Origin of the sequence: Cupriavidus basilensis OR16 (assembly GCF_000243095.1) — a bacterium.
In the GTDB taxonomy this organism is placed as follows: domain Bacteria; phylum Pseudomonadota; class Gammaproteobacteria; order Burkholderiales; family Burkholderiaceae; genus Cupriavidus; species Cupriavidus basilensis_D.
Genome location: NZ_AHJE01000082.1, coordinates 1 through 56,964, shown reverse-complemented (window position 1 = coordinate 56,964; position 56,964 = coordinate 1). Strand labels below are relative to the sequence as shown.

Annotated in this window: 48 protein-coding genes and 11 pseudogenes (1 of these 59 only partly in view); 34 read left to right on the top strand and 25 right to left on the bottom strand. The window is 65.9% G+C overall.

All coding sequences use genetic code 11. The annotated features are described in order from the left end of the window. Positions 1-1,239, bottom strand: the beginning of a protein-coding gene (locus tag OR16_RS27195) for a UPF0182 family protein (RefSeq protein ID WP_006161553.1). Its footprint begins 1,494 nt before the window's first position; the window shows 1,239 of its 2,733 coding nt (coding positions 1-1,239); the start codon lies at positions 1,237-1,239; its stop codon lies beyond the left edge, outside the window. A gap of 551 nt (positions 1,240-1,790) precedes the next feature. Continuing rightward, positions 1,791-2,673 (bottom strand): annotated as a pseudogene (locus OR16_RS27190) (LysR family transcriptional regulator). Positions 2,674-2,949: 276 nt separating this feature from the next. Here OR16_RS27190 and OR16_RS27185 point away from each other — a divergent pair. The 3 genes from OR16_RS27185 to OR16_RS27175 all read left to right on the top strand — a co-directional run bounded on the left by OR16_RS27185 (position 2,950) and on the right by OR16_RS27175 (position 6,133). Further along, the gene (locus OR16_RS27185; protein WP_006161551.1) at positions 2,950-3,930 is read left to right on the top strand and encodes a hydroxymethylglutaryl-CoA lyase; all 981 of its coding nucleotides are present in this window, start codon (positions 2,950-2,952) and stop codon (positions 3,928-3,930) included. Next, positions 3,920-5,074 carry a CaiB/BaiF CoA transferase family protein gene (locus OR16_RS27180; protein WP_006161550.1) on the top strand — a complete coding sequence of 385 codons (1,155 nt, stop codon included), beginning with the start codon at positions 3,920-3,922 and terminating at the stop codon, positions 5,072-5,074. The genes OR16_RS27185 and OR16_RS27180 overlap by 11 nt, the downstream gene beginning before the upstream one ends. Positions 5,075-5,143: 69 nt before the next feature. Beyond that, positions 5,144-6,133, top strand: a complete 990-nt coding sequence (locus OR16_RS27175; protein ID WP_006161549.1) for a Bug family tripartite tricarboxylate transporter substrate binding protein — start codon at positions 5,144-5,146, stop codon at positions 6,131-6,133. A 113-nt stretch (positions 6,134-6,246) separates the two neighbouring features. On the opposite strand, the gene OR16_RS43095 is transcribed toward OR16_RS27175, so the two are convergent. The 3 genes from OR16_RS43095 to katG form a co-directional block, all read right to left on the bottom strand. Beyond that, positions 6,247-6,384, bottom strand: coding sequence for a hypothetical protein (locus OR16_RS43095; RefSeq protein ID WP_006161547.1), 138 nt, complete (start codon positions 6,382-6,384; stop codon positions 6,247-6,249). A gap of 289 nt (positions 6,385-6,673) precedes the next feature. Continuing rightward, the gene (locus tag OR16_RS40065) at positions 6,674-7,294 is read right to left on the bottom strand and encodes a hypothetical protein (RefSeq protein ID WP_141639920.1); all 621 of its coding nucleotides are present in this window, start codon (positions 7,292-7,294) and stop codon (positions 6,674-6,676) included. A gap of 370 nt (positions 7,295-7,664) precedes the next feature. Then, entirely contained in the window at positions 7,665-9,845 is a 2,181-nt protein-coding gene (gene katG, locus OR16_RS27165; RefSeq protein ID WP_006161543.1) for a catalase/peroxidase HPI, read from the bottom strand. Between the two features lie 411 nt (positions 9,846-10,256). Here katG and OR16_RS27160 point away from each other — a divergent pair, with 411 nt between their 5' ends. Continuing rightward, the gene (locus OR16_RS27160) at positions 10,257-10,730 is read left to right on the top strand and encodes an aminoacyl-tRNA deacylase (protein WP_006161541.1); all 474 of its coding nucleotides are present in this window, start codon (positions 10,257-10,259) and stop codon (positions 10,728-10,730) included. Positions 10,731-10,929: 199 nt separating this feature from the next. Here OR16_RS27160 and OR16_RS27155 read toward each other — a convergent pair whose 3' ends face one another. The 9 genes and pseudogenes from OR16_RS27155 to OR16_RS27125 all read right to left on the bottom strand — a co-directional run bounded on the left by OR16_RS27155 (position 10,930) and on the right by OR16_RS27125 (position 22,132). After that, positions 10,930-12,468, bottom strand: a complete 1,539-nt coding sequence (locus OR16_RS27155; RefSeq protein WP_006161539.1) for a TolC family protein — start codon at positions 12,466-12,468, stop codon at positions 10,930-10,932. Beyond that, positions 12,455-14,335: pseudogene (locus OR16_RS27150) on the bottom strand (FUSC family protein); the annotation flags it as partial. The gene OR16_RS27155 and the pseudogene OR16_RS27150, both read right to left, overlap by 14 nt. Next, positions 14,336-15,286: pseudogene (gene mdtN, locus OR16_RS48435) on the bottom strand (multidrug transporter subunit MdtN); the annotation flags it as partial. Next, on the bottom strand, positions 15,283-15,546 hold the full coding sequence (locus tag OR16_RS27145; protein ID WP_006161535.1) for a hypothetical protein: 264 nt from the start codon (positions 15,544-15,546) through the stop codon (positions 15,283-15,285). The gene OR16_RS27145 and the pseudogene mdtN, both read right to left, overlap by 4 nt. Positions 15,547-15,776: 230 nt before the next feature. Further along, positions 15,777-17,177 (bottom strand): hypothetical protein, encoded by a 1,401-nt coding sequence (locus OR16_RS27140; RefSeq protein WP_006161533.1) that lies wholly within the window; start codon positions 17,175-17,177, stop codon positions 15,777-15,779. A 63-nt stretch (positions 17,178-17,240) separates the two neighbouring features. Beyond that, positions 17,241-17,702, bottom strand: a complete 462-nt coding sequence (locus OR16_RS27135) for a glycine-rich domain-containing protein (RefSeq protein ID WP_006161531.1) — start codon at positions 17,700-17,702, stop codon at positions 17,241-17,243. Next, positions 17,699-18,697, bottom strand: coding sequence for a putative bifunctional diguanylate cyclase/phosphodiesterase (locus OR16_RS46440; protein WP_237717246.1), 999 nt, complete (start codon positions 18,695-18,697; stop codon positions 17,699-17,701). The genes OR16_RS27135 and OR16_RS46440 overlap by 4 nt, the downstream gene beginning before the upstream one ends. Next, a complete protein-coding gene (locus OR16_RS27130) occupies positions 18,651-20,846 on the bottom strand; it encodes a sensor domain-containing diguanylate cyclase (protein WP_237717245.1) in 2,196 nt (731 codons plus the stop codon). The genes OR16_RS46440 and OR16_RS27130 overlap by 47 nt, the downstream gene beginning before the upstream one ends. A 308-nt stretch (positions 20,847-21,154) precedes the next feature. Next, the gene (locus tag OR16_RS27125; protein WP_006161530.1) at positions 21,155-22,132 is read right to left on the bottom strand and encodes a D-2-hydroxyacid dehydrogenase; all 978 of its coding nucleotides are present in this window, start codon (positions 22,130-22,132) and stop codon (positions 21,155-21,157) included. 181 nt (positions 22,133-22,313) lie between these two features. Between OR16_RS27125 and OR16_RS27120 the strand changes: the two genes are divergently transcribed. The 3 genes from OR16_RS27120 to OR16_RS27110 all read left to right on the top strand — a co-directional run bounded on the left by OR16_RS27120 (position 22,314) and on the right by OR16_RS27110 (position 24,837). After that, entirely contained in the window at positions 22,314-23,174 is an 861-nt protein-coding gene (locus OR16_RS27120) for a LysR family transcriptional regulator (RefSeq protein WP_272942878.1), read from the top strand. Between the two features lie 116 nt (positions 23,175-23,290). Next, a complete protein-coding gene (locus OR16_RS27115; protein WP_006161528.1) occupies positions 23,291-23,674 on the top strand; it encodes a VOC family protein in 384 nt (127 codons plus the stop codon). Next, the gene (locus OR16_RS27110; protein ID WP_006161527.1) at positions 23,671-24,837 is read left to right on the top strand and encodes a glycerate kinase; all 1,167 of its coding nucleotides are present in this window, start codon (positions 23,671-23,673) and stop codon (positions 24,835-24,837) included. The genes OR16_RS27115 and OR16_RS27110 overlap by 4 nt, the downstream gene beginning before the upstream one ends. A gap of 304 nt (positions 24,838-25,141) precedes the next feature. On the opposite strand, the gene OR16_RS27105 is transcribed toward OR16_RS27110, so the two are convergent. Beyond that, the gene (locus OR16_RS27105; RefSeq protein ID WP_423739688.1) at positions 25,142-26,068 is read right to left on the bottom strand and encodes a LysR family transcriptional regulator; all 927 of its coding nucleotides are present in this window, start codon (positions 26,066-26,068) and stop codon (positions 25,142-25,144) included. Positions 26,069-26,166: 98 nt separating this feature from the next. Here OR16_RS27105 and OR16_RS27100 point away from each other — a divergent pair, with 98 nt between their 5' ends. Both OR16_RS27100 and tam read left to right on the top strand, forming a co-directional pair. Next, the gene (locus tag OR16_RS27100; RefSeq protein ID WP_006161523.1) at positions 26,167-26,493 is read left to right on the top strand and encodes a hypothetical protein; all 327 of its coding nucleotides are present in this window, start codon (positions 26,167-26,169) and stop codon (positions 26,491-26,493) included. A 24-nt stretch (positions 26,494-26,517) separates the two neighbouring features. Beyond that, positions 26,518-27,288 carry a trans-aconitate 2-methyltransferase gene (gene tam / locus OR16_RS27095; RefSeq protein ID WP_006161521.1) on the top strand — a complete coding sequence of 257 codons (771 nt, stop codon included), beginning with the start codon at positions 26,518-26,520 and terminating at the stop codon, positions 27,286-27,288. Positions 27,289-27,453: 165 nt separating this feature from the next. Here the strand turns inward: tam and OR16_RS27090 are convergent, their stop codons facing one another. Continuing rightward, the gene (locus OR16_RS27090) at positions 27,454-27,795 is read right to left on the bottom strand and encodes a zinc ribbon domain-containing protein YjdM (protein ID WP_006161520.1); all 342 of its coding nucleotides are present in this window, start codon (positions 27,793-27,795) and stop codon (positions 27,454-27,456) included. A 138-nt stretch (positions 27,796-27,933) separates the two neighbouring features. Then, positions 27,934-28,260 (bottom strand): MarR family winged helix-turn-helix transcriptional regulator, encoded by a 327-nt coding sequence (locus tag OR16_RS40060; RefSeq protein WP_141639919.1) that lies wholly within the window; start codon positions 28,258-28,260, stop codon positions 27,934-27,936. Positions 28,261-28,557: 297 nt separating this feature from the next. Between OR16_RS40060 and OR16_RS27080 the strand changes: the two genes are divergently transcribed. Then, the gene (locus OR16_RS27080) at positions 28,558-29,517 is read left to right on the top strand and encodes a tripartite tricarboxylate transporter substrate-binding protein (protein ID WP_237717248.1); all 960 of its coding nucleotides are present in this window, start codon (positions 28,558-28,560) and stop codon (positions 29,515-29,517) included. Between the two features lie 198 nt (positions 29,518-29,715). On the opposite strand, the gene OR16_RS47430 is transcribed toward OR16_RS27080, so the two are convergent. Both OR16_RS47430 and OR16_RS47425 read right to left on the bottom strand, forming a co-directional pair. Beyond that, positions 29,716-30,165, bottom strand: a complete 450-nt coding sequence (locus OR16_RS47430; RefSeq protein WP_272942876.1) for a LysR substrate-binding domain-containing protein — start codon at positions 30,163-30,165, stop codon at positions 29,716-29,718. Position 30,166: 1 nt separating this feature from the next. Further along, positions 30,167-30,649, bottom strand: coding sequence for a LysR family transcriptional regulator (locus OR16_RS47425; RefSeq protein ID WP_272942875.1), 483 nt, complete (start codon positions 30,647-30,649; stop codon positions 30,167-30,169). A gap of 323 nt (positions 30,650-30,972) precedes the next feature. On the opposite strand from OR16_RS47425, the pseudogene OR16_RS27070 reads away from it, so the two are divergent. The 4 genes and pseudogenes from OR16_RS27070 to OR16_RS27055 form a co-directional block, all read left to right on the top strand. Next, positions 30,973-32,028: pseudogene (locus OR16_RS27070) on the top strand (CaiB/BaiF CoA transferase family protein); the annotation flags it as partial. Positions 32,029-32,165: 137 nt separating this feature from the next. Further along, the gene (locus OR16_RS27065; protein ID WP_043421316.1) at positions 32,166-33,140 is read left to right on the top strand and encodes a Bug family tripartite tricarboxylate transporter substrate binding protein; all 975 of its coding nucleotides are present in this window, start codon (positions 32,166-32,168) and stop codon (positions 33,138-33,140) included. Between the two features lie 288 nt (positions 33,141-33,428). Then, positions 33,429-33,812, top strand: coding sequence for a hypothetical protein (locus OR16_RS27060; RefSeq protein WP_006161513.1), 384 nt, complete (start codon positions 33,429-33,431; stop codon positions 33,810-33,812). A gap of 112 nt (positions 33,813-33,924) precedes the next feature. Continuing rightward, complete coding sequence (locus OR16_RS27055; RefSeq protein WP_141639918.1) at positions 33,925-34,134, top strand: hypothetical protein; 210 nt, start codon at positions 33,925-33,927, stop codon at positions 34,132-34,134. Positions 34,135-34,173: 39 nt separating this feature from the next. Here OR16_RS27055 and OR16_RS27050 read toward each other — a convergent pair whose 3' ends face one another. Further along, complete coding sequence (locus OR16_RS27050) at positions 34,174-35,571, bottom strand: acetyl-CoA hydrolase/transferase C-terminal domain-containing protein (RefSeq protein WP_423739690.1); 1,398 nt, start codon at positions 35,569-35,571, stop codon at positions 34,174-34,176. Here OR16_RS27050 and OR16_RS27045 point away from each other — a divergent pair. The 7 genes and pseudogenes from OR16_RS27045 (at position 35,459) to OR16_RS27015 (ending at position 41,670) form a co-directional block, all read left to right on the top strand. Then, complete coding sequence (locus tag OR16_RS27045; RefSeq protein ID WP_423739689.1) at positions 35,459-35,974, top strand: HpcH/HpaI aldolase/citrate lyase family protein; 516 nt, start codon at positions 35,459-35,461, stop codon at positions 35,972-35,974. The two genes, OR16_RS27050 and OR16_RS27045, sit on opposite strands and share 113 nt — an antisense overlap. Before the next feature lie 45 nt (positions 35,975-36,019). Beyond that, a complete protein-coding gene (locus OR16_RS27040) occupies positions 36,020-36,868 on the top strand; it encodes an FAS1-like dehydratase domain-containing protein (RefSeq protein ID WP_006161510.1) in 849 nt (282 codons plus the stop codon). Positions 36,869-36,900: 32 nt separating this feature from the next. Continuing rightward, positions 36,901-37,877, top strand: a pseudogene (locus OR16_RS27035) (acyl-CoA dehydrogenase family protein); the annotation flags it as partial. A gap of 134 nt (positions 37,878-38,011) precedes the next feature. After that, positions 38,012-38,989 (top strand): Bug family tripartite tricarboxylate transporter substrate binding protein, encoded by a 978-nt coding sequence (locus OR16_RS27030; protein WP_006161509.1) that lies wholly within the window; start codon positions 38,012-38,014, stop codon positions 38,987-38,989. Then, positions 38,986-40,287, top strand: a complete 1,302-nt coding sequence (locus OR16_RS27025) for a sulfatase family protein (RefSeq protein WP_006161508.1) — start codon at positions 38,986-38,988, stop codon at positions 40,285-40,287. Before OR16_RS27030 ends, OR16_RS27025 begins: the two co-directional genes overlap by 4 nt. Positions 40,288-40,373: 86 nt before the next feature. After that, positions 40,374-41,003 carry a glutathione S-transferase family protein gene (locus tag OR16_RS27020; protein WP_006161507.1) on the top strand — a complete coding sequence of 210 codons (630 nt, stop codon included), beginning with the start codon at positions 40,374-40,376 and terminating at the stop codon, positions 41,001-41,003. Positions 41,004-41,034: 31 nt separating this feature from the next. Further along, complete coding sequence (locus OR16_RS27015) at positions 41,035-41,670, top strand: glutathione S-transferase family protein (protein WP_006161505.1); 636 nt, start codon at positions 41,035-41,037, stop codon at positions 41,668-41,670. Between the two features lie 425 nt (positions 41,671-42,095). Here OR16_RS27015 and OR16_RS27010 read toward each other — a convergent pair whose 3' ends face one another. From OR16_RS27010 to OR16_RS26990, 5 genes and pseudogenes are all read right to left on the bottom strand, one after another. Continuing rightward, positions 42,096-42,593, bottom strand: a complete 498-nt coding sequence (locus OR16_RS27010; protein WP_006161503.1) for a MaoC family dehydratase — start codon at positions 42,591-42,593, stop codon at positions 42,096-42,098. Between the two features lie 3 nt (positions 42,594-42,596). Further along, positions 42,597-43,579: pseudogene (locus OR16_RS27005) on the bottom strand (Bug family tripartite tricarboxylate transporter substrate binding protein). 46 nt (positions 43,580-43,625) lie between these two features. Then, positions 43,626-44,397: pseudogene (locus OR16_RS27000) on the bottom strand (enoyl-CoA hydratase/isomerase family protein). Between the two features lie 14 nt (positions 44,398-44,411). After that, positions 44,412-45,639, bottom strand: a pseudogene (locus OR16_RS26995) (CaiB/BaiF CoA transferase family protein). A gap of 123 nt (positions 45,640-45,762) precedes the next feature. Further along, positions 45,763-46,737: a Bug family tripartite tricarboxylate transporter substrate binding protein gene (locus tag OR16_RS26990; RefSeq protein WP_043421309.1), complete on the bottom strand. Its 975-nt coding sequence runs from the start codon at positions 46,735-46,737 to the stop codon at positions 45,763-45,765. 198 nt (positions 46,738-46,935) lie between these two features. Between OR16_RS26990 and OR16_RS26985 the strand changes: the two genes are divergently transcribed. The 13 genes and pseudogenes from OR16_RS26985 to OR16_RS26930 all read left to right on the top strand — a co-directional run. After that, positions 46,936-47,898 carry a LysR family transcriptional regulator gene (locus OR16_RS26985; RefSeq protein ID WP_006161496.1) on the top strand — a complete coding sequence of 321 codons (963 nt, stop codon included), beginning with the start codon at positions 46,936-46,938 and terminating at the stop codon, positions 47,896-47,898. Between the two features lie 241 nt (positions 47,899-48,139). Further along, a complete protein-coding gene (locus OR16_RS26980; protein ID WP_006161494.1) occupies positions 48,140-49,147 on the top strand; it encodes a sulfate ABC transporter substrate-binding protein in 1,008 nt (335 codons plus the stop codon). Positions 49,148-49,167: 20 nt separating this feature from the next. Continuing rightward, a complete protein-coding gene (locus OR16_RS26975; protein WP_006161492.1) occupies positions 49,168-49,389 on the top strand; it encodes a hypothetical protein in 222 nt (73 codons plus the stop codon). A gap of 12 nt (positions 49,390-49,401) precedes the next feature. After that, positions 49,402-50,019: pseudogene (locus OR16_RS48430) on the top strand (LLM class flavin-dependent oxidoreductase); the annotation flags it as partial. After that, entirely contained in the window at positions 50,018-50,575 is a 558-nt protein-coding gene (locus OR16_RS48425) for an LLM class flavin-dependent oxidoreductase (RefSeq protein ID WP_006161491.1), read from the top strand. The pseudogene OR16_RS48430 and the gene OR16_RS48425, both read left to right, overlap by 2 nt. A gap of 9 nt (positions 50,576-50,584) precedes the next feature. Further along, positions 50,585-51,394: an aliphatic sulfonate ABC transporter permease SsuC gene (ssuC, locus tag OR16_RS26965; protein WP_006161490.1), complete on the top strand. Its 810-nt coding sequence runs from the start codon at positions 50,585-50,587 to the stop codon at positions 51,392-51,394. Between the two features lie 26 nt (positions 51,395-51,420). Next, positions 51,421-52,296, top strand: coding sequence for an ATP-binding cassette domain-containing protein (locus OR16_RS26960; protein WP_006161488.1), 876 nt, complete (start codon positions 51,421-51,423; stop codon positions 52,294-52,296). Positions 52,297-52,519: 223 nt separating this feature from the next. Further along, on the top strand, positions 52,520-52,735 hold the full coding sequence (locus tag OR16_RS26955) for a TOBE domain-containing protein (protein WP_006161487.1): 216 nt from the start codon (positions 52,520-52,522) through the stop codon (positions 52,733-52,735). Between the two features lie 41 nt (positions 52,736-52,776). After that, on the top strand, positions 52,777-53,679 hold the full coding sequence (locus OR16_RS26950) for an EAL domain-containing protein (RefSeq protein ID WP_006161486.1): 903 nt from the start codon (positions 52,777-52,779) through the stop codon (positions 53,677-53,679). Beyond that, positions 53,676-54,386 (top strand): RBBP9/YdeN family alpha/beta hydrolase, encoded by a 711-nt coding sequence (locus OR16_RS26945; protein WP_006161485.1) that lies wholly within the window; start codon positions 53,676-53,678, stop codon positions 54,384-54,386. Before OR16_RS26950 ends, OR16_RS26945 begins: the two co-directional genes overlap by 4 nt. Positions 54,387-54,576: 190 nt before the next feature. After that, positions 54,577-55,523 (top strand): annotated as a pseudogene (gene cysT, locus OR16_RS26940) (sulfate ABC transporter permease subunit CysT). A 1-nt stretch (position 55,524) separates the two neighbouring features. After that, positions 55,525-56,480: pseudogene (gene cysW, locus OR16_RS26935) on the top strand (sulfate ABC transporter permease subunit CysW). Next, positions 56,477-56,964: ATP-binding cassette domain-containing protein (locus tag OR16_RS26930; protein ID WP_006161483.1), on the top strand; the 488-nt coding region annotated here is incomplete at its 3' end. The pseudogene cysW and the gene OR16_RS26930, both read left to right, overlap by 4 nt.

The following is a 56,964-nucleotide window of genomic DNA, read 5'->3' as shown; positions in this document are numbered from 1 at the left end:
AAGCAGCGACGGCTCCAGCTCCCGCGCCGAGAGCATCACCTGTTGATAGCGGGCGTCGAACCGGTAGCGGTCGATGTCGGTCGCCAGGAATTTGTAATAGGTCCTGATCTCCTGCAACTGCGCGTAGGTATCCCGCAACGGCTGAAGATCCCACAGGCGGATGTTGTCGATGGTCGGGCGATTGGCCTGCAGCGCGGCGAGATCCAGGTTCTGCTCGGCGGGAAACGGCTTTACCGCTATCTGTGCCAGGCCATAGGCGTCGCGCGTCAGCGCAATATTGTGGGCGATATAGGGCGTCTCCAATTGCAGTTCGTTCGGCTTGACATAGAAGCGCTGGAACAGTGCCGGGTAGATCAGCACGAGTACCAATGCGCTGCCGAACACGGCCAGCGCCGAGGCGGCGGGAATGCGATAGCCCAGCCAGCGCATATTGGCCCATGAAGCGGCTGCGGCCGCGGTGGCCAGGCCGATCAGCGGCCACAGGACCGGCAGGCCCACATGGATATCGGTATAGCTGGCGCCCACCACCACGCCGTTATCCCCGTAGAGCAGCAGGAAGCGGTCGAGCCAATAGGACACGGCCTGCAGCAGGAAGAACAAGCCCAGCAGAGCCGAGCCGTGGGCAGCGGCGGCGGGCGAGAGTCCGCGCGGTGAGCGCATGCATGCGATGTCGCCGCGCATCCCGTACACCACGGCGGCGACCGCCGCACTGCAGCAGAGCAGCAGTAGCAGCCAGTTCCTCAGCGCCAGATAGGCGGGCAGCGAGAACAGGTAGAAGCCGATATCCTTGCCAAAGATCGGATCGGCCTTGCCAAAGGGCACCTGATTGAAGTAGCGCAGGGCGATATCCCAGTCCGGGATTTCGCTGGTGGCGAGGAGCAGCCCCAGGAGGACGGCGGCACCGGCGATGGCGGCGTGCCAGGGCAGGTGCGGCGCGACTTCGCCGATCAGTTCGCTCAAGACCTCCGCCTTCCAGGAGCCAGGCCGGCTCGCATAGCGGTGCGCCAGCAATCCCGACACCCAGATCGCGCTCGTCGACGCAGCGAAGACGGCGACGAACAGCAGCACCTTGGCGACCAGGATTGTCCAGAAGACGTCGACGTAGCCGATGGAGGAAAACCACAGCCAGTCGATCAGCATGCCCGTGATGCGGCCGACGACGATCAGGGCGATGACGCCAACCGCAACCCTGGCGGCAATGCGCCTCAGGCGAAATCCGGATATCCCAGGCGAGCGCATCGATCATGCTCCTTTGCCGGACCGTTATCCGTGGCCTGCCGCTACCGGAAACCAGGCAAAGGTACAGCCGACCCGGCCCGATAATCAATTGTAGGTGGGGAATCAGCAGGCAGCACGCTCACCGGCATGCCAAGTTGGATACCCCTCCACGTCCACGTCCATGACGTGGCACGGCGGCGGTGAGGTTTACGGGCTCTTTATGCCCGGCCAATACCTATCTACGCCATTTGTATGGGTGAGCTCTTAATCTGGGGGCTTGGCGATTCGGTGGCGCCGTCGATTTCCGCGTCTCGAATCGCTTTGCCGGCCAATGGCTGAAAGAGCGCGTTGCCCGTAATTCCCTTGTCCAATTCGGTGAGCAATATGATGTCGCACATCCGCAATGCGTCGCGCACAGGCCAGCCTCATCACGGCGGCGGTTACTACCTGAAACTCAGCGGATGGCTGCTGGCGCTCGGTTTGTTGTACGCCTTGTCATCGTGAAACCAGCCTGAGCCGACCGCGCAAAGCTACGCGCTGAGGCTCGAGGGGAAGCGCCGGCCGGCGTGCCGTCAGGCTGCCGCCCTTTGTACCAGATAGTCCACCAGCAGTTTTGCCGCTGGGGAGAGGCTTGCCTCGTCGCGGAAGCAAATTGCGAAGCGGCAGCGGGGTCACCCGCACGCCAAAGCTCGCTGAATTTGGCTCAACCACCTCGCGCGGCACGATGGCAAGGCCGAGATTCGCGCGGACGCAGCGCAAGGACGCATCGAAGGAGGAAACCACGACGCGATACGCCATCGGCTTGCCGATGATGGCCGCGGCGCGTGCGAGCATGGTGTGCACGGCCGTCTGCCCCGGCAGCCCGATATGGTCGAATTCAAGCGTTTGCTCAAAAGTGCAATCCGGCTGGCTCGCGAGCGGATGCTCGGGGTGCACGATGGCCGCCAGGGCATCGCTGCGATAGGGGCGGGTCTGGAGTCCTTCCAGATCCGCGGCATCCCAGCAGATACCCAGCGGTGCGGATCCTTCACGCAATGAGCGGACGAGGTCGCGGCTAAGGCTTTCCTCGACAGTGACGCGGATGTCCCTATGCTCGGGCACCTGCAGGAAGCTTGCGATATCGTCGGGCAGCGACTCGGCCATGCACGATACGGTGGCCAGCAAGCGGACTTGCCCCTTGATGCCGGTGCCGTAGTCGGCCATGTCGCGCTCCACGCGATCGGCCGCAGCCAGCATGGCACGAGCGTGCTCAAGCAGGATCTCACCTGCCGCGGTCGGGATCACGCCGCGCCGGCGCCGCTCGAACAGCGTGACGCCCACCGTGTCTTCCAGTTGCGCCAGCCGCTTGCTGATGGCCGAAGCGACGATGTGCTGCTGTTCGCCGGCGCGCGCCATGTTGCGCGTCTCGCAAACCGCAACAAACAAGCGCAGGGAGGTGAGGTCTAGATCACGCATCGGAGGCCTTCCATCGAGGATTTCCAATCTGGAAATTTAGTGCGGCCATCTTAATGCTTTTTGTGGCAACCGGAAATTCATGGAATGGGACGCAAGAGACGGCACCCGGTGTGCGGCAGTCGGGGGCGGGCGCTGGCTCACGAATCGGGGCGATTCGCTCAGATGTTCCAATCCGGAATGCTAGCGCTTCTCGATTACCGCTTCTGGCTTAGGTCGGAACAACATAGAGTGCATAGGCCAGACTAAAGCACGAACCTCCGAGGGGACACAGGGCAAATGACAACGCACACTCAATCGGCACCGCGCCAAGCCGTGATCCGCGAGGTTGGGCTGCGTGACGGGCTGCAAAGCATCGCCACCATCCTGCCGATTTTCGCCAAGCGCGAGTGGATCCAGGCGGCCTACGCGGCAGGCCAGCGGGAGATCGAAGTCGGCTCGTTCGTCCCGGCGAAGCTGTTGCCGCAACTTGCCGATACGGCGGAACTCGTGGACTTTGCCAAGTCGCTGCCGGGACTGTTCGTCTCGGTCCTGGTGCCGAATCTGCGGGGCGCGGAAAACGCCATTGCCAGTGGCGCCGACCTGATGCTGATACCGCTTTCCGCCAGCCATGCGCACAGCCTGGCCAACCTGCGCAAGACCCCTGACGACGTAGTGGCCGAGGTTGCCAAGATCCGTGCCGCCCGCGATGCGGCCGGCTCCAGGACCTTGATCGAAGGTGGCGTGGGCACGGCCTTCGGCTGCACGATCCAGGGCCATGTGAATCCCGACGAGGTGCTGCGCCTGATGCAGGCCCTGCTGGACGCGGGCGCCGATCGCGTCAGCCTGGCCGACACGGTGGGCTACGCCGACCCCGCCATGGTGCGCGGCCTGTTCGAGCGTGCCACGGCGATCGCCGGCGACCACTTCTGGTGCGGCCATTTCCACGACACGCGCGGACTCGGGCTGGCTAACGTGTATGCCGCCCTGGAGACCGGGGTCACCCGCTTTGATGCCTGCCTCGCCGGAATAGGCGGTTGCCCGCACGCGCCCGGCGCCAGCGGCAATGTCGCCACCGAAGACCTGGCCTACCTGCTGGGCAGCATGGGCTTCGAGACCGGCATCGATATCGGCCGGCTGCTGGCGCTGCGCGAGCGCGTGGCCGGCTGGCTGACCGATGAAACCCTGCACGGCACGTTATGGCGCGCCGGCCTGCCCAAGACATTTCCCGCACCGGTCGCCGATGCGGCCTTCCGCCTGAGAGCGAACCATGAACACTGAACATTCCTCCTTGCCGCTCGCCGGCGTCCGCGTGGTTGAGTTCACCCATATGGTGATGGGCCCGACCTGCGGCATGATCCTCGCGGACCTGGGCGCGGAGGTCATCAAGGTCGAGCCGCCTGGCGGCGACAAGACCCGCAACCTGCCCGGTCTTGGCATTGGTTTCTTCCGCTCGTTCAATCGCAACAAGAAGAGCGTTGTGATCGATATCACCACAGCGCAAGGGCAGGCCACGGCAGCGGAACTGGTCGGCGAGTGCGATGTGTTGCTGGAGAATTTCCGCCCGGGCCTGATGGAGAAATGCGGACTAGACTACGCCACGTTATCCACCAGGTTTCCCAAGCTGATCTACGTGTCGCACAAGGGCTTCCTGCCCGGTCCTTATGAAAACCGCCTGGCGCTCGACGAAGTCGTGCAGATGATGGGAGGGTTGTCTTACATGACAGGGCCCAAGGGCCGCCCGCTGCGCGCCGGCACCTCGGTCAACGACATCATGGGCGGCATGTTCGGTGCCATTGGCGTGATGGCCGCCTTGCGCGAGCGCGACCGTACCGGCAAGGGCCAGGAAGTGCAGAGCGCGCTGTTCGAGAATTGCGTATTCCTGTCGTCCCAGCATATGCAGCAGTTCTCGATGACCGGCGAGCCGCCGCCGCCGATGCCGTCGCGCGTGTCCGCGTGGAGTGTCTATGACGTGTTCACGCTGGCCGAAGGCGAGCAACTGTTTATCGGTGCCGTCAGCGACAAGCAGTTCAACACGCTGTGCGACGTGCTGCAACGCCCCGACCTGGCCGGCGATCCGGAACTCGCGACCAATGCCATGCGTGTTGCGGTACGGCCGGCACTGCTGGAGCGCTTGGGCGCGATACTCAAGGACCATCGCGTGGAAGCGCTCTCGGCGAAACTCGAAGCCGCGGGCATTCCCTACGCGCCCATCATGCGTCCGGAGCAACTGCTGGAGGATCCGCACCTGAAGGCAAGCGGAGGCCTGGTGCCGATGCAGACCGAGGACGGCGGCACCACCGACGTGGTACTGCTGCCGCTGCTGATGGGCGGGCGCAGGCCCGGCGTGCGCATGCCGCTGCCGGGCATCGGCGAACACGACGATGAAATCCTGTGCGGCCTGGGCGGGCGTAGCCGAGACTGAGGCAGTGCGCTGCGCCGCGTGGCTTCGGATGGCCACTCGGACTAGAACGACAAATACACGGAGACAGACATGGCATTCCCCCTTTCGGGCCGGGCAATTTTCGGCATGGCCGTTTCGGCTATTGCACTCACGCTTGCCTTGCCGGCAGCCAGCGCTATGGCCCAAGGCTCGGGCCGGCCGGTACGCCTGATCCTGCCGATCAGCGCCGGCTCGGGCGTGGACGCCATCGCACGCGCCGCCGGACCGTCGCTCGGCAAGAGCCTGGGCCAGCCGGTGGTGATTGAGAATCTTCCCGGCGCCGGCGGCATCACCGGCGCGGCGGCGGTGGCCAAGGCGCCGGCCGACGGCACCACGCTGGGCCTGTTCTCCAACAACCACGTCATCAACCCGAGCGTGTACAAGAAAATGCCGTTCGACGCGATCAAGGACTTCACGCCCATCAGCGTGATTGGCTCGACGCCGCTGGTCCTGGTGGTCAACCCCAAGGTGCCCGCGAAGAACGTGCAGGAGCTTGTGGCGCTACTCAGGGCCAAGCCCGATGCCTTCAACTACGCCTCGTCGGGCAACGGCACCATCATCCAACTCGCCGCCGAAATGTTCCTTGATGAGGCGCATGTCAGGGCGCGCCACGTGCCGTACAAGGGCACCGGGCCAATGGTCACCGACCTGATCGCGGGCCAGGTCGAGATCGGCGTGGTGGCGTTGAACGCCGTAGCGCCGCACCTGAAGAGCGGCACCCTGCGCGCGATCGGCCTGTGCGGCGCGACGCGCTCGCCGGCCGCACCGGAGATTCCCACCATCGCCGAACAAGGTTTGCCAAACTACGCGGTCGAGGGCTGGTTTGCCGTGGTGGGTCCGGCAGGGCTTCCGCCGGCCGAGGTCAAGCGCCTCAACACCGTGTTCGTCAAGGCATTCACCAGCGCGGATGTCCTGGAAGCGATGAGGAGGCAGGGCAACACGATCAATCCCGGCACGCCGGAGGCCGCCGCGAAGTTCTTCCAGAGCGAAGCGGCGCGCTATGCGGCACTGGTCAAGAAGGCCAATGTCACCCTGGAGTAAGGCTGTGGCGTCATGTCCCGGCGGGAGCGCTGGCGGCGTCGCGCGCAAACGCATCGCAATCGTGGCCGGCGGGGCAAACCCCCCCGCCGGCTCTCTCCGTAGCCCCGCTCCCGTCAGAAGATAGGCTTGACGCCGGCCACGACACCGGTCTGCCCGACCCCTGGCGCCGCCGTGGTGGCGTTGACCACGCCCAGGCTGGACGCGCCCTTGTTGTTCAGATAGGACGCATTGCCCGCGCCTTTGCAGTTCATACTCTAGCGATTGCGCCGAAGGTCTGAGACGGTGGTTCGGAAGGGCTAGGATCTCCGATTGGAAACGCAAGTAGCGACGCGCATGCCTGCAGCCGATCCAGGTCGATGCCGGTCTCGCATTCCATGCCGTGCAGCATGGCAAGCAGCGCCATCCCGCGCGCATTGCTCAATTCCACCGCCACATCCAGCCCCTGCCAGCGCAAGCATGACCGCGTCGCAGGCCCTTTCTATCGCCGCGCCGCCGCCTTCATCCACGCCGTCGTCTAGATCGGGCCGACCGCCATCCAGGCTATTCGCCAACGACAATCGAGTTTCGGATCCTGTCGAGCAGCGGCAGCCACACACCCCGCGCCGTGTCGCGGCAGGAGAGGATGAGCAGCAGTTCCTGGTCCGGCGTATAGATATCGAAGTGCTGCACGTAGATCGCGCCTTGCTCACCGGTACGGACGTAGCTGATTGCAATCGCGGGCCAGCCCCCGACTCGCTCGATGTGCGGCTCCTCCATGGAGAGCAACGCTCTGCCCGATGTCTTCAGGGAGTCGCGCATCCTGCTCTCGAAGCTTGTGCCATAGTCCCGCAGCAGCGACCTGTCGAAGCGGCGGACCTGCTCGGGCGTGACCGGCGCCTGCGGCATCGAGTTGACGATGACGGCCGCGTACGGATTCTGCACATTGGATACGGCATGGAGGAGTTTGACGGTTTGGCCCGCCGGTACCGGGACGATGGAGATGCCCCCCACGGCGTCCGCGATGGTGCCGTGGGCCCGGCCCTGGGCGCCGGACAGGACGGTCCAGTCCTTGGGAAGCTGAGCGGCGATGTGCCGGGCGAGTTCGATCTTGACGAACAATATGTCCGCGCTCACGCCGGTCTGGGCGAAACACGGGGAGAAACACAGGGTGATTGCCGTCACCGCCGCTCCTGCAAGCCTGCTGCAGAGTGCATGCATGCTTCCCTCCGTCGTGATCCCGCACAGGATCAATATAGGCGTGAAGAGCCAGTCCGGCACGGCGCCCGGCGTTGCACGCGCGCGCGCCTGACGAGTTCCACGCTGCGGTTGCGGTTCATCGTGGTCTTCAGGGGGGCGACCTGCTTTCGCACCGTCGTTTGTGTCCACCAGGTGCCAAACCTGGAAGACGCATCGGGCAAGCCTTGTTTGCTCGATGTTCGCGCAGTGACGCCATGACAAGAAAGCCAGTCGTGAGACTGGCTTTCTTGTTTTGGAAGCTGGCGGTCAAAGTTTCTTGTTTTGGAAGCTGGCGGTCAAAGCCTGGCCACCGAGGTCACGCCAGTTCGAAACGGTCCAGGTTCATCACCTTGTTCCAGGCCGCGACAAAGTCGTGGACGAACTTCTCCTGGGCATCCGCACCGCCGTACACCTCAGCCACGGCCCGAAGTTCGGAGTTCGAGCCGAAGACGAGATCGACACGCGTGCCGGTCCACTTGAGCCCACCTGTCTTGCGGTCGTGGCCTTCGAACACGTCCTTGTCGTCCGACACGGGCTTCCACTCCGTGCCCATGTCGAGCAGGTTCACGAAGAAGTCGTTGGTCAGCGTCCCTGGGCGCTTCGTGAAGACACCGTGCTGCGACTTGCCGACGTTGGCATCCAGCACGCGCATGCCGCCCATCAGCACCGTCATCTCCGGCACGGTCAGCGTCAACAGTTGCGCCTTGTCGACCAGCAACGCCTCGGACGGGATCGAGCACTTGCCCTTGACGTAGTTACGGAAACCGTCCGCGATCGGTTCGAGCACGGCCATGGCCTCCAAGTCGGTATTCTCCTGCGAGGCGTCCATGCGTCCCGGCGTGAAGGGAACCGTCACATTGTGGCCGGCATTCTTCGCCGCCTGCTCGACACCCGCGCACCCGGCCAGCACGATCAGGTCGGCCAGCGAGACCTTCTTGCCGCCAGTCTGGGCCTTGTTGAACTCGCTCTGGATGCCCTCGAGGGTGGCCAGCACCTTCGCCAGTTCTGCCGGCTGGTTGACGTCCCAGGCCGCCTGCGGCGCGAGGCGGATGCGGGCGCCGTTGGCGCCGCCGCGCTTGTCCGAGCCGCGGAACGTCGAGGCTGACGCCCAGGCGGTCGACACCAGTTGCGCAACGGTCAGCCCCGACGCCAGCACCTTGCCCTTGAGCGCGGCGACATCCTGCGCGTCGATCAGCGGGTGGTCGAGCGCCGGGATGGGGTCTTGCCAGAGGAGTTCTTCCTGCGGGACTTCCGGGCCGAGATAACGTGCGCGCGGCCCCATGTCGCGGTGGGTCAGCTTGAACCATGCCCGGGCAAACGCATCGGCCAGTTGCTCCGGATGCGCGTAGAAGCGCCGCGAGATCTTCTCGTAGGCCGGATCGAGCCGCAGCGAGAGGTCAGTCGTCAGCATGGACGGCGAACGACGCTTCGACGGGTCGGCCGGATCGGGCACGGTGCCGGCACCTGCATCGCCCTTCGGCTTCCATTGATGCGCGCCGGCCGGGCTCTTCGTCAGTTCCCATTCGTATTCGAACAGGTGCTTGAAGTAATCGTTGCTCCACTTCGTCGGCGTGGTGGTCCAGATGACTTCCAGGCCGCTGGTGATGGTGTCTCCCCCCTTGCCCGTGCCAAAGCTGCTACGCCAGCCAAGACCCTGTTCCTCTATGCCGGCGGCCTCGGGCTCGGGCCCCACATGGGACGCGGGACCCGCGCCGTGGGTCTTGCCAAAGGCGTGGCCGCCTGCGATCAGCGCAACCGTTTCTTCGTCGTTCATCGCCATGCGGGCGAACGTCTCGCGGATATCCCGCGCTGCCGCAACGGGATCCGGGTTGCCGTTCGGGCCTTCCGGATTCACGTAGATCAAGCCCATCTGCACCGCAGCCAGCGGATTCTCGAGGTTCCGGTCGCCGGTGTAGCGCTTGTCGCCCAGCCACACGGCTTCGTTCCCCCAGTAGACGGATTCGTCCGGCTCATAGACGTCCTCGCGCCCGCCGCCGAACCCGAAGGTCTTGAACCCCATCGTCTCCAGCGCAACGTTACCGGTGAGGATGATGAGGTCGCCCCATGAAATCTTTCGGCCGTACTTCTGCTTGATCGGCCAGATCAGCCTGCGTGCCTTGTCGAGACTGACGTTGTCGGGCCAGCTGTTGGTAGGCGCGAAGCGCTGCTGGCCGGTCCCGGCGCCACCACGCCCATCGCCGATGCGGTACGTGCCGGCGGCATGCCATGCCATGCGGACGAACAACGGGCCGTAGTGACCGAAGTCCGCCGGCCACCAGGGCTGCGAATCGGTCATCAGCGCCTGGAGATCCTTCTTCACGGCTGCCAGGTCGAGGCTCTTGAACTCCTTCGCGTAGTCAATGTCCTTGCCCATTGGATCGGACAGGGGGGAGTTCTGACGCAGGATATGCAGGTTCAGTTGCTCGGGCCACCACTCCCGGATCGATCGGCCGGCGCCTGCGGGATGAACAAATGGGCACTTCGCTTCACTCGTCATGCGTGTCTCCTTTGGTCGCTTGTACTCAACGTAACACCATGTACTCCACGTAACACCATCCTGTCACTCTTCGCCCTCGGTGAATATTAGTCTTCAGGGACAGTGTCTGGACGCCAGACTGGCGTCGGACGTCCACAGTTGACCCTTCCATACTAGAACGCGACGTCGCCAACTCAATGATGCGCATCAATCTCGTGGCTGCAGAATGTCCCTTCAGCAACTTTGCATGCTCAGTTGTTGATTTGCACCGAACCTGCGCCAGGGATGGGTCATTTTTACATTGGCGCCAATGTTCTGTCCCACAAATAACTGGCACCAGTCTTGCGTGCCGACTTGGTCCCGTGCTGGCCAACGCTTGACCTATAGTTACTGGCATCAGCTGTCGCGATGAACGCGTCGGAGGTTGCAATCATGACCATGGCTACCACGCTGGCGAGATGCCTAAGCAAGAAGCAGAGCCGGTTCGACACCGTGCGTCACCCCTACAGCCCCGGCAGCATGGCCACTGCGCAGGCTGCGCACGTTCCCGGAGACCGGCTTGCCAAGACTGTCCTGCTGGAAGACGACCGCGGCTACGTCGCCGCCGTGATCCCTTCCACCCATCACCTGAAACTGTCGGAGATCTGCGAGCAGACTGGCCGCAAGCTGTCGCTCGCACATGAGTATGGCGTGCGCGAAGTGTTCAGGGACTGCGACCTCGGCGCGATCCCGCCGGTCGGTATGGCGTACGGCACGCAGACCTGGCTCGACGATAGCCTGCTGACGCATCCCGACGTCTACTTCGAAGCGGGCGACCATCAGGAACTGGTGCACATGAGCACCGAGCAGTTCGTCGACCTGATGGCCGAGGCGCGGCGCGGGCATTTCGCGCACCGAATGATGTAGGCGGGGTGCCTGCGACCAGTGGCGACGTCCAGGACGCGCCCCTGATCGGAGAGCGCGCCAGAGCGGGGGCTACGGTCAGTCTTCTTTCAAGCGGATGATGAGCCACCTGCTATGTGCTCATGTCCTTTGCCCGCACGCAGCCGATCGGCGTTGCTATGCGGCAGCCTGGCCGCAGCGGGCGGAGTCGGCTTCGGGTGGCTCAACGCGTCGAGCCGATCGCCCCGGTCGCGAGCGCCAGCGTGGCGGCGGCAACCAGCGCGCCGCTATACGCATCGGTCGACGCGTTCCATGCCAGCAGCAACTGGTTCTGCGCCAGGTTGGCTTCGGTTACCGATCCCACGCCCTTGCTATAGGCAGCAAAGGCCGCGTTGTAGGTGACCTGGGCGGCGTCGGCCAGCGCTTTGGCTGCGTCGTACGCTGCCAGGCTCGATTCGAGCGCGCTCTGGCTGACCACTACTTGCCGCACCGATTCTTCCTTGGCCCGCGTCAGCCGGGCCGATGCGCTGTCGACGTCATTGCGCGACTGCGCGAGCACCGCCGAGCGCAGCCCGCCGTCGTAGATGGGCACGGTAACGCCAAGGAATACGCTGGCGCCGTAGCGATAGCCGTTGAGGTTCAGCGTCGGGGGCTGCTGGCCGATCGGCGGAATCGCAGAGATGGACGTTCCACCCGATGCATATGACGTGTACCCGGACAGGAACACTTTAGGCAGGAACGCTGCCTCGGCTGCCTTGACCTTGGCCTGGCTGGCGCGCTCGACCGCGTACGCTCCCAGCACGTCGGGCCGCTGCGCGATCGCGCTTTCGACGATCTGCTCGATGGAGCCGCGCAAGGCCGGCGACAAAGGCCGCACGGGCATTTCGGCGATGCGCGGCTTCGACAGCGGCGAGATACCGATGGCCGTGATCAGGGCCAGATACGCGTCGGTCTCGGCGCCCCGTGCCTGCACCATCGCAAGGTTGGTCTGCGCACGGTTCTGGGTGGCCTGCGCTACCTCCACGACCGTGCCGACGCCGCGCTGGTAGCGGGCCTTGGCGGCGGCGAGCACGGCATCGGCGTTGGTCATGGCCTGCTGCACCGTGCCGCCGCGCGACCGGGCGGCCTGATAGCGATAGAACGCCACGCTGACATCGTGCACGATGCGCTGATGAACGGCCGTGAACGCGATATTGACGGCGATCGAAGCTTGCTCCGCGGCATCGACAAGCCCAGCACGTTCACCGAAATCGAACAGCAGCCATTGCAGCGACAGCACCGACACCGCGCCGTGGATGGATGAGTTGGTGCCGGCCGATCCCAGGGGCGTGCCGGTGGAAAGATGCCCGTTCTGGTAGCCGCCCATGGCCGCGGCCGAGATGTGCGGCAGGTAGCTGGCCTTGGCGATGCCCGCGGCCAGCGCCGCATTGCGTGCGTCGTTCCACGCGATGCGCGTCAGCGGATTGGCGGACTCGGCCATGTCGATCAGTTCCGGCAGCGCGTACCCGTGCGCCGGATCGAACGCGGGCGGTGGTGCGATCGACGCCAGCGCCGAATTGGCGGGCAGCGTGTAGTCGGAAGGCCGCGGCGCGGGTGCGGTCCTGGCCGCGGCGCCGGGCACGATTTCTCCGGACACCGTGGTGGCAGGCTGCCACGGCCGATCGGCTTCTGGAGGCGCGAGATTCAGCGACGACGTGGCACAACCGGCCAGCGTCGCAGCCATCAGCGATAGCGGAATCACCAGCGAATCACGTTTGCGCATGGATCGGGGAAGGGTGGGCCGTCTGCGCTGCGTCGGCAACGGCGGCGGCCAGGCGTTTGTCGATGAGAGCCAGCAGGGCGTCGCGGACCGGGCCGTCGTGACCGGCGGCGTCAGTGGCCTCAGTGGCGTGAGTGGTGTGAGTGGCGTGAGCGGTCTGCACTGGCTGCGGCGCCGCATCGTGGGCCCGCAGCGTGCGAAGCCGCTGCGCGAGGCAGGGGTCGCCCGGGAACCGCTCGGCGAACAGGAACGCCGGCCCGGCAATCGCGTCGAGCGAGCGCAGGCGCCGCAGGCGGTCGTCGACCCACTCGGGCGCCGGGCCCACGGACGCAGGCTCATAGTGCGCGAGGATCAGGTCCTGCGCGATATCGCCCTGCAAGGCCAGCGCGGTGGCGGCATGCCCGCGCCGGTCGTCGGGGCGCTTGGCATGCGCCAGTTGCTGCCATTGCTCGACCAGCCGGCCCAGCGCCGCTTCGATGCGCGCGGCAATGCTGACCGGCCAGATGCGCGTGAACACCAGGTAGACCATCAGGTTGCCAACAATGATGCCGATGAGCCGGTCACGCGCGATGGTCAGGTCAAAGCCGGGGCCGGCGCCCTGGATGACGCACAGGTAGAACGCGAACGCGATCTGGAAGCCTGCGTAGGCGATGCGCGGCGAGCCTTGCGCGACCCAGCCCGATATCCACGTGCCCGCGAAGACGAGCAACATGAGTCCGCCCACCGACGACAGCGAAGGCACGACATACACCAGGGCCGCCGTGCCGATGACCGCGCCGGCCAGGCAGCCGGCCAGCCGCAGCGAGAGTTTCTCCACGGTCTGCGCGGCGGTCCCGAGCGACACGAGATAACACGTAATGAAGCAGGTATGAATGCCCGGCCAGTTGAGCTGCTGGTAGAGCAGGTAACAGAACATGGCCGCGCCGGTGGTCTTGAGCGCGTAGTGGATGTGGTCGCGATTGGTAAAGGCATCTGCGTCGAGGAAGCCGCCGTGGGTGGTGGCCGGTGTCGGGGCTGTCGCTGTGTCCGTCGCCGTGTCCGCTTCAGGGGGCTCGGCAAAGACGTTGATGGCCGTGAGCAGTTCCCTGGCAACCGCCGCCTGCGCCGGCGCAAGCTGGCCGGAGTCCGGAAGGCTCAGCCCGATTTCCACCGGATAGCCGCCCGCATCGAGCATGCGCGCCATCGTGTCGAGCGCGTCGGCGATCGGATCGGCAAGCAGGGCGGGCAGGGGAGCGCCCGGCTGCCGGCGGGCGACATCGACTGCCAGCAGGATCGCCATGGTCGACGCCGCGGCATGACGCAGCGCGGCTACGTCGCTGGCATTGGCCGAGCCTTCGATCCTTGCCAGCTTCAGCCAGCCCGCCACCGGCTGAACGCCGGCGTGCAACGCTGCCTGCAGCGCGGCCCCGTCCGGTGGTGGATCGCGCAGGCAGGCTGCCGCCACGCGCAGGCAATGGGCCAGCCGGTCGCAGGCCAGCCGGCGCGGCGACGCCCCCAGCACCAGGTTGACCACTACGTTCACGCCGATCGGGATCGCCACCATCAGCCAGGTATAGAGCAGGGCGCGCGTGGCGATCTCACCGCCGGGCACCAGGCCGAGTTCGTCGAGCGCGAAGCCGATGATCATGGCGATGATGGCGCCCACCGGGCGCAACTTGCTGGCCGAGGTCAGGAAGAGCAGGGCGGCCGACAGCACCGCCATGCACGCCACCCGCCGCAGTGGATCATCGATGCTGAAATCGGCCAGCAGCATCACGAGTCCGATGATGATGCTGACCAGCACCAGCGCCGCCACGCTCATCACGATGCTGGTGGTGCGATCCGCCCGGTTGATGAAAAAGACGATATAGGCGGAGATGGCAGCTTCCGGCCGCTTGGCCACGCGCACCCAGTTCACCGATGGCTGGACATAGGGCAGGGAGCGCGGCAGGTTCAGGCGTTCGGTATCGGTGATGCCGATGCCAATCCCCTCGACCTTGCCGCGCATGGCGCGGCTCCGGTCGATCATCGAATAGACCGTGGCGCAATCGCCAAGCTGGATATCGGCCAGCTGGGTTTCACGGAAATTGGCGACGGCGAACCATTCACCGGTATGCACCAGCAGGAAGAGCGACTGATTGGGAATCACGACTTCGCCGGACAGCACGGTCAGGCCGCTCACGCGGCCGTCATGCGGGGCGCGGACTACCGTGTCATCCAGTGCCCGCTGGGCGATGGCCAGAGCCGCCTCGCGCGCACGCACGGTCGCCGTGGCATCGTCTTCGGTGCCCACCGCCTTTGCCGTCGCAGCACGCTGCACATTGGCCTGTTTCAGCGATACGGCTGCGTCGCGCTGCGCCACTTCGGCCTGGTCGAGTTGCTGCTTCGGCACGTAGCCATCCGCGGCCAGCGGGCGCAGACGCTCCACGGTGCGCGCGGTCAGCGCGTAGTTCTGCTCGGTGCGGGCGGTCTGCTCAGAGGCAATCGCCGCGTTGGCGCGTTCGGTGGCAATCGCGCGTCTGCGCGTGCCTAGCACAGCCTGCGCCAGTTCCAGATCGGCAGCCGCCTGGGCCACGGCTAGCCGGTATGGCACAGGATCGATCTCGAACAACACCTCACCCTTGGCCACGTGCTGGTTCTCGCTGACGAGGATCCTCGAAATCCTGCCGCCCACGGGCGAGGCTACATGTACCAGGTCAGCATCGAGCCCGGCATCGTCGGAAGACGGAAACCGCACCGTGCGATGCCAAGCATAGATGGAGAGCAGGATGGCCAGAACAACGATCGCCAGGGCGATCAATTTCCCGCGCGGCGGGCTTTTGCGGACGCCGGCCATTTTCATAGGATGTGTCCCGTAGCCGATAACCAGACGATTTCAGCGATCATCAGGCCGGTTGCTGTGTTCACCAGCAGCGGGGAGCCGACGATATCCGCCCAGCCGGCCAGGATAAACAGCCGCCAGGAAATGACAGCGCCCACGATGCCGATCAGGGCGCTCAGGAGCCAGAGCGGAAAATAGGCGCCAAACAGGCTGAAGGATGGGGCGCCGGCGCAACCATGGAGCGAAGCGGCCAACACGACGAGCACTAACGAGCGTGCCATGGGATCTGGGGCAGGATTGGTTCACGCAATATAGCAGCGTGTGTTCGCGATTGTCCAAGGGACAAGGAAAATTTAGCGTGGGAGCTTGAACACAATCGTTGAATGTCCCTGAATTGGGTCGATCGAGGCTGTGAGGCAAGGATGGGGAGGATAGGCGTTCAGCCAGCCGGCGTCTCAGGCGCGAATTTACCGCGTTAACGATTTAACATGAGAAGCAATGCTGCGCGGGGCTACTTGTTGAGTGGCGTGCCTTCTTCCAGCTTGGCGTAGCCGTGCGCTTCAATGACTGCGGGAGCCACAACAATGTACCCCAGCGATCTGAGTAGCGTCACGGCTTCAATTTCAGCGTCAGTGTGGGGCGGTTGTTTCGAAGGCGATACAAAGCCTGTGGCCGATCTCAGCGCCGAATCCTGCGGGAGCTCTCGCGGCTGGTCGTCCTGGCTGCTAGCAACGAGCTCGCAGCGCTGCGCATTGGGTCTCCAGGTGACCTCCACCGCGGTGCAGAATCTTCCGGTGAAGAGCTTTAATTGCGAGCTTGCCTTCAGCCACGCCACAAAGGATTCGCGAGATGCAGGCTGATACCCTTGCAGCAGCGTTTCCAGATTCTTCTGTGGCAAGCCTTCCCCCTGGGAGGCAGACTCTTCCAGCAGTGACAACTGCAGCGCCACGCGCTCGCGGTCGGCCTCCTCGTAAATGAGGCATTCGTTGTCAACCACACCTTCGCGCAGCAGTTCGCATAGCAACGCCCAAGCCCTGGGATTCTTCTCGACGCAGCCTTCCAGGCCAGGGTCCAGGCTCTTCAGAATTGCGAGCATCGATGGGTGCCTGCCGGACGCGACTGCGAGCGCGAAGGAAGCGGCATTGCGCGACGGGCTAGCCCGTCGCTGGAGCACTTGCAGGGACTCGTGCTTGTACTCCTGGATCTCGGCAAGGGTCTCGGCAGCTTGGCTCCACGCGTATTTCTCGAGATTTTCAGAAAGCTTTCGCGCAGCCCTGGCCATGTCATAGGCGAGAACGCCAACATAGCTCGCGCACGCAGCGCATTGGCACTGGAGACGCCCGTAATGCAAGAATCCGGCATACACCCGTTCCTGATGCCCGCAGTGATCGCACTCGAGCGCAAAGCCGCCTTGGCGGGCCGGGCGCTGATTGGCAAGCAGCCCATCGACCTGGTATCGCGCCGGACGATCGCAACACGGACATCCCCAAATGATCTTGTGAGAGCCGTCGCGTGCCGCCGCCCTGCCGAATTGACGTTCCAGCGCGCTGCGCGGAATGCCCTGGGCCCGTCCGAGCACGTCGGCTGAGTAGCGCCAGTAGAAGTAGGAGTGAGCGGCAGCTGCCACTTCCGGACCGTGCTCGCGCAACGCCTGTAGCACCCGTGGTGTGTGCCGAATCCGATCGGCAAGGCTATCGACCATGTGGGACCGGCCCGGAACCAGCGCCTCGAGGGCCTGGCGGCTCTGCTCGACAAAGGCAGGCACATGATCGCGGCGGATGGCGTCTTCCTCCTTGAGCCAGCGCGAATGCCCCGGCAGCGTGTTAAGCGCATCGATGGCCTCCTTGAGTTCTGCTATCGGCGGGCAGGCCAGGAGGGTAAACGGCTTGCTGAACAGCAATGCTTCTATCATCGCATCGTCTCCGGCAGCATGGCACGCCGTCCAGGGGGCGGCGTGCCTCGAAAACACCTACAGTCAGTTGGCTAGGCACTCGGCAACCAGCGTGGGTTTCCTCTCGCTTGTGACCGCACAGTAGGCCGCCGTCGTCGGTCTCGAGCCAAACTCGCGCACGCTAAGTCGGGCGCTTGCCTCGGCCAGCGCGCGCAGGCGGGCTTCATCCTGTGGGCCATCAATGCCGACATAGGGGTCATGATGCAGAACATGGCCAAAGATGCGCTCGCAGTCGCTGGCATAGCGCCTGGTATCGACAATATGGGCGTGCCAGAATGCGTCCACTTGTTCGCTGGGCACGACTGGCGCGTCGGGGTACTTTGCCGCAAGTTTGAGAAAGCTGCGGTAACCGGCCTCGGCATCGACCAGGCTTTCGGGGCTCCAATGGGCGGACTTGCCATGGAGAAGCTTGGCTTTGATTCTCGAGAAATCGAGCGCATCGATTACTTGCCATGACCGTTCAATCGATTGTTGCTGCACTGTCATGATGCGGTTCCTCCTATTGTTGACGCTGGGGCGCGCATCGGCTGCGGTCCCTGCTCAGGCAGCAGACCGTGCGCGGTATGGCCGGCGAGGAACGCGGTGACGTCCGCGGCCGGAATGGGGTGGCTAAAGTAGTAGCCCTGGACTTCGTCACAGCCCTCGCAGCGAAGAAAATCCAGTTGCGCCTCGTTCTCGACGCCTTCGGCCACGACCTCCAGCGCCATCTGATGTCCCAGCCCGATGATCGCGCTCGTGATCTGCGCATCGCTCCTGCTGTCGGGCAGATAGCGTATGAACGAGCGGTCGATCTTCACCGTGTCAATCGGGAAACGGCTCAGGTAGGCGAGTGAGGAGTAGCCGGTGCCGAAATCGTCAATGGCCAGCCGCACCCCGGTTCGCTTCAGGCGCGACAGCCAGCGCGCCGCTTGCTCGGCATCGCGCATGACCATGCTTTCGGTCAGTTCAAGTTCGAGCAGATATCCTGGCAAGCCGGATTGCTTCAGCGCGTCGAGAACGACCCTCCTCAGATCCTTGTCGGCAAATTGCCGTGCGGACAAGTTGACCGAGACGCGTATCGGGGCGATGCCGTCGGCAAGCCATTGCGCATTTTGCCGGCAGGCCTCACGCAGTACCCACGCGCCAATCTGCACGATGGCCCCGCATTCCTCCGCAACCGGAATGAAGTCGGCCGGCATCACCAGGCCGAGCTTCGGATGGTGCCATCGGATCAGGGCTTCCACGCCGGTACAGGCATCGGTGTCCAGCGAGATGCGTGGCTGGTAGTGCAGCACGAACTCATTGTGTTCAAGTGCGCTGCGCAGATGCGATTCCATGTCGATGCGATTCTGCAGGGACACGCTCATCTCGCGCACATAGTATTGGAAGCCGTTCTTGCCGAGCTGCTTGGCGGCATACATGGCGAGATCGGCATGCTTTAGCAGAGTCTGCGCGTCATTGCCATCTTCGGGGAAAGAGCTGACGCCGATGCTCGCCGTCATCTGCAACTCCTTGCCATCGACGACAAAGAAAGAGGATGTCTAGACGGTGCTGACGGGAGCGTGAACGAGCGAGGCTGCTCTCGAGATGATTCTTGAACATCAGCCGGTTGGGCAGACCGGTGAGCGCATCGTGATTGGCAAAAAAGCGCAGGGTTTCCTCGGCCTGGCGCCGCAGCAGGAAGTGGCCAGTGTGACTAGCAATCGCGCTGGCCATGGCAAGCGCATGTGGATCGCGGGGACGCTTGGTGCGCGAATACAGCGCCACCAGTCCAAGCGTGGTCCTGCCCTTGCGCAGTGGGAAAGCGAATACAGTTCGCACGCCCCCGTCGGCCAGCCAGCGATGCTCAGGCAAATGCGCGATGGCACTGCGGCTCGCATACCAATGCGGCTCCGTCGGTATGCCTGCCTGATCCGCCTGCGGGTCAACCGGCCGCCGTGCCAGCCAAGCCTCCAGTTCGTGCTCTGCGGCCTGACGAACCGGCGCAAGCGTCAAGCCGCGCCCAGCTTCCGAGGGCCAGAACGCACCTGCCTCCCATTCCATTCCTGCGACCAGGGTACGAACGATTTTCTCCAGGACTTCGGCTTCGCTGGACACGGTGGCGAGATGCAAAGCTACCAGATGCTCCTGCGCGCGAGCCTGCTCGATGAGCTTTCGCTGCGTGATGTCCTGCGCGGTGCCGCGCAGGACGGCGGTACCCGGTGGGCCATGCGCGTGGCCGATCAGGTGAAGCCAGCCCGCGCGTCCACGTGACGAGCGGTAAGGGCATTCAAGCTCGAAGGGGGCCCGCGAGCGCAAAGCGGTTTGCATCCTCTGCCACAATACGGCGCGCAAGCGAGGATCGGTTGCGCCCAGCAGTGTGTCTGGTGTGGGATCCCGTACTCGCGCACCAAGCAGCCGGGCCATCTCGCGGGAGAAATAGGCCGTATTGCGCTCAAGATCCAGACGCCAATCCCCGAGATGCGCGATCCGCTGCGCCTGGGCAAGCCCCTCTTGACTCTCGCGCAGGCTGTGCGTCATGCCATCGGCCACTGCCAGGGCACGCGAACGGGAACTGGAGAGCGCGTAGGCTAGCCCGGCCAGCAGCGCGGTAATGATCAGCCCGGCCCCCAACACCACACGCGTCAGATAGTGTTGCGGGCTCGCCATGGCCTGGGCGTCGGCGGAGAAAACAATGAGCCAGCGCCGCCCGCCAAACGGCTGTGCCACCTCCTTGCGCAAGTAGGAACGATCGTCCGATGCGGTGGCCCGGCTAGCAGCCTCGATACTGGCGGGGCCGGTGGTCGTCATGCCGCCGGCGCTGTTGTACAGCAAAGTTGCTGGGGACGGCGGCACTGGCTCGCCATCGAGTTTCCCTGCGTCGTACAGTTTGAAACGGGTTCCATATACGCGCTCGTTGCCGGCGATCGCCCCGAGTAGGCCGCTGATTCGTATGCCAGCACCGACGGAGCCGATATAGGCACGGCGGCGCTGCTCCACTGAATCGAGCGGCTGGCCCTTTTTGTAGACCGGAAGGCGCAAGGCAATGCCGACGTGGGGACCTTCGGCCTCGCTGAAGATCAGGCGCCCGCTGCTCACTGCCTGCCCACTGTCACGGGCTCGTTCGAGGGCGGCCAAGCGCCCCGGCTCAGCACCCATGTCGATGCCGATAGACGGCAAGTTGTTATGGAACGGTTCGACATAAGTCAACACGAAATAGGCTGGCCGCACGCCTGCCGGGCGGATGGAGAATGCGACTCCGGCGTTGCGCAGGACCGGATCCTTGCGCTGGCTGGCGACAAAGCTGGCCAGCTCGGAGGCCGGCACATAGGGCGCGTAGTTGAGCGTCTGGAACCCGGGGTAGCGTTGCTCCAGGTTGAGGCCATTGACGAAGTCGCGGAATTCCTCGCGCGAGATATCATCACTAGCCCCGAAGAGCGCCTGCATGGTTACCAGGACGTCCGTGTAGAGCCGGATGCGCGTATCGATCTGCTGGACGATATCGTCGGTATCGCTCTTGAATCGCAGGCGCGCATCCCTCTCCAGCAGCTCGGTGTAGAGCGAATGCACGACCATTGTGCTAAGCAGGCCGAGCAACAGCGCGCCGAGCGTGACGGCGGTCGTACTGACACGTCCGAACGGACGCAGCAATTGCGTCAGTAGCGTGCGCACACGATATCCCCCCGGAACGTGACGTGTGAACTGCAGGCCTAAGCGATCAAGCAGCAATGGTGTCAGCCGGCTACAACTGGGCCGCTGCCGGGGCGGGCGGATTCACCCAGGGTTGTTTAACCTGTCTCCACAACGTTATCCCAAATTGGAGCAGGGGCAAGGCCAAATACGGATGCGGATTCCCCACTTAAGTGGGGGTGGGCTATGTGCTTAGTCCAGCTGAGGAGCGGAAAGAGTGCCGCCGCACACATTCGCCATGACGCGGCGCGTCATGGCGAGCTTGTCGTATCCGCCAATCGGGATAGGCCTCAGGCCTCCACCACGTTGCGCGGCGAGCCGGCCGCGAACGCTGCGATATTGTCGATCAGCTGGTCCGCCAGCGCCTGGATGGCTTCCCGGCTCGCCCAGGCCACGTGCGGCGTCAGCAGGAAAGCGGGGTGGTCGCGCAGTGCGTGGAACGGGTGGTCGGGGCCGGGCGGCTCCTGCGTGGCTACGTCGAAGCCGGCCCCGGAAACCTGCCCTTGCCGCAGCGCCTGGACCAGCGCCGCTTCGTCGACCAGCCCGCCGCGCGCGGTGTTGATCAGCAGCGGGCGGCGCGTCATCTGCGCGAACTCCTCGCCGCCGATCAGCCCCACGTTGGCGGGGGTCAGCGGGCAGTGCAGCGTGATGATGTCGCTCAGGCGCAGCAGGTCGGCGAAGGGGGTGTGTTGCGCGTCGGTGCTGTGCTGGCCTTTGCGGGCGGCGTACAGCACCTTGAGCCCTAGCAGCTGTGCGATCCCGCCCACCGCGCGCCCGAGTGTGCCGCCGCCGACGATGCCGATGGTCGAGCCGGCCAGGTCGTGGATCGGGTAGTCGTGGAAACAGAACTGCCCCGAGGCCTGCCAGCGGCCCGCGCGCATCGCGTCGCAATAGGCATGCAGGCTGCGGCGCAGTGCGAAGATCAGCGCGAAGGTGTGCTCGGGCACGGTATGCACGGCATAGTTGCGCACGTTCGACACACAGATGCCCCGGGCGGCGCAGGCGCGCAGGTCGACGTGGTCGGTGCCGGTGGCCGCGATCGCCACCAGGCGCAGGCTGGCGGCCTCGCGCAGCACCTCGCCCGGCAGCTTGACCTTGTTGGTGATGACGATCTGCGCATTGGCGATGCGCGTGGCCACTTCGTGCGCTGCGGTGGCGTCAAAGACCGTCAGCCGGTGCGCGAACGGCAATGCGCGCAGCACCGTCTCGGGCGATAGCGTGCCTCGGTCCAGGAATACCACTTCCGGCGTGGTCTGGGATGGGTTCATGGTGTTTGCCTGTCGGTAAGCCTGGGTGTTGAGTACGCCATGCCGGTGGCGATCGGCCGGAGCGCGTGGACCGGCCATGGTGGCCCGGGATGCGCAAATTGACAATGTCGTTCTTGTCCACTAGCCTTTCCCGATTCTCAAACCTCAGGGCATGGCTTGACGATCCTGGCGAGCCCGGCGCCTGTTCCTGGTGGTGGCGCAGAGCGGCAGCTTTACCAAGGCCGCCGAGCGCACCCACATGACACTGTCGGCGCTCAGCCGCCGCGTCGCCGACCTGGAGAAGACCACCGATTGCGCCTTGTTCGTGCGGCTGCCGCGCGGGCTTGAGCTTACGCCGGCCGGCCACGGGCTGGTCGGCCACGCGCGGGCCGTGCTGGATACCGTGAATCGCCTGGCGGGCGACATGAGTGATTTCGCCATCGGCGTGCGGGGGCATGTGCGCGTGTGGGCCAATACCTCGGCCATCATCCAGTTCATGCCGCGGGACCTGGGCGTGTTCCTGCACGCGCAGCCGCTGATCCGCGTCAGCCTGGAGGAGCGCATGAGCGACGAGGTGATCGCGGCGGTGGCGGGCGGGCAGGCGGACATCGGTGTGTTCGCCGACAACGTCGCGGCCGGCGCGCTGGAAAAGTTCGAATACCGCCGCGACCAGCTGGTGGTGCTGGTGCCACCGGATCATCCGCTGGCGGCGCGTGCCGAGGTGGCCTTCGCGGATGCGCTTGCATACGATTTCGTCGGCCTCAACCAGGGCAGCTCGTTGCTGCAGCGGCTGGCCGACGCATCCGCCGCGCTGGAGCGGGTGCTCAAGCTGCGCGTGCAGGTCAGCAGCTTCGATGCGATCTGCCGCATGATCGAGGCGGGCCTTGGCATCGGGGTCTTGCCGCAGGGCGCCGTGCGCGCCGAGATCCTTGGCGCCGGGTTGCGCGCCATCCGCCTCGCCGATCCGTGGGCCTCGCGCACGCTGTGGCTTGGCGTGAAATCGGTCGTGGCGCTGCAGCCCGAGGCGCGCAAGCTGTTCGATCACCTGCTGGCGCCGCGCTGAGGTGGCCGCGTCAGCCTTGCGTTTTCGGAAAGGGTGCTGGCGCAATCCGACATGTTCATGTGCCTGCGCGGCTGCCATGATGGCTTCCGGCTAAATCGCAGACGGAAGGCAGCGACATGATTGACCACCTCGACCACTTGGTGCTGACCAGCACGGATGCCGGCGCCACCATCGATTTTTATACGCGCGTGCTAGGCATGCAGCTGGAGACCTTCGGTGAGAACCGCGTGGCGTTCCGCTTCGGCAACCAGAAGATCAACCTCCATGTGCGCGGCGAGGAGTTCGAGCCGAAGGCGCACCTGCCGGTGCCTGGCGCGCTGGACCTGTGCTTCATCGCGTCGATCCCGCTCGATGCCGTGATCGAGCGGCTGGGCGCCGCCGGCTGGCCGATCGTGCAGGGACCGGTCGCACGGACCGGCGCCACGCAGAAGATCCGCTCCGTCTACGTGCGCGATCCGGACCTGAACCTGATCGAGATTTCCGAGCTGGCCGCGCCATGACCAGCGCGATGGCGTTGAAGAACGTGCCAGCGGGGGCGCTGCGCGTGCTGCTCGCGCCAGATTCGTTCAAGGGCAGCCTGGACGCGCCAGCGGTGGCCCGGCATATGGCCTGCGGCATCCGCCATGCGCTGCCGCAGGCCCTGGTCACGCAGGTACCGATTGCCGATGGCGGCGAAGGCACGGCCGCCGTGGTGGCCGGGGCATGCGGCGGGCGCTGGCATGCGGTGGACGCAACGGATGCCAACGGCAGGCCGGTGCGCATGCCGTTTGCCGCTTGCGAGAGCGCGGTGCTTGGCGCCTTCGCCATCTTCGATGTGGCGGCGGTGGCGGGCCTCCCCGACGCGGTAGCGGCGCCCGGCGCGCGCACCACGCGCGGGGTAGGGCAGGCAATACGCGGAATCGCCGCGCGAGGTTTCGCCACCATCGTGATTGGCCTGGGCGGCTCTTCGACCAACGATGCCGGCGCCGGCATGCTCTCGGAGCTGGCATTCGATTTCCTCGATGCCGCGGGCGCGCGGGTTGACCCGGTGCCCGACAATCTCGCGTCGATCCGCAGCCTGCGCCCTCGGGGCGATGCGGACCCGCTGCAAGGGCTGCGCCTGGTCGCGCTCACCGATGTCACCAGCCCATTGTGCGGGCCGCTTGGCGCGAGCATGATGTTTGGCGGGCAAAAGGGCGTGACGGATCTCGCGCAAGCGGACGCGGTGATAGGCGAGTTCGCGGCGCGTTGCGAACTGGCGCTCGGTTGCCACGCCGCGCAAGCGCAGGGCGCGGGCGCCGCGGGCGGGCTGGGCTTTGCCATGCGGCTGCTTGGCGCGCAATTGCTGCCGGGCGGCAGCTTTATTCTCGACACCGCCGGGTTGGCGACGGTGGCCGGGTACGACTGGATCCTGACCGGCGAAGGCCGCTCGGATCGCCAGACCTTGCTTGGCAAGGGCCCGGCGCTGATCGCGGCGCTGGGACGCCGGCACGGCGTGCCCGTGACCTTGCTATCGGGCGCGATCGCCGATGGCGCGCTGCTGCGCGAGGCATTCGACGGCTGCTTCTCGGTGCAGGCCGGCCCTGCGTCGCTGGCCTGGTCGATCGCACAGGGCGGGGCACTGCTGGAAGCCGCCGCCGCGCAACTGGCCCGGCTCTATGCGGCCGCGCGGCGTTCCGCTTAGACGGACGATCAGTCGGACGCCAGGGCCGGCGCCGAAGCCGCGACAGCACGCGGTGCCACCGGCACGGGGCACCGCCGTACTCGCGGCACTCGCCGCGCTGGCGACGCCCCGGTTGCCCAGCCTGAACACGGCCACCGTGTCGCGCCGCCGCTCGCTCGGAACGTACTGCGGCGCCTAAGGAGGAGCCCACTGGAAACCACACGTGGCATCTACCGCGAATCGCGCGCGTTGAGGCGACTGGCTCAGCCAGGCGAGGACGGCCGTCCTGCGGTTGATTCACTGCATGGCGGGATTGATTACCGCATCATGTCCCGGGTGCTTCGGGTGCAGCCGCCACCATCTCGCGCACCATCGCGCGAAAGCGCGCCACCGCGGCCGGCAGCGTGCCTTGGCGCATCGCCAGGTGCAGGGGCGCGCTCAGCGACGGGGTCTGGCCCAGCGGGCGATAGACGATGTCCTCGCCACCCAGGCGGTGCATGGACGCGGGCACCACGGACACGCCAAGGCCCGCTGCCACCAGGCTCAGTGTGGCCGGCAGGCGCGGCGCTTCCTGCGCCACCAGCGGGCTGAAGCCCGCGGCGCGGCAGGCGGTCAGGATCGCGTCGTACAAGCCGGGCCCGGCGGGGCGGCGGTAGAGGATGAAGGGCTCGCGCGCCAGTGCCGATAGCGCCAGCGCGCCGGCCTGCGCCGCCAGCGCATGCCCGGCTGGCAACGCCGCCAGCATCGGCTCCTCCAGCACGGCGTCGAGCACCAGCCCGGTGGTGCTGCCCACCGGCGAGCGTACGAAGGCTGCGTCCAGCCGCTCGTGCAGGATCGCGTCCACCAGCTCGCTGGTGCCGGCTTCCTCCAGCGTCACGGCAACGCCCGGCACGCTCTCGCGAAACCGGCGCAGCACGGCGGGCACGAAGGGGTGCAGGGCGGCGGAGCTGGTAAAGCCAACCGCTAGCCGCCCTTGCTCACCGGCCGCGGCGCGGCGTACCACGGCGGCCACCCCATCGGCCCGCGCCAGCACCGCGCGGGCTTCGTCCAGCAGCGCCAGTCCCGCCTCGGTGGGCCGCACGCCGCGCGGCAGGCGCCGCATCAGCAGAACGCCCAGTTCCTCCTCCAGCCCGCGCAACAGGCGCGTAAGCGGCGGCTGCTGCATGCCCAGGCGCTCGGCGGCGCGGGTGACGTGGCCTTCCTCGGCCAGGACGACGAAGGCGCGCAGCCGGCGTAGCTCGATCATTGCCATACTTTCAAGGTATTAAAATCGTGTCCAATATGCATTGGAAATCATAGCAGTTCGGCTCTATCCTGACGGCATGCATCGGGCATCAACGGAGCACGGCAATGCGTCTAGCCAAGGGCAACGAGCAGGATCGAGGCAGGGACGCCAGGCTTCCTGCCTCGTCGCACCCGGGCAACCTGCTGGAATTCCTGGCGTGGGTAGGCGCTAAGCCGCGCACCTTCGCCGACACCATGGAGGCATGGCGCACGTCCTGCCCACGGCTGTCCGCGTGGGAGGACGCGACCACGGCCGGCCTGGTCGGGATGACATCCCAGCCCGGCGTGCCGCGCGCGCAGGCTATCGTCGAGCTGACCGCCAAGGGCAGGGCCGCGCTGCGGCTGGCGAGGCCGCCCGCCGTGCCGCCCGCGCCAGATCTTCCGAAGCACTAGAACCGAACCCGCAAAGGAGCAGCAATGACTTGGTCCGCCAAGCAATACGTGAAATTCGAGAACGAACGCACCCGCCCGGTACGCGACCTGCTGGCCGCGGTGCCGGGGCGCGAGCCGCGTGTCGCGGTAGACATCGGCTGCGGCCCGGGCAACTCGACCGAGGTGCTGGCCGCCTGCTTTCCAGGTGCGAGCGTGACCGGGCTGGACAGCTCGGCCGACATGGTCGAGGCCGCGCGCAAACGGCTGCCCGGGTTGAAGTTCGCGGTGAGCAGTATCGAAACCTGGGACGACCCGGGCCCCTATGACGTGATCCTCGCCAATGCCGTGCTGCAATGGCTGCCCGACCACGGGCGCCTGCTGCCCGCGCTGGCCGCGAAGCTGGCGCCCGGCGGCAGCCTCGCGATCCAGGTGCCCGATACGCTGGATACGCCCGCGCACCGCCTGATGCGCGAAGTCGCCGCCGACGGCCCGTGGGCCGGCAAGCTGGCCGCCGCTTCGCAGGCGCGCACTCCACTGCCCGGAGCGGGCTGGTACTACGCGCTGCTGCGCGCGCATTGCGGCGCGGTCGATGTCTGGCACACCACCTACAACCACGCGCTGGCCGACGGCCCCGCCGCGATCGTGGAGTGGTTCAAGGGCACCGGCCTGCGTCCCTTCCTGGATCCGCTGGATGAAGGCGAGCGCGCGGCATACCTGGAACGCTACACGGCGGCGGTGGCGCGTGCCTATCCGCCGATGGCGGACGGCACCGTGCTGCTGCCGTTCCCGAGGTTCTTCATCGTGGCCACGCGCTGAAGGCCAGGCCGGGCTGCAGCCGGCCGTTGTGCCTCTCCACGTCTGACAATGCCATCCCTCGCTTGTCGCGTGCATGGCGTTGTCGTGCCATGTATGCCAATCCTGGCAAGGCAACCGGTACAAGGGCACCGGCCGACCATGAAATTCAAGAACGTCGAATCAGCTTCAGGCCTTGCGCAGGTAGCAGGCCTTGAGCATGAAGCTGCCGGCGTCCATCTTGCAATCGACCTCGTGGTCGCCGCCTACCAGCCGGATGCTCTTGACCTTGGTGCCCATCTTCAGCGTGATGGATGAGCCCTTGACCTTCAGGTCCTTGATCAGCACCACGGCGTCGCCGTCGTTCAACGCGGTGCCGTTGGCATCTTTCACCACGGCGTCGGCGTTGTCATCGTCCTGCGCGGTGGCCACCATGGCCCACTCGTGGCCGCAGTCGGCGCAGATGTAGTTGTCGCCATCGGGGTAGGTGTTTTCCAAGGTGCATTGGGGGCAGGCGGGGATGGTGGACATGACGGCTTCCGGTTGCGTGAGGCTTGAGGCTTTTGGGGGCTAGAGTATAGCGGGCGGCATTGTGCCGTCCAAGGCCGCGCAGCTTTTCCCAGCGGCCGTGTTACGCGGACGCGCGGGACGTTCGTGCGCCAAGCCGGCCTAGTTGCCGTTGCTGGCTTCCTTCGCATCGTGCAATGCTGGCGCCTGGCGGTTGCGTGCGCTGCCGCCGCGCCGCCGGTCCGCTAGCGGCAGGCCGCCGCGCGCGGCCATCTGCCGGGAGCGCTGCTCCAGCCGCATCAGCATGTCATCCAGTTGCGCCACTTCCTTGTCCCCGATCGCATCCAGCAGTTCAAGGTTGACCTGTTTCGTCAGCGGGAAGATCTCGCCGTACAGGGTCTCGCCCGCAGCGGTCAGCGCCAGCGTGACCTGCCGTGCATCACCGGGCCGCGCAGCTGGCATGGGGGCGGCCCAGATGAATCGAATCATAGGTTCGTGATCGCGCGGCCTGGCAAGGTAGCGCGCGAGAAGCTGCATTACAGGCCTGCGGCGTCACGGCGTCAAGAAATGCAATGAATGCTACACCGCGCTACACCGCGGCTGGCGCGCGTTCGGCCACGCCGTATGACCCGTTCAGATAATCCTGATTCTCTCGCACCGGCTTATCCGGCAACCTTGGGCCAGCACCCTGGAACAGGCAAGCGCTCCAGCTTGCCGGCCTGAGTTACGGAGACAATGATGATCGGCATGACCATGATGAAGCACGTAGGCACTGGCTTGAAGTGGATGGCTTTCGCACCGCTTGCGGCGGGGCTTGCCTCGGGCGCGATGGCCGTGGATGCGTTCCCTGCCAAGCCGGTCACGCTGGTGGTTCCCTTTTCGGCGGGCGGCCCGACGGATGTTGTGGCACGGGCACTTGCGCAGGCGATGTCCAGGGATCTCGGGCAAAGCGTGATCGTGGAGAACCGCCTCGGTGCCGGCGGCACGGTCGCGGCAGCTTATGTCGCGCGGGCCCAGCCGGATGGCTACACGATCCTGATCCACCACAACGGGATGGCGACGGCGCCGGCGCTGTACAAGAAGCTGTCGTATGGCCCGCTGAAAGACTTCGAGTACATCGGGCAAGTCGCGGATGTCCCGATGACCCTGCTCGGGCGCAAGGACCTGCCCCCGGCCACCACGCAAGACCTGGTGAAATACGTCGCCCTGAACAAGGATAAGGTCTCCCTGGCCAACGCCGGCCTGGGCGCGGTATCCCAGCTGTGCGGGCTGTTGTTCGAGGAGGCGGTGCATGTGAAGCTGAATGCGATTCCCTACCAGGGCACCGGGCCGGCGCTCACGGCGCTGCTCGGCGGGCAGGTCGACCTGCTTTGTGACCAGACCACATCGACACTGCCGCATATCAACGCCAACCGGCTCAGGTTCTACGGCGTGACCACGCCCAGGCGCATCAAGGCGCTGCCCAATGCCCCGACGCTGCAGGAGGGCGGCCTGAAGGGCTTCGAGATGAAGGTCTGGCATGGGGTCTACGCGCCCAAGGGCACGCCGCCAGCCGTTACCGCGCGCCTGACCAAGGCACTGCAGAAGGGCCTGCAGGACCCGATGGTAGCGAAGCGCCTCGATGACCTCGGCGCCGAGATCGTGCCCGTCGACAAGCAGACGCCGGAAGGGCTGCATAGCTGGCTCAAGACGGAAAGCGATAAATGGCAACCGCTGCTGAGAACGATGAAGGTGGAAGCGGACTAACGACCGATATCACCGCGGGCCGGCCGCGGCCCGCCGTCATCGCATGCACGCCGCCCTGCAACCGCAGCGGCGTTCTTGCGTTCGCCTCCTCCAGACCAAGAGCGTCTGGATCAACACCGGCGCGGGCTCCGGAAATCCGTTCACCATGCGGTAGGCAGCCGCTTGGTGCGAGACATGATCGGTGGGACGTTCGCGTGCTTAACCGATGCGCTGAGCCGGGCTCCCGCCGGCAGCTTGCGCCACGCTGATCAGCTCATCGATGAGGGCGCGCGCGCAGCCGGGCAGCCCCTGCAGCTCGCGCACGATGACTGCGCGCTCGCGGATCACCCACGGGTCGTCCAGCTCGACGATGGCGAGCTTCATGGTCTGGCGGTGCCGCAGCGCCGCGGAGAGCGGCACCACGCCGATGCCCACGCCCGCTTCGATCATGCGGCACATGGCTTCGAAGCTGCGAATCTGGATGCGGATCTGCAGCTTGCGCCGTTGCTCGTGGACCAGGTCGGTGAGGAACGCATGCAGGGTGCTGCCCTCATGCAGGCTGACATGCTCGTACTCGAGGGTGTCGGCAAGCGAGACCTTGCTCTTCTGCGTGAGGGGATGGCCCATGGGCGTGGCCAGCACGAGCTTGTCGGTGCTGAAGTGCACCACTTCAAGCCCTTCCGGGTTCTTCCGGGTTCAGGGGCCCGGAGATGATGCCGAGGTCGGCGCTGCCGTCGAGCACGCCCCGGATGATGTCCCGCGTCAGGCGCTCCTGCAGGTCGACGGTCACCGCGGGGCGCTCCGCCATGAAGCGGGAGAGCACTTCGGGCATGAACTCCGTGACCGCGGTGGTGTTCGCGAAGATGCGGATGTGACCGACGGAATCCTTCGAGAATTCCTCGAAATCGCTGCGCACGTGTTCGAACTGCCGCTCGATGACCCGCGCATGGCGCAGCAGCCGTTCGCCGGCGGGCGTCAGCGCCAGCCCTCGGCTCTCCCGGTAGAACAGCCGGGTGCCCAACTGGTCTTCCAGGGACTTGAGGCGTGCGCTGGCGGCGGCGGGGGAGAGAAATGCCTTTCTCGCACCACGCGAGAGGTTTTCTTCCTCGGCGATGCGGGCAAAGAGCCTGAGGTCGGCAAAATCAAAGTGCATGGATACTCCTTCGTCGCCACTGTACCAAGGGGTCGCCGGCGCCGCAATTCATGTGGCCGGCCCGCTGGCAAGGCGATGGTTTCCATTGAAGCGAATGGCCGATTCGAGAAAACGAGATGGCCCGATGCCCTCCACTCTGAGAGACTAGCTTCGGTGCGCTCTGCACCAAGCGTGCTGCCCATGCGTGGCGACTTCCGGCCTGGCCGGGGCGCCGTGGACCCACTTCTCCTGTTTGCCGCTGCGCTGCGCAGGGCAGGCGGGCCATGACTGAATAAGGCTGCTATGCGCCCCCTGGATGGCATCACCGTCGTTTCCCTCGAGCCGATTTCGCGCGCGGCTACGACGAGCGGGTGGATGGCCTGTCCTCGCATTTCGCCTGGACCAACCGTTCAAAAGAGAGCCTCGCGCTGGACCTCAAGCACAGCGAGGCGCCGGCCATCCTCGGCAAGATCCTCGGCCAGGCCGATGTGCTGGTGCAGAACCTGGCACCGGGCGCGGCGGACCGGCTCGGGCTTTCCTATGCGGCGTTGTCGCAGCGCTATCCCGCCATGGTCGTCTGCGATATTTCAGGCTATGGCAGCGATGGTCCCTACCGGGACAAGAAAGCCTATGACCTGCTGATCCAGGCGGAATCCGGTTTCGTCTCGATCACGGGCACCCCCGATAGCCCCGCCAAGGCGGGCTGCTCCATTGCCGATATCGCGGCTGGCATGTATGCCTATTCCAACATCCTGGCGGCGCTGCTGCAGCGCGGCAGGAGCGGAAAGGGCGCACATATCGACGTGTCGATGCTGGAGAGCATGGTCGAGTGGATGGGCTATCCGCTCTATTACGCGTTCGATGGCGCCGCGCCGCCGCCGCGGGCCGGCGCCTCGCACGCCACCATCTTCCCGTATGGCCCGTTTACAGCCGGCGACGGCAAGACCATCATCCTCGGCCTGCAGAACGAGCGCGAGTGGGACGCCTTTTGCCGCGTCGTGCTGGAGCGCCCGGAACTCGCGACCGACGAACGCTTTGTCTCCAACTCCCTGCGCACGCAGAGCCGCGCGGCGCTCACCGACATCATCACGGCGGTGTTCTCCACCCTGAGCATCGCGGCGGTGATCGAGCGGCTTGAGCGCGCCCAGATCGCCAATGCCCGCATGAACGACATGCTCGACGTCTGGAACCATCCGCAGCTCAAGGCGCGCGAGCGCTGGACTTCCGTGCAGTCGCCCGTGGGCATCATTCCGGCGCTGCTGCCGCCCGGCACGCCGCAGTCGTTCGAGCCGCGGATGGACGCGATTCCCGCGCTCGGCCAGCACAGCGAGAGCATCCTGCTCGAGCTTGGCTACACCGCGGACGAGGTGGTTCGCCTCAGCGCCGAAGGCGCGATCTGAACCTATGCACCCCCCATCCGAACGCTCCGGCGTCCCGCGGCAGGCAGGAACAAGGGCAACAAGCGCGACGCAGATCGCCGTGCCCCAACTTTGCCCGCCCGGGCCGTCATTAGACCTAGAACCCTCGGGAGCTTCTCTTGAAAGCAGTATTGAATGTCGGCAGCGCCGCTTGCCTGGCCCTCCTTGGCCTGTGCCACAGCGCCGTTGCACAAACCTACCCGACCAAGCCGATCCGCCTGATCGTGCCGTTCGCCGCGGGCGGCACCACGGACATCGTGGGCCGCGCGGTGGCCGACGGTATCGGCCGTGAGCTTGGCCAGGTCGTGGTGGTGGAGAACCGCGGTGGCGGCGGAGGTACGATCGGCGCCGACGCCCTGGCCAAATCCGCACCCGATGGCTACACGCTGGGCATTGCCACGGTGAGCACCATGGCGACGAACCCGGCCACGAACGCCCGCAACCCGTACGATCCGATCAAGGACTTCGTGCCCATTACCAACCTGGTCAATGTGCCGAACGTGCTGACGATCAACCCCAAGGTGCCAGCCAAGAACCTGCAGGAGTTCATCGCGCTGGTCAAGGCCAACCCAGGCAAGTACAGCTACGCATCGGCCGGCAAAGGCAGCATCTCCCACCTCGACGGCGAACTGTTCAAGTACCTGACCAAGACCGACATGGTCCACATCCCCTACCGTGGATCGGGCCCCGCCCTGAACGACACGCTGGCGGGCCAGGTCAGCGGCCAGTTCGACAATCTGCCCTCATCCATGCCGCACATCCAGGCCGGCAAGCTGCGCGCCCTCGCGGTGGCGGCGCCCAAGCGCGTGGACGGCTTGCCCGACGTACCGACCTTCGCTGAAGCCGGCATGAAGGACATGAACAACATGGCCTGGTACGGCCTGGTGGCACCCGCCGGCACGCCTGCCGCGATCATCGCCAAGGTGCACGACGCGGCCGTGAAGACCCTGCAGGACCCGAACGTGAAGCGCCGCCTGGCGGAAAGCGGTGCCTACCCTGACGGCAACACGCCGCAGCAGTACGCCGCGCAGATCAAGCGCGAACTGGAAATGCGCAAGAAGATCGCGCGCGACCAGAACATTACGCTCGAGTAACGTCCAACGGCCCGGCTGCCTGCAGCCGGGCCTTGCCAGGGCTCGCGCCTTCGGCAACCCCGCCCCCCTCCTGTCAGCCCCCCACCCCGGAAAACAACGCTTGCCTTGATCTGGCGCAGAACCCGCCAGGCGAATACGCGTTTCAATACAGTGGGAAGAAAGATTAACTTCGCAGGGTCATCCCAAGTCGGTAGAGTAACCTTGGTCTGACGACCATTTTTTGCGGCCATGCCCCCTGCCCGTGGTCATTGCTCACGAACTAGCCACGAATTACTCACGAGGATGAAAATGCGCAACAAGACCGTACCCGCCCTGATCATTGCCGCCCTGACCGCCCTTGGCGGCGCGCAGCTGGCGCACGCCCAGAAGAACTACACCGATGGCGGCGACCTTTATGGCGGCGCCCATACCAACAAGACCGACCCGAACAAGAGCGCCGCCAAGTCGGGCAAGTTCGATCCGTACACCGACGGCGCGAAGAAATCGACCAAGTCGAACCTGAACGCTTCCGGCGCCAACAAGAAGGCCGATCCCTATACGGACGGGGCCAAGGCTGGCAAGCCCGACCCGTACACCGACGGTGCCAAGGCCGGCAAGCCCGACCCGTACACGGATGGCGCCAAGGCCGGCAAGTTTGATCCCTATACCGACGGCGCAAAAAGCAAGCAGTAAGCAGTAGGTTGCAGGCCGTCCCGCCGGATGGTGCGCCAGCGCACCATCCGGGCCGCAGTGAACAGGCAAGATCAAGCCAGTCGCATCAAACACGGCGAACTCCAACGCCCGCTTGAAACGTCATCTGAGCCAGATGATGCCGCATGTGGAAATGCGAGAAATGTCCGAGAATGGATTCGGAAGCCCGCCTACAGCACGAACCGTAGCGCAGGCCTGCCCTTTCGCTATCCCGGACCTCTCCCTTTCGGAGACCAACATGCTAGACCTGCTGATCCTGATGGCTTCCTCCCTGGTGCTGGCTGTGCTCATCTTCAAGGGGTAAGGCCGAAGAGAATCCGGGAAGGTCAAAGTGCAAGCGGCCTCAGGCCGCGGCCAGGGCCGCCTTCGTGCCGCCCATCGTGCCGTCCTCGCGCAAGCGCGCGTGCCAGGCCAGCGCCTCCTCGATGAGGTGCGGCGTATGCCCGCCCCGGCGCGTGGCACGCGTCACGTAATCACGCAGCAACTCCCGGTATAGCGGATCGGCGCAATGGTCGATGACCTGCTGCGCGCGCTCGCGCGGCGCTAGGCCACGCAGATCGGCCAGGCCGTGCTCGGTCACGATGATGTCAACGTCATGCTCGGTGTGATCCACGTGGGATACCATCGGCACGATGCTGGAGATGGCGCCAGCCTTGGCCACCGACTTGGTGACGAACACGGACAAATGCGCATTGCGGGCAAAGTCTCCCGACCCGCCGATGCCGTTCATCATGTGCGTGCCACCCACATGCGTGGAGTTCACGTTGCCGTAGATATCGCACTCCAGCGCCGTGTTGATGGTGATCAGACCGAGCCGCCGCAACAACTCCGGATGGTTGCTGATCTCCTGCGGGCGCAGGATCACGCGGGTCTTGTAACGTTCCAGGTCTGCCAGGAAGCGCGCGTAGACGGCGCTGGTCAACGTCACCGATGAGGCCGAGGCAAAGCGCAGCCGCCCGGCGTCCAGCAATTCGATCGTGCTGTCGATCAGGCCATGCAGCACGGCGTTGGCGATCGTGCCGATGCCGGCCTGCAACGGCTGCAGCGATGGCGCCAGCCGGCCTGAGCGCACCTCATGCGCCAGGAAATCATTGAGGTGCCCAGCGATCTGGCGCGTCTCCTGGTCGGGCGGCAGCGCATTGGACGGGCTGTCGTCCTTTTGCGTGATCACGATGGCAGCGATCTTCGCGGGATCCACCGGGATATAGGGCAAGCCGATGCGCTGATCCACCGAGACCAGCGCAATGGGCTGACGCTGGGGGCGCGGGGTCGGCAGATAGATGTCGTGCAGGCCTTCCAGGCCGGCTGGCATATTGAGGTTGATCTCGACGATCACCTTCTGCGCCAGCATCGCGAAGCTCGCGGAGTTGCCGACCGACGTCGTTGGCACGATGCCACCGGACTCGGTGATCGCAACCGCCTCCACCACCGCTACGTCCACCGGCGTAATCTGGCGCCCGCGCAGTTGCTCCACGGTTTCGGACAGATGCTGGTCGACGAACATCACCTCGCCCGCATTGATCTTGCGCCGCAAGGTGGGGTCGACCGAGGGTGACGTGCGCCTTGGCCGCGAGCAAGGCGTGACGGGCATCGTGCTGCCGAAGGCGGAAAGCGCGGCGGATGTCGCACTGGTTGCCCGGCACCTTCGGCCCGGCGTGAAGGTGCTCCCGCTCATCGAGACGGCCAGGGGCATGGCCAACGTCAACGAGGTGGCGGGTGCGCCGGGCGTCGATCGCCTGATCTTCGGGACCGTGGATTTCCGCACCGAGCTGGGCATCGAGGGCGACGGCCAGGAGCTGCTGTTCTTCCGCTCGATGCTCGTCCTCGCGTCCCGCGTCGCGGGCATTGCCGCCCCCGTGGACGGGGTGACTGTCGCCATCTCCGACGTGGAGGAACTGCGCAACGCTACCGAGCGCGGGCGGCGCCTGGGCTTCGGGGCAAAACTCTGCATCCATCCCGCGCAGGTGGCCGAGGTGAATGCTGCCTACCAGCCAACCGAAGCGCAGCTCGCCTGGGCGGCACGCGTGGTCGGGCAGGCAAGGTCTGGCCCGGGCGCATTCCAGCTGGACGGCGAGATGATCGATGCGCCCGTCATGGCCCGCGCCGTGACCCTGCTCAAGCGCGCGGGCCGGGAGCCGGCCTGATCACAGCGTAACCGAAGAGACCAAAGAGAGACTAAAGAGAGATTCATGGACACTGCCAAGCTGAAGGAGTGGATCGGTAAGTCAACCGAGTCCCAAGACGAGATCACCGCGTTCCCGGTCAAAGCGCTTGGCGCGACCCTGGACCGGGAAGACCCGGCCCCCGTGCGCGGCGATGCCTTGCCCGCGCTCTGGCACTGGCTGTATTTCCTGCCGCTGCACCGCCAGTGCGAGCTGGGCGTCGATGGCCACGCCAATCGCGGCGGTTTCCTGCCGCCCGTGCCGCTGCCGCGCCGCATGTGGGCCGGCGGGCGCCTGCGCTTTCACCAGCCGCTGCGCCTGGGCGACGCGGTCTCGAAGACCTCCACCATCCTGGATGTGAGCGCCAAGACGGGCCGGTCCGGCGCGCTGGCCTTCGTGACAGTCGAGCACCGCTACTCGGGGCCGCAGGGCCTTGCCGTGACGGAAGAGCATGACATCGTCTACCGCGAAGAAGCGGCCCCCGGCGCAGCGGCGCCGGCGCCGGTCGCCGCGCGCACGGACGAAGACTGGTCCCGCGAGATCGCGCCCGACCCGGTGCTGTTGTTCCGCTTTTCCGCGCTGACCTTCAATGGCCACAGGATCCACTACGACCACGACTACGTGACCACGGTCGAGCACTACCCGGACCTGATCGTCCACGGCCCGTTGCTGGCCGTGCTGCTCCTGGATCTGGTACGCAGGAACCTGCCGGAAGCCACCGTCAGCAGCTTTTCCTTCAAGGGCGTGCGGCCGACCCACGTGCCCCAGCGCTTCCAGGCCTGCGGGAAAGTGAGCGAGGACGGCAAGACGGTCGCGCTGTGGATCCGCCAGGCGGACGGCGCGCTCGCCATGAGCGCTACTGCCGAGCTTGGCTAAGCCAGTCCAATCCGAAATCAAGCCGAACCAGGGTCATCATGGAGGAGATCAACCGTGCCGGCGGCAACTCGGGCGCCTGCCACGGGCAGATGTACAACATGGGCACGCTGCTGCGCCATGGCTCGGCGCAGCAGAAGCGGGAGTATCTCCCGAAGATCGCGAGCGGCGCGCTGCGCCTGCAATCCATGGCGGTCACCGAACCGAGCACCGGCACGGATACCACCAAGATCAAGACCACCGCGGTGCGCAAGGCAGACAAGTATGTCGTCAACGGGCAGAAGGTCTGGATCTCGCGCGTGCAGCACTCGGATCTGATGATCCTGCTGGCGCGCACCACGCCGCTCTGCTGGCGCGCACCACGCCGCTGGCGGAGTGCAAGAAGAAGTCGGAAGGCATGTCCATCTTCCTGGTGGACCTGCGCGAAGCCATCGGCAAGGGCTTGACAGTCCAGCCGATCATCAACATGGTCAATCACGAGACCAACGAGCTCTTCTTCGACAACCTGGAGATCCCCGCGGAGAACCTGATTGGCGAGGAAGGCAAGGGTTTCAAGTACATCCTGGATGGCCTGAACGCCGAGCGCACGCTGATCGCCGCCGAATGCATCGGCGACGGCTACTGGTTTATCGACAAGGTGACCAGGTACGTCAACGAGCGCGTGGTGTTCGGCCGGCCCATTGGCCAGAACCAGGGCGTGCAGTTTCCCATCGCAAGGGCATTCGTCAATGTGGAGGCCGCAAGCCTGATGCGCTTCAAGGCCGCCAAGCTGTTCGACGAGCACCAGCCCTGCGGCGCTGAAGCCAACATGGCCAAGCTGCTGGCGGCGGATGCCTCCTGGGAGGCCGCCAACGCCTGCCTGCAGTATCACGGCGGGTTTGGCTTCGCCGCGGAATACGACGTGGAGCGCAAGTTCCGGGAGACCCGGCTGTACCAGGTCGCGCCGATCTCGACCAACCTGATCCTGTCTTATGTCGGGGAGCACATCCTTGGCATGCCGAGGTCGTTCTGACCATTCGCATGGACTGGTGATGGGGCCGGAAATGATTGATTAGAACAATCGACGGCATGGCAAGTAGAGTTGTCCGGCACTGCGGCGCCGCGAGGCGCCGCAGTGCCAATGCACATAACAACGGAGACCACGCCATGTTCCATCGACTTGCCGCCCCGCTGCGGGCCGCAACCCTTGCGCTCCTGCTCTGCGCGCCGGGACTCGCTGCGCACGCCCAGGATCGCTATCCGGCCAAGCCGGTTCGCTTCGTCAACTCGTTCCCGCCGGGTGGCCCGTCCGACCTGCTGGCCCGTTCAGTGGCCGAGGTGCTGCAGGGCGAGCTCAAGCAGGCCTTTGTGGTCGAGAACAAGCCGGGCGCAGGCGGCAACCTGGGCGCGGGGGCGGTGGCCAAGAGCCCGGCCGATGGTTACGTAGTGCTGTTCGGCATCGATACCACCTTTACCGTCAATCCGCACATCTACAGCACCATGCCGTTCCGGCCCGGCGAGCTCAAGCCCTTGATGATACTGGCCAGTTCGGGTTTGCTGGTAGGCACGTCCCCGTCGTCGGGCATCGCTTCCTTGCCGGACCTGGTCAAGCAGGCCAAGGCGAGGCGCCTGAACTTCAGCTCCGGCGGCAGCGGCAGCCCGGGCCATCTGGCCATCGAGGAGTTCCAGCGCGCCACCGGCCTGAAGCTGAACCATGTGCCTTACAAGGGCAGCACGCCGGCGGTGACCGCGGTGGTGGGCAGCGAGGTGGATGGCGGCATCCTGGCCACGCCCAGCATGCTGCCCTTCGTCAAGGCGGGCAAGGTGACAGCGCTGGCGGTGACCAGCCACCAGCGCTCGCGCCTGGCGCCGGGCATCGCTACCGTGGCAGAGCTCGGCATGAGGGCGCTGGAGCATGAGGTACTGTACGTGGCGATGGTGCCGGCGGCCACGCCGGAGCCGGTGATGCGCGTGCTCGAGCGCGCCATCGCCGACGCGCTGACGCGGCCCGATGTGCAGGCTCGCATGCAGGCGCTGGACCTGCAGCCCGAGGCCATCATCGGCGCGGCGGCCGCACGGCGGTTGTCGGACCTGTCCGAGCGCTATCGTCAACTCATTGTCGCCACCGGCATGAAAGTCGAATGAAACCGAACCTGATCTATATCGTCGCCGACGATCTCGGCTACGCGGACCTGGGCTGCTATGGCGGGCGCGAGCCGGTGTCTCCGGTGCTCGACAGCCTGGCCGCCAACGGCCTGATGCTGACGCAGGGCTATGCCAACTCGCCGGTGTGCTCTCCCACGCGCTTTGCGCTGATGACGGCGCGCTACCAGTACCGGTTGCGCGGCGCGGCCGAGGAGCCGATCAACAGCAAGAGCCGTGGCAGCAGCGCGCTGGGCTTGCCGCCGGCGCATCCCACCTTGCCCTCGCTGCTGCGGGCGCAGGGCTACCGCACGGCGCTGATCGGCAAATGGCACCTGGGCTTTGCGCCGGCATTCGGGCCGCTGCTGTCGGGCTACCAGGCGTTTTTCGGCCCCATGGCGGGCGGTGTCGATTACTTCACGCATTGCGATTCCAGCGGCCGTCACGACCTGTGGCACAACGACGCGGAACACCAGGAACCCGGCTACCTGACCGATCTGCTGTCGCGGCGCGCGGTGGATTACGTGACGCGCATGAGCGGGGAGGGCGCGCCATTTTTCCTTAGCCTGCATTACACCGCGCCGCACTGGCCGTGGGAAACCCGTGACGACGCCGCGCTGGCGCCGCAGGTCAGCAACAACCTGTTCCATCTCGATGGCGGCAACATCCACACCTACCGGCGCATGATCAGCCACATGGACGAGGGCATCGGCTGGCTGGTGCAGGCGCTGCGCCAGCTCGGCCAGCTCGACAACACGCTGATTGTCTTCACCAGCGACAACGGCGGCGAGCGCTTCTCGGACAACTGGCCGCTGGTGGGCGGCAAGATGGACCTGACCGAGGGCGGCATCCGCGTGCCATGGATCGCGCACTGGCCCGCGATGATCGCGCCGGGCGGCACCAGCGCGCAGCACTGCATGACGATGGACTGGTCGGCCACGTTGCTGGATGCGGCGGGCGTGCAGGCCGATCCCGGCTACCCGCTGGACGGCGTGTCGCTGATGCCGTTGCTGCGCGATGCGGCGCACCGCTTCCACCGCCCGTTGCACTGGCGCATGAACCACCGCGACCAGCGCGCGCTGCGTGACGGCGACTGGAAGTATCTGCAGGTGGATGGACACGAGTACCTGTTCGATCTAAGCCGCGACGAGCGCGAGCGTGCCAACCTGGCAAAACGCGAGCCTCTGCGGCTGGCTGCGATGCGCGGGGCCTGGCTGGCGTGGAATGCGGGCATGCCGCCGATTCCTGAGGATGCCACGGTCAGCCTGGGGTACTCGGCGGCGGATATGCCGCAGAGATAGCGGCCCGGCCGCGGCCCCGATGCGCACCTTGGTGTATTGTTAAAGGCTTTCGCGAAACGCGGGAATCCTGACAGGGGACACATCGAATGCTGACGATCTGGGGCCGAGCGAATTCGGTCAATGTGCAGAAGGTGTTGTGGGGTTGCGAAGAGCTTGGCTTGCCGTTCCGGCGGATCGATGCCGGCATGCAGTTCGGCGGCAACAACGAGCCCGACTATCTCGCCATGAATCCTAACGGGCGCGTCCCGACCATCATTGATGGCGATTTTGTGCTGTGGGAGTCGAATTCCATCCTGCGCTACCTCGCCATGGCCTACGGCAAGGCAGGCGCGCTGTACCCGGCCGAGCCGAAGGTGCGCGCCAGCGTGGACCGCTGGCTGGACTGGGCGCTGTCGACCTTGCAGCCGGCGGAGCGGCCCGTTTTCTGGGGCTTTGTGCGCACGCCGGCCGCCGAACGCGATGTGGCTCGCCTGGCTGCCGAAGCCGGCGTGGTGGCAGGGTTGTGGCGCATGCTCGACCAGCACCTGGAGGGCCGCGACTATCTTGAAGGTGGCGTCTTCACGCTAGCCGACCTGGTGCTGGGCGCCTATGCGCGCCGCTGGTTCGGCCTGGACGGCCAGATCGAGCGTCCGGCGCTGGCGAATCTCGAGCGCTGGTATGCGCGCGTCGGTGCGCGGCCAGGTTTCCGCCAGTACGTCGCGGCGCCGCTGAGCTGAGCCCTGCATTCCCCATCAAGGACCGATTCCCATGACCATCACCTTGCACACCTGGAACACGCCGAACGGACGCAAGATCAGCGTCGCGCTCGAGGAAATGGCGTTGCCCTATACCGTCAATACGGTGAATATCACCAAGGGCGAGCAGCACCAGCCGGAATTCCTGCGCATCAGCCCCAACAACCGCATCCCGGCCATCGTCGATGCCGAAGGCCCCGATGGACAACCGATCAGCGTCTTCGAATCCGGCGCGATCCTCCTTTATCTTGCCGAGAAGACCGGCAAGTTCCTGCCCGCGAGCTTGCGCGACCGTGTGCCGGTGCTGGAGTGGCTGATGTGGCAGATGGGCGGCTTCGGGCCCATGCCGGGCCAGGTGCATCACTTCCGCACGGTCGAGGCGGAGGCTGACCGGCACTATGGGCTCAAGCGCTACTCGGAGGAAACGCGGCGCCTGTATGGCGTGCTGGACCGGCGGCTGGCGCAGGTGGAGTACGTGGCCGGCGACCTGTCCGTGGCGGATTTCGCGATCCTGGGCTGGGCCTGGCGCCATGAGCGCCATCAGGTCTCGCTGGAGCAGTTTCCGAATGTCAGGCGCTGGTACGACGCCCTGTTTGCGCGTCCCGGCGTGCAGCGCGGCTTTGCGGTCAAGCTGGACGACCTGGCTTGACGCTGGCAAATCCCTACAAGCTCCATGCATCCGCCGCACAACCCTTGCACAAACAGGGCAGCCATTTGACATGGGTCAAGAACCAAAATGGTGCGGCCCGCTAAGATGGTTTCCGTCATGGAGATGCGGGGGCGCTCTTCATGACTTGTCTACCCGTTTCCAGAATACGGAAACTTGGCCCGCGCCACGCAAGTGGGGCGGGCTTTTTTCTGCGCGCCTGCCGGGCGGTGCCAGTGGCAGTTCCCGGCTTGGCTCACGCATCATGCACGATGAGCAAGCTCATCAACTGGGCATCGTGGTAGGTCTCGCCAAGGCGGAGCGCTTCTGGTTCCCCTCCGTAGCTGACGAAGCCAAGGGATGCATAGGAACAGCTCAATCCCGTGCCAGTGTGATGCCGTTCCCGGGCTACGTGTTGCGACAAGTTCCTAGTCAGGCTGGCGTTTCCTCAACAGGTAGCGCTGTGTGCCTTCCATCACGAGCACGGCAGACTGGTTATGCACCGTGGAACGCATGGCCAGCACGCCGGTGCTCCGGTTCGACGCGAGTTCGCTGACTTCCAGCGTGCTGTAGAGGGTATCGCCGGCAAAGACGGGATGCAGAAAGCGGCTGCTCTGGTCGATGAACCCCTTCAGCGATTCCTCGACCATGTGCGGAAAGAGCCCGGCGCCGGCTGCCGTCTGGATCACGACCTGGAAGCCATGGGCGAGCAGTTGCGGCATGCCGTGCGCGCGGCAGTATTCCACGTCGTAGTGCACGGGATGGTTATCGCCGCTGGCGAGCTGGAACGCGGCAAACATGGCATCGGTCATGGTGCGTGACGGCAGCACGAAGCGCTCCCCAACGGTGAAGTCCTCGAAATACCGCTGTGCGCACATGCGGTGCTGGCTGGGGTCGAATGCGCTCGCAAGGTCGGGTCGGGTCATGCTTCACTGCTCCTTGATATCGGCCGCCTGCGCGACGGTCCGCCATTTGGCGATCTCACTGTTCACGTGCGCGGCGAGTGCCTGCGGCGTGGGCTCGGACTCGAGAACCAGGCCCATCTCGAAGGCTCGCTTCTTCAGGCCGGGGTCGGCAAGCGCACGGCGTAACGCGCCATTCAGCGTGGCGATCACCGCCGCCGGCGTTCCCGCGGGACGAAGGCGCCATTCCACGTATAGGCTTCGTAGCCGGGTACCGCTTCGGCGATGGCCGGCGTGTCCGGCGTCTGCGCAAGGCGCGATTGCATCGATGTGGCAAGCAGCCGCACTGTGCCCGCGCGGACCTGCGCGAGTCCCGTCGGCGCGCTGTCGAGCATGAAGCCGATCTGCCCGCCGATCAGGTCGGTCATGGCGGGCCCGGTGCCGCGGTACGGGATGTGCGTGGTCTTCAGCCCGGCCTTGAGGTTCAGCAACTCCGTAGCAACGTGGGGTGCGCTGCCATTGCCGGCGGAACCATAGTTGATCTGACCGGGATGCGCTTTGACGTACGCCAGGAATTCGGGGAGATTCCTGGCCGGGAAGCTCTTGTTCACCAGCAGGACCAGGGGTGCCTTGGCCGCCAGTCCGACAGGCGCGAAGTCCTGCGTGGTGCGGTAGGGCAGACGGGGCACGATACTCTCGTTGACCGCGTGCGCCACCGTCGTCAACAGGATCACATAGCCGTCCGGCTTGGCTTTCGCCACGTAGTCGGTGCCAACCACCGTGCCGGCGCCCGTGCGGTTCTCCACGATCATCGGCTCGCCCAGCTGCTTGCCCCATTGCTCGGCCAGCACGCGCGCGAAGGCATCGGTCGGCCCGCCGGCTGCGTAAGGCACCACCAGCCTCACGGCCTGGGCTGGCCATGCATCCTTCGCCGCGGCGCCACCCGGCTGCGCCGCGAGCAGCGCAAGGATGACGGAGGCGCTCCGGCGCAGGGTGTTCAGGAATCGCATGCGTTCGCTCCATTCTCGTTGATGTCAATGGTTGAAGCCGGCACGGTCAGGCCTGCCAGGATGGCTTGCGTTTTTCCACGAACGCGGCGATGCCTTCCTTCGCGTCGTCCGTCGCCACCACATTGCCGAAGCTCTCCACGGCCGCGGCGACGCCGCGCCGGTAGTCGTTGTCGTTGGCGCGCATGAAGGCCTGGCGCCCCATCTTGACGACGACGGGGGATTTCGCGCACAGGGTCTGCGCAAGCGCCCTGGCCTCGCGCATGACGTCCTGCTCGGGCACCACGCGGCTGACCAGTCCGAGGGACATGGCTTCGGCGGCGTCGAACGCGCGTCCGGTGAACAGCAGATCGAAGGCCCGGTGACGGCCAATCACACGCGGCAGGTGGGTGTAGTGGATGGCGGGCGTCAGCCCGACGTCGATTTCCGGATAGCCGAAGGTGGCCGTGTCGGCGGCGACGATCATGTCGCAGGAGATCGCGAGCGTCATGCCGCCGCCGCGCGCGGTGCCATTCACGGCGGCAATGGACGGCTTGCCCAGGTTGAATTGCGCGTCGCACAGCGCGTTGTACAGCTTGTCGACCAAGCCATAGATCCGGGCCGGCGGCGCCCCATGCAGCGCATCGAGCCGCAGCCCGGCGCAAAAAGCGCCGGGGCAGGGCGCTGCCCAGGATGACGGCCCTGACCGAATCGTCCTGGGCCGCGCGTCGCAGCGCCGCCAGCACGTCGTCGATCATCGCCTCGTTCAAGGCATTGACCGGCGCGCTATCGAGGAGGATTTCCGCGACCCTGTCGCGCACTTCATATCTGACTGAGGGCATGGTGACTCCTGATGTCATGCGGCCGTGGAAAGGCTGCCGGTTTTGCTGGCATCGGCGCTGGCAACCACGCCGCGCGCCTTGAATCGTTCGATGGACTCTGGCGTATAGCCCGTCTGCAACAGGATCTCGTCGGTGTGCTGGCCCAGCAAAGGCGGCGCGCGGCGCGCCCGCCGGCTGCCGCCGCGAAAGCGCACGGGCAAGCCCATATTCCTCACCTTGCCCAGCACCGGATGCTCGGACTCCGCGATCAGCGCGCGCTCGGCCACTTGCGGGTGCGCCAGCGCCTGGTCCAGCGTGTGGATCGGGGAGCATGCCACGCCAGCCTTGCGCAGTGCGTCGAGCCAGTAGGCAACCGGCTGGGTCCGAATGCGCGCCTGGACCATCTCGACCGTTTCGGCGAAGTGCGCGACACGGGCCGCATTGGTGGCGAACCGCGGCGCGTCGACCACATCCTGCAACCCGGCGACCGGGCAGAAGCGCCGCCACTGCGCGCGTTTGCCGACGCCCGATCATCACCGGCCCGTCGGCTGCGTCGAACACCTGGTAGGGCGCCATGGCCGGATGCGCGGTGCCCATGGGCTGCGGCACCTTGCCACTGAGCCAATAGTTCTGGGCGAGATAGCCCATGAAGCCCATTGCCGTATCCAGCAGGGATACCTCCAGGTGCATGCCGCGGCCGGTCTTCTGCCGCTCGATCAGCGCCGCCAGGACGCCACTGAACGCATGCATGCCGGTGCCCAGGTCCACCGGCGAAAAGCTGGCGCGCGCGTGCTGGCCACCGGCCTGGCCCATCGTGCTGATCATGCCGCTGAATGCCTGCAGCATGACGTCGTAGCCGGGCTCCTGGCCCAGGGGGCCCGTGCGTCCGTAGCCGGAGATCTCGCAGTAGATCAGCGCCGGGTTCAACGCGGACAGCGTGTCGTAGTCCACACCAAGCCTGGCGGCGGCGCCACTGCCGAAGCCTTGCAGCACGACGTCCGCCTTGGCCGCCAGCGTCTGGACGATCTGCCTGCCCTCGCTGCTCTTGAGGTCAACGGCGAGACTGCGCTTGTTGTGATTGACGGCAAGAAAGGTGGCGGACTGCCCGCGCTCCTGCGGCAGCCAGGCGCGCGTATCGTCGCCACTGCCGACCGGTTCGACCTTGATGACTTCGGCGCCGAGTTCGCCCAGATACTGTCCGCACAAGGGGCCGGCGAGCACCTTGCTCAAGTCGAGGACGCGAATGCCCTGCAATGCAATCATGGATATATCTCCGAAACGGATCGACGGCGGCCGCCCCGGATTGCTGGCGCAAGTCCGGCGTCGTGTTGTGGTCGTGTTGTGGCCGTGTTGTGGCAATGGGATGCCCGGGTGACCCTGGGGCGGCTACTCGGGCTTGATGTCGATGGAGCGGGCCAGCGCCGTCCAGCGCGCGGTGTCGCGATTCACATAGGCCTGCACATCGGCGGGCGCCATGTGGAACGGCTCGGCCCCCCGCGCAACCAGCGCATGGCCGTAGCCTGCATCGCCAGCGCTTTGCGCCACGGCCTGGCGCAGCGATTCGACGATGGCGGGCGGCGTCTTCGCGGACGCCTGCAACGACAGCCAGAACTTCAGGTCCAGCGCCGGATAGCCGGCTTCCTGCAGCGTCGGCACATCCGGCAGCAGGGGCGAACGCGCGGCCGAAGTGATCGCCAGTGCTTTGAGCTTTCCGCCCTGTATCTGGCCGATGGAGGTGGTCATGCTGTCGAAGAGGAAATCCACATTCCCGGCCATGACGTCAGTGCTTGCCGGCGCGCTGCCCTTGTAGGGCACGGCCACGGCGGTGAAGCCCGCGGCCTTCTGCAGCAGCGCGCCATAGATATGCGGGGAGCTTCCAGCGCCGAAGGTGGCATAGGTGAGAGTGTCCGGCCGCTGTTTGCCGGCGCGGACCAGGTCCGCCAGGGTGTTGACGCCGAGCCTGGTCGGATGCACCACCAGCACGTTCGGCACCGTCGCCACCACGCCGATGGCCACCAGGTCGCGTTGTGGGCGAAAGCGCAAATCGGGAAACAGCAACGGGTTGACGGCATGCATGCCGACCGTGTTGAGCAGCAGCGTATAGCCATCGGCATTGGCGTCGAGCACATTCTGCGTGCCGAGATTGCCGCCGGCACCGGGCTTGTTCTCGACCACCACGGGTTGGCCGAGCCGGTTGCCCAGCGGTATGGCAATCAGGCGTGCCACGAAGTCTCCGGGGCCACCCGCCGCGAACGGGACGACAAGCTTGATCGGCCGCGACGGCCATGGCTCAGCATGCACAGACGGGGCGAGCAAGGATGCGGCTGCACCCGTCAGGAAAGTACGGCGGCTGAGTCCCATTGAGTCTCCGTGGATTTATCTGTCTTGGAATCCGCGTGCGTTGCGCGGAAGCTGGCGCCACTATGGGCTCCGGTACCGCTATATGTCCAAGATAGATTTTTGATACTAAGTATATTTTTATGCTATACCCAGCTGGACCTTGCTGCCATTGCGCCGCCGCCCGGGCGGCCGCGTGGCGTCACATGCGGAGACTTGCCTATGTCGATCGATGTACGTGGACTCAGATGTTTCCTGGCGGTGGTGTCCGCGGGATCGATCTCCCGGGCCTCCGAGAACATGCATCTCGCGCAGCCGGCGCTGAGTCTCCAGATCAAGCACATCGAGCAGGATCTTGGCGTGGCGCTCTTCATGCGCAGCCACAAGGGTGTCGTCCTGACTGCCGCCGGGCTGAGATTCGAGAGCCACGCCAGGGATATCCTCAAGCGGCTCGACGTCGCCTGTGAGGACGTACGTGACCTGGTGACCGATCCCGCGGGCAGGGTCGCGATCGGCCTGCCGCAATCCATGGCGAAGATCCTGACCGTATCGCTGGTGCGCGAAGCCATCCGGCGCTGGCCCAAGGTTCAGTTGCAGGTGATCGAGCTCAGCACCGGGTACATTCCCGACCACCTGCTGAGCGGGCGTGTCGACATTGGCCTGACCTTCCAGGCGGACGCCGGCTCCGGGCTGCTGTTCGAGCACGTGGTCGACGAGGATCTTGTCTTGCTGGCACCCCCGGGGCAGTTCACCGATGCCCGCAAGAGCGGAGCCGATCTGACCAGGACGGTCCGGTTCAAGGACCTGCACCGCTTCCCCATGATCCTGCCGGCGGGCGAGCATGGCCTGCGCGCGTTGATCGATGGCTATCTGCGCGCCCACCAGGTCGAGCTCTCGGTACTGGCGGAGGTGAATGCCATTCCGCAGCTCATCCATCTCGCGGCGCATGGCGTGGGGTGCACGATCCTGTCCTACGCATCGGTCTGCGCGGAGTTGCACGATGGCTTGGTGTCCGCGGCGCGGATCACCCATCCGAGCATGTCGCGCCCGGTCTATCTGTGCCGCTCCGCCACCATGCCGCTGTCGATCGCGGTCTCGGCGGTGCTGGACCTGCTGATGGAAACGGTTCGCGCGCTGATTGCCGATGGGCAGTGGCCGGCCCGCGTGAACAGTGCGGGCCGCTGACCGCAAGGGCGGGGCGCGCAAGGTATTCGGCACCGCGAGCCCCTTTCCCACTTCCTCCGGCATGTGCATATTTCCGTCGAATCTTATGCGGAAAACGTGCAAGGATCGGCGAAACCATTCGTTCCTTTCACATAGGGCCCTCGGTAGTCTTCTTCCCTGACACAAGCCTTCCCACACAAGGAGGGCCATGAAACGCGGCGCGAACGCGCCATTTCACGACGAGAATACGGGAGCAAGACACATGATTCGCAAGCTGGCCATCGGACTCGCGGCACTGGCCGTCATCGGTTCCACCCAGACCGCCTGGGCCAACACCGCCCTGCTGAACGTCTCGTACGATCCCACGCGGGAGTTGTACGTGGACGTGAATGCCGCCTTCGCCAAGGCCTGGAAGGCCAAGGGCGGCGATGCGCTGACCATCCGCCAGTCGCACGGCGGCTCGGGCAAGCAGGCGCGCTCGGTGATCGACGGGCTGGATGCGGACGTGGTCACGCTGGCGCTGGGCTATGACATCGACGCCATTGCCGAGAAGGGCCTGCTCAAGCCGGACTGGCAAAAGCGCCTGCCGCACAATGCGTCGCCCTATACCTCGACCATCGTGTTCCTGGTGCGCAAGGGCAACCCCAAGGGCATCAAGGACTGGAACGACCTGGTCAAGCCGGGCGTGCAGGTCATCACGCCTAACCCGAAGACCTCGGGCGGTGCGCGCTGGAACTACCTGGCGGCCTGGGGCTATGCGCTGCGCCAGCCGGGCGGCAACGAGCAAAAGGCCAAGGAGTTTGTCGGCCAGTTGCTGAAGAACGTGCCGGTGCTGGATTCCGGCGCCCGCGGCGCCACCACGACCTTCGTCGAGCGCGGCCTGGGCGATGTGCTGATTGCCTGGGAAAACGAGGCCATCCTGGCGATCAAGGAACTCGGCCCGGACAAGTTCGACATCGTCGCGCCCTCGATCTCCATCCTGGCCGAGCCGCCGGTGGCGGTGGTGGACAAGGTGGTGGACAAGAAGGGCACGCGCAAGGTGGCGCAAGCCTACCTGGAGTTCCTGTACACCGACGAGGGCCAGGAAATCGCGGCCAAGAATTACTACCGCCCGATCTCGGAGAAGATTGCCGCCAAGTACGCGAGCAACTTCCCCAAGGTCAAGCTGTTCACCATCGATGAGGCCTTCGGCGGCTGGCAGAAAGCGCAGAAGGCGCACTTCGCCGACGGCGGCTCGTTCGATCAGGTCTACCAGCCGGGCAAGAAGTAAGGCGTGCCTGCGGCGGGCGCGTGCCCGCCGCGCACGTTCCGTACCCTAGCCCCGGCTCCAATTCCAATTCCAATTCCAATTCCATTTTCGATTTCTTTCCGATGCCGATCCTTGCCGGCGCGCCGCTGCGCCACGTATTGCTGGTGGCGTTGATTACCGGCGCACTGGGCGCCGCCTTGCTGGCGGCAGGCCTGCACGCAGCAGGCGAGGGCCGGGTGGCCACGATCCACAAACAGAGCTGAAGAGGCACGGACATGCAGGTCTTCTGGTTTATCCCCACGCACGGCGACAGCCGCTACCTCGGCACCTCGGAGGGCGCACGCGAGGTCAACATCGATTACCTGAAGCAGATCGCCACCGCGGCCGATACGCTCGGCTACGAAGGCGTGCTGATTCCCACCGGCCGCTCCTGCGAGGATCCGTGGGTGGTGGCCTCCACGCTCGCCGCGGTCACAAACCGGCTGCGCTTCCTGGTGGCGGTGCGCCCCGGGCTGATGGCGCCCACGCTGGCCGCGCGCATGGCGGCGACGTTCGACCGCTTGTCGGGCGGCCGCCTGCTGGTGAACCTGGTGACGGGCGGCGATGCGTCGGAGCTGGAGGGCGATGGCTTGTTCCTGGACCATGCCGAGCGTTACGAGGCCTCGGCCGAGTTCATCCGTATCTGGCGCGAGGTGCTGGCCGCCAGCCACGAAGGCGCGGAGCTCGACTACGAGGGCAGGCACCTCAAGGTCAAGGGTGCGAAGGTGTTGTTCCCGCCGCTGCAGCGGCCGCATCCGCCGGTGTACTTTGGCGGCTCCTCGGCAGCCGCACATGCGCTGGCGGCCGAGCAGGTGGATACCTACCTGACCTGGGGGCGAGCCACCGGCCGATGTGGCGAAGAAACTCGCCGACGTGCGTCAGCGCGCGGCGCGCGTCGGGCGCACCGTGAAGTTCGGCATCCGCTTGCACGTGATCGTGCGCGAGACCGAGAACCAGGCATGGGCTGCCGCCGATCAGCTGATCAGCAAGCTCGACGATGCGACGGTGGCGCGCGCGCAGGCGGTGATCGGCAAGATGGATTCCGAAGGGCAGCGCCGCATGGCCGCGCTGCATGCCGGTGGCGGCGGGCGCAGCCGCGCGGAACTGGAGATCAGCCCCAACCTGTGGGCCGGCGTTGGCCTGGTGCGCAGCGGCGCGGGCACGGCACTGGTGGGCGACCCGTTGACAGTGGCGGCGCGCATCAAGGAGTACGCGGAACTGGGCATCGATACCTTTGTGCTGTCCGGCTACCCGCATCTGGAGGAAGCCTATCGCTTCGCCGAACTGGTCTTCCCGCTGCTGCCGCGCTCGGTGCGCGACAGGCCGCCGGGCAAGGTGCTGTCCGGCCCCTTCGGGGAAGTCATGGCAACCGGCATCGTGCCGCGCGCGGCGCGCGGCACGCGGGAATAGGAGACCGCCATGTCCGCTCCCCTGACCCTGGCTCCGCGCAGCGCCGACTGGCTGCGCCATGCGTCTCGTTCGGCCGCGCCCTGGATCGTGCCGGTGCTGCTGCTGGCGGCATGGCAACTGGCCTCGCAGCTCGGCTGGCTGTCCAACCGCATCCTGCCCGCACCGTTCGATGTGGTGAAGGCCGCCTGGGGCCTGGCAGTGACGGGCGAGCTGTGGCGCCACGTGTGGGTGAGTACCTGGCGCGCCGTGCTCGGCTTCACCATCGGCGGCGGCTTCGGGCTGGCGCTGGGCCTGCTGACCGGTACCTTCCGCCCGGCCGCGACCCTGCTCGACAGCACCTTGCAGATGGTGCGCAATATCCCGCCGCTGGCGTTGATCCCGCTGGTGATCCTGTGGTTCGGCATCGACGAGACCGCCAAGCTGTTCCTGGTATCGCTGGGGGTGTTCTTCCCGATCTACCTGAACACGTACCACGGCATCCGCGCGGTCGACCCGGGTCTGATCGAGATGGCGAAGAGCTACGGCCTGTCGGGCTGGCGCCTTTACCGCGAGGTGATCCTGCCGGGGGCCTTGCCCAACATCCTGGTCGGCGTGCGTTTCTCGCTCGGCCTGATGTGGGTGATCCTGATCGTGGCCGAGACCATCTCGGCGCAGGCGGGCATCGGCTACATGACCATGAACGCGCGCGAGTTCCTGCAGACCGACGTGGTGCTGGTGGGCATCCTGCTCTATGCGCTGCTGGGCAAGCTGGCTGATTTGCTGTCCCGCGGGCTGGAGCGATTCTGGCTGCGCTGGCATCCCGGCTACCAGGCGCGCTGAGCGCCGCCGGCCAAGGAGAACCCGATATGCAAAGCAATCCGATCGAACAAGCCGCGCTGGCGGACGTACCGGCCAGCCAGGACGGCAAGGGCTTCGCGCTCCACGTGCGGCAGCTGGTGAAGCGATACGGCGGGCGCGAGGTGCTGCATGGCATCGACCTGCAGGCCGCGCCTGGCGAGTTCCTCGCCATCGTGGGCCGCAGCGGCTGCGGCAAGAGCACCTTGCTGCGGCTGGTGGCCGGCCTGGAAGACAGCGACGGTGGCGGCGTTACGCTGGACGGCGCACCCGGCCACAAGCAGCGCGAGGCGGTCCGGGTCATGTTCCAGGACGCGCGCCTGCTGCCGTGGAAGACGGTGCTGGACAACGTGGCGCTGGGACTGCCGCGCGCGCGGCGGGCCGATGCGGCCAGGGTGCTGGGCCAGGTCGGCCTGGCCGAGCGCGCGGGCGAATGGCCGGCGCGCCTGTCGGGCGGGCAACGCCAGCGCGTGGCCCTGGCGCGTGCGCTGGTGCATCACCCGCGCCTGCTGCTGCTCGACGAGCCGCTGGGCGCGCTGGATGCGCTGACCCGCATCGAGATGCAGGGCTTGATCGAAGCCTTGTGGCAGCGCCTGGGCTTCACCGCGCTGCTGGTGACCCACGATGTATCGGAAGCCGTCGCGCTGGCCGACCGCGTGGTGTTGATCGAAGACGGCCGTATCGCGCTGGACCAGCGGGTGACGCTACCGCGTCCGCGCCAGCGCGGCTCGGCGGCGTTGGCGCAGCTGGAGGATGCGGTGCTGCGCCGGGTGATGCAGCGCGATGGTGCAACTCCCGCCGATGACAGCGTGCATGGCCAGGCGCTGGCACCGGCGGTGGACTGGTCGGTGGCGCGCACGGTGGATTCTGTGCGCTGGGCGATCTAGCGCGTCAGCAAGCCACAAGCAAGCCACAAGCAAGGACGCCAACAAAGCAGCAGACATGTATGAAACAAAGCCGCGCGGCCTGCCTTGAGCGAAGCCGGCACAACCCGCGCCGGCAGTGGCAGTCACGGGTGAGCGGGCAACGTCACTCACCCGCGCAGCCGCCATCCTCTGAACCAACGTTTTACGCATTTCTCATTTTCACTCACGCAAAGGAACTTCTATCATGAGCATTCAGGCGATCAACGTACGTAACCAGTTCCGCGGCAAGGTAGCCGCCATCATCGAAGGCCCCGTGGTCTCGGAGGTCGATGTCGAGACGCCGGCCGGCATCGTCACTTCGGTCATCACCACCCGCTCGGTCAAGGATCTCGGCCTCACCATCGGCAGCGAAGTGGTTGCCCTGGTCAAGGCTACCGAGGTATCCCTGGCCAAGCTTTGAAGCCTCGCCCGAGGCGCAAGCGCAACGCAAAGGAAATCGCAATGGCAAGCGCGAACGAAGCAGGCGCGGCACCGGCGGCGCTCACCCACTATCTGGCAGGGCTGCCGCGCCGGCCAGAGAACGATCGGCAACTGTGGCGCGACGAGCGTGGGCAGGTGCAAGGCCAGTTCTATCACTGTTCCCTGACTAGCGCGTTCGAGCCGCTCATCACCTTGTCCAGCCGCGACGTGGTGGCGCATGAAGGCACGCTGCGCACGTACGCCGGCGACGGCGTCGGCCTGACGGCATGGAAGCTGTTCGCGATGGCGGCTGACGATGCCTCGCTGGTTTCGCTCGACCGGCTCTCGCGCCTGGTGCATGCCATCAACTATTTCGCGGCCGATGGCGATCGCAAGCTGGTGCTCAACGTGCACAACCGGCTGCTGGCCGCCGTGGCCGACGATCACGGCGCGGCCTTCCGGCGCGCGCTGCAGTCGCTTGGCTTGCCGCTGGCGCGCTTCGTGATCCAGGTGCCGGCCAGCGCCAACGATGATCTGCCGCTGCTGTTGCATGTGGTGGGCAACTACCGGCGCAACGGCTTTGCCGTGAGCCTGCAGGCATCGGACCCGGCGGAGGCTGGCGCGCTCATGGCGCACGCGCTGCCCGACTGGCTCAAGCTGGACATGCGCCGTAACTGGACTGACCGCCAGCTTGCCGGGTTGCAGGCCAGTGCCGACAGCGCCGGCGTGACACTGATCGGGCGCCGCCTGCAAAACGCCGAGAACGCCGAGCGGCTGCAGGCGGCCGGCATCGTGCTGGGGCAGGGCAGCTTCACCGGCTCGGCCGTGAGCGCGCGCCACCTGCATGAAATCGCCGGCGCGGCTGGCAATGGGGAATTCAAGGGCGGGGCGGCCCGGAGCGGATCCGGCGGCGTCCCGATGGCGTTGACCAAGGAGCCGATATGACGCAGACGAAGAGGCCGGCCGCGCTGGAGCAGCGCGGCGGGCAGGGGGGCGCAAGCGGACGCCCCGCCGACGTGCGGTTGAAGGTGCCCAAGGGCCTGCAGATCCTGACGGTGCCAGGGTTGCATGGCAGCGGCCCGGGACACTGGCAGAGCCGCTGGGAGCAGCGCTTCCCGGACTGGCAGCGCGTGGAGCAGCACGATTGGTCGCGCCCGAGCCTGCCGCTGTGGGCCGAGCGCGTGTCCGAGAGCGTCATGCGCGCGCAGCGCGTGGCCTCGAAGGGGGCCATCCTGGTGGCGCACAGCTTCGGCTGCCTGGCCACCTTGCGCCAGGCGGCGCTCGACCCCGACGGCATCGCGGGCGCGCTGCTGGTGGCGCCGGCCGATCCCGACAAGTTTGGCGTGGCCGGGCTGCTGCCTGCGTACCGGCTGCCGTTTCCCACCATCCTGGTGGCCAGCCGCAACGATCCCTGGATGCAGCAGCGCACCGCGTTCAGCTGGGGCACGCTGTGGGGCAGCGACCTCCATGACGCGGGCATGCTGGGTCACATCAACGCGGATTCCGGCCTTGGCCAGTGGCCCGAGGGGCTCGCCTTGCTCGATACCTTGATCCAGCGGATCGAGGCGGACGGCAGCGCCGGCCCGTCTGGCGACCGCGCCGGGCCTTGGGATGGCGGGCTGGAAGTGTCGTCTACGTTTCCTTATATCTAAAACGCCTAAGAACATACGTAAAGATTCGTTCTGTTTATAAGGCTGTATCTGCAGAATTTGTCTCGTAGGCCGGTGTGTTATGCGCCGGCGTCATAAAGAAGCCGCCCCCGCTGCTTCGGCTTCCAGCGAATCCCGCCCGAAGGCCCTTCCCCGGAGGCGGATACGACACTGACGGCACCGACGAGACAACATGCCACCCTCGATTTCCCTGGCGGACAATCCCCGCCCCCGGCGAGACCGGATGCCTCCCAAGCGCGCAGGAGCGCGCCGCCCAAGCCAAGCAAGCAGCGCTTTACCGTGCTGCCAGGCTTTGGCCTGTCGCTGGGCTTCACGCTGTTCTACCTGACGCTGGTCGTCCTGATCCCGCTGTCGGCCACCTTCCTCAAGACCTTCACCATGACCTGGGAGGCCTTCTGGACCGCGGTGAGCTCACCCCGGGTGGTCGCCTCCCTGCAACTGAGCTTCGGCGCCTCGCTGATTGCCGCCATCGTCAATACGGTGTTCGGGCTGATCGTGGCCTGGGTGCTGGTGCGCTACCGCTTTCCCGGCAAGCGCCTGATCGATGCACTGGTCGACCTGCCGTTTGCCTTGCCTACCGCGGTGGCCGGCATTGCGCTGACCGCGCTGTTCGCCGGCAACGGCTGGATCGGCCGCTACCTGGAGCCGCTGGGCATCAAGGTGGCCTTCACCCCGCTGGGCGTAGTGGTGGCGCTGACCTTTATCGGGCTGCCGTTCGTGGTGCGCACGGTGCAGCCGGTGCTGGAAGACGCCGAGCAGGAGCTGGAAGAAGCCGCGGCCAGCCTGGGCGCGACGCGCCTGCAGACCTTTGCCCGCGTGATCCTGCCGACCATCCTGCCGGCGCTGCTGACCGGGTTCGCGCTGTCGTTCGCGCGCGGTACCGGCGAGTATGGCTCGGTGGTGTTCATCTCCGGCAACATGCCGATGGTCTCCGAGATCGCGCCGTTGATGATCTATTCGAAGCTGGAGCAATACGACTACGCGGGCGCTACCGCGGTGGCGGTGGTGATGCTGGTGATCTCCTTCGCGCTGCTGCTGCTGATCAACCTGCTGCAAGCGTGGACGCGCCGTCACCACCAGGCAGTACGCGCGTGCGTCTCGTCGGACAAGGAGAGCTGAAATGGCTGGCGTCGTTACCAAAGGCCTGGCCGGCCGTGCTGCCCCCGCCGCGCGCTTGCAGGATGCCACGGGCGAAGCGCCGTGGGTGCGCTACACCCTGATCGCGATCGCGGTGCTGTTCCTCGCACTGTTCCTGTTCATTCCGCTGGCCTCGGTGTTTTATGAAGCGCTGCGCAAAGGCGTGCAGACCTATTTCGATTCGCTGGTAGAGCCCGATGCGGTGGCCGCGATCCAGCTCACCTTGCTGGTGGCCGCCATCGCGGTGCCGCTCAATGTGGTGTTCGGCGTGGCGGCGTCGTGGGCCATCGCCAAGTTCGAGTTCCGCGGCAAGAGCCTGCTGACCACGCTGATCGACCTGCCGTTCTCGGTATCGCCGGTGATCTCCGGCCTGGTCTACGTGCTGCTGTTCGGGGCGCAAGGCTGGCTGGGGCCGTGGCTGGAGGCGCACGATATCAAGATCATGTTCGCGGTGCCGGGCATCGTGCTGGCCACCATCTTCGTGACCTTTCCCTTCGTGGCGCGCGAGTTGATCCGGCGCGCGAGTTGATCCCACTGATGCAGGCGCAGGGCAGCGAGGAAGAGGAGGCCGCCATCGTGCTGGGCGCCTCGGGCTGGCAGACCTTGCGCCGCATCACGCTGCCCAATATCCGCTGGGGCTTGCTGTATGGCGTGATCCTGTGCAACGCGCGGGCGATGGGCGAGTTCGGCGCGGTCTCGGTGGTGTCGGGCCATATTCGTGGCCTGACCAACACCATGCCGCTGCACGTGGAGATTCTCTACAACGAATACAACTTCGCGGCCGCCTTCGCGGTGGCGTCGCTGCTTACACTGCTGGCCCTGGTCACGCTGGGCATCAAGACGCTGGTGGAGTACCGGGCGAGCCGCGAGCACAGGCAAGACGAGAACGTTGCGCCGGAGAACCCGAGCGCTGGCAAATTGCAAGGACAGGCATCATGAGCATCCAGGTCAAGAATGTGCAGAAGCGCTTCGGCAATTTCGTCGCGCTTGACGACGTCACCCTCGATTTCGATGAAGGCCAGCTGACGGCATTGCTGGGGCCCTCGGGCTGCGGCAAGACCACGCTGCTGCGTATCATCGCCGGCCTGGAACGCGCGGACGCCGGCCAGATCCTGCTGGAGGGGCGCGATGCCTCGCACCAGCATGTGCGCCAGCGCCAGGTTGGCTTTGTGTTTCAGCACTACGCGCTGTTCAAGCACATGACGGTGTTCGAGAACGTGGCCTTTGGCCTGCGCGTCAAGCCGCGCGCCGAGCGTCCTGGCGAGGCGCAGATCCGCGACAAGGTGCGCGCGCTGCTGGAACTGGTGCAGCTCGACTGGCTGGCCGATCGCTATCCGCCGCAGTTGTCGGGCGGGCAGCGCCAGCGTATCGCGCTGGCCCGCGCGCTGGCGGTGGAGCCGCGCGTGCTGCTGCTCGACGAGCC

Excerpts from the sequence above, each read along its gene's own strand:
- ssuC (WP_006161490.1), top strand. The coding sequence starts at position 50,585 with ATGTCCGCTCCCCTGACCCTGGCTCCGCGCAGCGCCGACTGGCTGCGC.
- OR16_RS47425 (WP_272942875.1), bottom strand. The coding sequence starts at position 30,649 with ATGCACTTTGATTTTGCCGACCTCAGGCTCTTTGCCCGCATCGCCGAG.
- OR16_RS27155 (WP_006161539.1), bottom strand. The coding sequence starts at position 12,468 with ATGCGCAAACGTGATTCGCTGGTGATTCCGCTATCGCTGATGGCTGCG.
- OR16_RS26960 (WP_006161488.1), top strand. The coding sequence starts at position 51,421 with ATGCAAAGCAATCCGATCGAACAAGCCGCGCTGGCGGACGTACCGGCC.
- OR16_RS27140 (WP_006161533.1), bottom strand. The coding sequence starts at position 17,177 with ATGATAGAAGCATTGCTGTTCAGCAAGCCGTTTACCCTCCTGGCCTGC.
- OR16_RS43095 (WP_006161547.1), bottom strand. The coding sequence starts at position 6,384 with ATGAACTGCAAAGGCGCGGGCAATGCGTCCTATCTGAACAACAAGGGC.
- OR16_RS27020 (WP_006161507.1), top strand. The coding sequence starts at position 40,374 with ATGCTGACGATCTGGGGCCGAGCGAATTCGGTCAATGTGCAGAAGGTG.
- OR16_RS27185 (WP_006161551.1), top strand. The coding sequence starts at position 2,950 with ATGACAACGCACACTCAATCGGCACCGCGCCAAGCCGTGATCCGCGAG.
- OR16_RS27040 (WP_006161510.1), top strand. The coding sequence starts at position 36,020 with ATGGACACTGCCAAGCTGAAGGAGTGGATCGGTAAGTCAACCGAGTCC.
- OR16_RS40060 (WP_141639919.1), bottom strand. The coding sequence starts at position 28,260 with ATGATTCGATTCATCTGGGCCGCCCCCATGCCAGCTGCGCGGCCCGGT.
- tam (WP_006161521.1), top strand. The coding sequence starts at position 26,518 with ATGACTTGGTCCGCCAAGCAATACGTGAAATTCGAGAACGAACGCACC.
- OR16_RS27060 (WP_006161513.1), top strand. The coding sequence starts at position 33,429 with ATGCGCAACAAGACCGTACCCGCCCTGATCATTGCCGCCCTGACCGCC.
- OR16_RS27160 (WP_006161541.1), top strand. The coding sequence starts at position 10,257 with ATGACCATGGCTACCACGCTGGCGAGATGCCTAAGCAAGAAGCAGAGC.
- OR16_RS27145 (WP_006161535.1), bottom strand. The coding sequence starts at position 15,546 with ATGGCACGCTCGTTAGTGCTCGTCGTGTTGGCCGCTTCGCTCCATGGT.
- OR16_RS27025 (WP_006161508.1), top strand. The coding sequence starts at position 38,986 with ATGAAACCGAACCTGATCTATATCGTCGCCGACGATCTCGGCTACGCG.
- OR16_RS27090 (WP_006161520.1), bottom strand. The coding sequence starts at position 27,795 with ATGTCCACCATCCCCGCCTGCCCCCAATGCACCTTGGAAAACACCTAC.
- OR16_RS27110 (WP_006161527.1), top strand. The coding sequence starts at position 23,671 with ATGACCAGCGCGATGGCGTTGAAGAACGTGCCAGCGGGGGCGCTGCGC.
- OR16_RS46440 (WP_237717246.1), bottom strand. The coding sequence starts at position 18,697 with ATGACGGCGAGCATCGGCGTCAGCTCTTTCCCCGAAGATGGCAATGAC.
- OR16_RS27030 (WP_006161509.1), top strand. The coding sequence starts at position 38,012 with ATGTTCCATCGACTTGCCGCCCCGCTGCGGGCCGCAACCCTTGCGCTC.
- OR16_RS27100 (WP_006161523.1), top strand. The coding sequence starts at position 26,167 with ATGCGTCTAGCCAAGGGCAACGAGCAGGATCGAGGCAGGGACGCCAGG.
- OR16_RS26985 (WP_006161496.1), top strand. The coding sequence starts at position 46,936 with ATGTCGATCGATGTACGTGGACTCAGATGTTTCCTGGCGGTGGTGTCC.
- OR16_RS26950 (WP_006161486.1), top strand. The coding sequence starts at position 52,777 with ATGGCAAGCGCGAACGAAGCAGGCGCGGCACCGGCGGCGCTCACCCAC.
- OR16_RS26980 (WP_006161494.1), top strand. The coding sequence starts at position 48,140 with ATGATTCGCAAGCTGGCCATCGGACTCGCGGCACTGGCCGTCATCGGT.
- OR16_RS27135 (WP_006161531.1), bottom strand. The coding sequence starts at position 17,702 with ATGACAGTGCAGCAACAATCGATTGAACGGTCATGGCAAGTAATCGAT.
- OR16_RS26945 (WP_006161485.1), top strand. The coding sequence starts at position 53,676 with ATGACGCAGACGAAGAGGCCGGCCGCGCTGGAGCAGCGCGGCGGGCAG.
- katG (WP_006161543.1), bottom strand. The coding sequence starts at position 9,845 with ATGACGAGTGAAGCGAAGTGCCCATTTGTTCATCCCGCAGGCGCCGGC.
- OR16_RS27105 (WP_423739688.1), bottom strand. The coding sequence starts at position 26,068 with ATGGCAATGATCGAGCTACGCCGGCTGCGCGCCTTCGTCGTCCTGGCC.
- OR16_RS27010 (WP_006161503.1), bottom strand. The coding sequence starts at position 42,593 with ATGACCCGACCCGACCTTGCGAGCGCATTCGACCCCAGCCAGCACCGC.
- OR16_RS27180 (WP_006161550.1), top strand. The coding sequence starts at position 3,920 with ATGAACACTGAACATTCCTCCTTGCCGCTCGCCGGCGTCCGCGTGGTT.
- OR16_RS27080 (WP_237717248.1), top strand. The coding sequence starts at position 28,558 with ATGGCTTTCGCACCGCTTGCGGCGGGGCTTGCCTCGGGCGCGATGGCC.
- OR16_RS27125 (WP_006161530.1), bottom strand. The coding sequence starts at position 22,132 with ATGAACCCATCCCAGACCACGCCGGAAGTGGTATTCCTGGACCGAGGC.
- OR16_RS26955 (WP_006161487.1), top strand. The coding sequence starts at position 52,520 with ATGAGCATTCAGGCGATCAACGTACGTAACCAGTTCCGCGGCAAGGTA.
- OR16_RS27115 (WP_006161528.1), top strand. The coding sequence starts at position 23,291 with ATGATTGACCACCTCGACCACTTGGTGCTGACCAGCACGGATGCCGGC.
- OR16_RS26990 (WP_043421309.1), bottom strand. The coding sequence starts at position 46,737 with ATGGGACTCAGCCGCCGTACTTTCCTGACGGGTGCAGCCGCATCCTTG.
- OR16_RS27175 (WP_006161549.1), top strand. The coding sequence starts at position 5,144 with ATGGCATTCCCCCTTTCGGGCCGGGCAATTTTCGGCATGGCCGTTTCG.
- OR16_RS27015 (WP_006161505.1), top strand. The coding sequence starts at position 41,035 with ATGACCATCACCTTGCACACCTGGAACACGCCGAACGGACGCAAGATC.